Origin of the sequence: Enterococcus sp. ARL09-542, from assembly GCF_005234805.1 — a bacterium.
GTDB lineage: Bacteria > Bacillota > Bacilli > Lactobacillales > Enterococcaceae > Enterococcus_D > Enterococcus_D gallinarum.
Genome location: NZ_QPQX01000008.1, coordinates 57672 through 115342, shown reverse-complemented (window position 1 = coordinate 115342; position 57671 = coordinate 57672). Strand labels below are relative to the sequence as shown.

Genomic DNA, 57671 nt, shown 5'->3' with positions numbered 1-57671 from the left:
GAAGAAAAGCGACTAAGATCATCAATTTATTGGTTTGTTGGAAGATGCCCTTTATACTTGTCTTTTTCATGAATGACTCCTTAATAATTTCGGGGTGGAATCTGGTCAAAATCCATATCACTTGAAAAAACTGTCTCGTGGACATAGATTTCTTTTGGAACTGCACTTCTGCCCCGACTTAAATAACGGGAAATAGCATTTTTAACGAAGATACCAGCATCGGGATTACATTCAACAACGCAATTAACGATGCCGTTTTTCAAATTGTCGATCATTTCTTTTTGAGCATCAATCGTAACGATAACAATGTCTTTTCCAGGGACGATATCTGTTTGTTTCAAGGCTTCTAACGCGCCGATAGTCATTTCATCGTTATGACTGAATAAAACATCGATGTCGGCCATTTTTCCTTCTGCAATATATTGTTCAATCACTTCTTTGCCTTTTCTACGAATGAAGTCGCCATTCAAGGCATCAGTTACTTGAATAGTGACATTGTTTTTCGCATAATCTCGTTTGATGGTTTCTCGAAAGCCATCTGAACGTAGTTGCGTAGGGGATGTATCACTGAGTCCGGTCAACTCCAGCACGTTGATCGTTTCATTTTCATGATGCTTGAAATAATTGCTGACATAAAGGCCAGCTCGATTGCCTTCCGCTTTGAAACTAGGACCGATATGTGTCAAAAATAAGGAAGGATCTGCCAGATCCACATGACGATCAACGATAAAAACAGGGATACCTGCATTGGCCGCCTCTTCGAGTATTGGTTCCCAACCATCTTCTTGTAATGGAGTAAAGACGATTGCATCTACTTGGTAAACGATAAAACTGCGGATATCTTGGATCTGTCTTTCTTGATTCATATAGCCATTTCGATAAAGTACTTCATACCCTTCTTTCTCTAACTCTGTCCGAATCGATTCAGTATGACGTTTACGCCAACTGCTTTCTGTACCAGATTGCGAAAAGCCAATGACAATGCTCTCTTTAGCAGATTCATTGGTCCCCTCAGCTGGTCGTTGGCAGGCGCTAAGACTGGTCATAAGCAGGATCGAAAGGAAGATGTGTAACCTTTTTTTATCCATAATTTCACCCCCGACCTCTATTTTACCAAAAAAAGGTAAGCGCTTTTCTTAATTTCAAGATTCCGAAAAAAAACAAGGTAATCGAAAGAAAATCAAGGTTTGAATTCCAATGTCCCAAGAAATCAAAGAAACTACCAAAAATAGTTAATGTAAGCGATTGCTGTTTTTTCTATACTTAGCCTGTAAGTAAAAGTATGGAGGGATCAATAAATGAAAAGCACAATGAAAAAAATCGTAGGTATCGCTTCAACCGTTCTCTTGGGAGGGATGTTGGCAGCTTGCGGAAACGGCTCAGATAGTGGTGGAGCCAGCAGCGGGGACAAAGGGTTTGTGGGAATCGCTATGCCTACAAAATCAGCAGAACGTTGGATTGCCGATGGAAACAATATGGTAGATGAACTGGAAAAGTTAGGCTACAAAACAGACTTGCAATATGGCGAAGATAAGGTTGAGAATCAGGTCGCTCAAATTGAAAACATGATCACTAAAGGCGTCGATACATTAGTGATTGCTTCTATTGATGGTTCCGCGCTTACCGATGTTCTCGAAAAGGCTCATAACGAGGACATCAAAGTGATTGCTTATGATCGGTTATTGATGAATTCGGAGTACGTCGATTACTATGCAACCTTTGACAATTTCGGTGTGGGTGTTTTACAAGCTTCTTATATTGAAGACAAGCTAGGCCTGAAAGATGGAAAAGGACCCTTCAATATCGAATTGTTTGGTGGTTCACCGGATGATAACAATGCGTTGATCAATTACAATGGCGTGATGTCTGTTTTTCAACAGTATATTGATAGTGGTCAATTAGTGGTTCCTTCGGGTCAGACGAATTTCAACCAAATCGCAACACTGCGCTGGGATGGTTCTACTGCACAGGCACGGATGGACAACTTATTGAGTGCCAACTATACCGATAAAACATTAGATGCCGTTCTTTCTCCTTATGATCCAATCAGTTTAGGAATCATCTCATCCCTAAAAGGTGTGGGGTATGGTTCTTCTGAAAAACCATTACCTGTAATTACAGGACAAGATGCAACCATTGCTGGAGTTAAATCGATCATTGCTGGAGAACAAACGCAAACGATTTTCAAAGATACCCGAGTTCTAGCCAAAAACACGATCGAAATGATCGAAGCAATCGCCAATGGCGAAGAAGTCCCAGTCAATGATACCGAAACTTATGACAATGGGGTCAAAGTGGTACCGACCTATCTATCTAATCCAGTCTCTGTAGATAGCAGCAATTATAAAGAAGAGCTTGTGGACAGTGACTATTACACGGAAAAAGATCTGGGCTAGTTGTTGACAGTGGGGCTGTCAAAAGCGCAAAAAAGGTAAAAGAGCAGCTGAAGGGATAATGATCGGGGCAGATCAGCGGATACTCCAATGTTTTGCCCTGTTCTTTCTTGTTTGTCAAAGAGCCGTTCTTTTGAATGGATCATTTTATTTCTTCTGCAGAATCTCTGACTACATAAAAAGAAAAGGGTGAAAGGACATGGCAGATTATATTCTCGAAATGAAGAATATCGTCAAAGAATTTTCAGGCGTACGAGCATTAAGCAATGTAAATCTTTCGATCGAACGTGGTGAGATCCATGCGCTATGTGGTGAAAACGGCGCAGGAAAATCTACATTGATGAATGTGCTAAGCGGTTTGTATCCACATGGCACGTATGAAGGTGAAATATATTACGAAGGAGAGCTCTGTAAATTTAAAGATTTACGAGATAGCGAAGAAAAAGGGATCGTAATCATTCATCAAGAGCTGGCTTTAAGTCCTTATTTATCCATCAAAGAGAATATTTTTTTAGGAAATGAACAAGCCAAAAATGGCATCATCGATTGGAATATCACAGAAAAGAAGACCGATAATTTATTAAAAACAGTTGGCTTGCGTCTTGATCCTAATACATTGGTTTCACAAATCGGTGTAGGGCAGCAGCAGCTAGTAGAGATCGCCAAAGCATTTTCTAAATCAGTCCGATTATTGATTTTAGATGAACCAACAGCCGCTCTGAATGAAGAAGAAAGTGCCAATTTACTAGAATTGATCAAAGAATTTCGTAATCAAGGGATTACTTCCATCATTATTTCTCATAAGTTGAATGAAATAGTCAATGTCGCCGATCGCATCACGATTTTGCGCGATGGACAAACCATTGAAACGATGGCTGGCAATCAGATTTCTGAAGAGCGAATCATTCGCGGGATGGTTGGTCGTGACTTGACGAATCGCTATCCGGAACGGCATCCCCAGATTGGTGATCCTTTTTTTGAAGTGAAGAATTGGACCGTTCATCATCCTATCGATACAAATCGAATCGTGAACGAAGACCTCAATTTGATGATCCGCAAAGGAGAAATCATCGGCATTGCTGGGCTTATGGGCGCGGGACGAACAGAATTTGCGATGAGTGTCTTTGGGCATTCCTATGGCAGCAATATCACGGGCGAAGTCTATAAAGAAGGGCAACAAATCTCCGTAAAAGATGTTCCAGCTGCCGTTAGAAATGGGCTTGCGTATGTCTCAGAGGACCGTAAAGCATTAGGACTTAATCTATTGATGGACATTCGGGAGAACACAACGATTGCTAGTCTGAATAAAATCAGTCGCAACGGTGTTTTGGACAAAGAGAAAGAAGTAATTTTGGCAGAAGAATACCGCAAAAAAATGCGGACGAAAACCAATTCAATCTATCAAAATGTTGGCAGCCTTAGCGGCGGAAACCAGCAAAAAGTTGTTTTGGCTAAGTGGTTGATGACGGAACCGGATATTTTATTTTTAGATGAGCCAACACGAGGAATCGATGTTGGAGCAAAATATGAAATTTATACGATCATTGAAGAAATGGCATCTGCGGGTAAAGCAATCTGTATCATTTCCTCCGAGCTGCCGGAACTTTTGGGTATGTGTGACCGGATCTATACGATGAATGAAGGGCGTTTTACAGGAGAAGTATTGCGGCAAGATGCGGATCAAGAACTGCTGATGAACTTGATGACATTAGAAGAGAGTGGGGTTTAGGATGGAAACAACGAATAAATTAAAAAAAGTGCAAAAACATTCTATCAAAGACAAAGCGTTAGAGATTTTTAGCAAATACAGCATGATTATTATCCTGGTCGTCTTATTGATTGCCTTTCAAGCAATGACAGATGGTATTTTCTGGCGACCATTGAACATCACCAATCTTGTTTTGCAAAATAGTCATATATTGGTTTTAGCTGCGGGGATGTTACTAGTTGTCTTGTTAGGGCATGTCGATTTGTCTGTCGGATCTGTCATGGCGTTTGTTGGCGCAATCGCCGGCGTCTTGATGGTCAATAATGGCATGAGTCCCTGGGTGGCTGTGCCATTATGTGTACTGATTGGTGCGTTGATTGGCGCTTGGCAAGGTTTCTGGGTAGCTTATGTGGGGATTCCTGCTTTTATTGTTACGTTGTCTGGACTGTTGATGTTCCGTGGATTGACTCAAGTCGTTCTGGGAGGACAATCTTTAGCACCATTTCCTACCTCGTTTCAAAAAATTTCAACAGGCTATTTACCTGATATTGTCAGCGGCGATCATATTCATCTCCTTTCAATGATTATCGGTGTCGGTATCACGGCACTATTGATTTTTGGTCAATGGCGAACCCGGGAACGCCGCAAGAAAAATTTGTTTGAAGTAGAGTCCACCAGTACCTTTTTGTTCAAAGCTCTTTTCATCGGCGTCGTTTTCATTGGCGCAACTTATGTGTTCGCTTCTTATCAGGGTTACCCGATCATCTTGATTTTATTAGGAGTCATCGTCGCAGCATATGGATTCTTAACAAATAAAACAGTTGCCGGTCGTCAAATCTATGCAACTGGTGGAAATAGGAAAGCCGCTGAACTGTCAGGAATCAAAACGAAAAAAATCACTTTCTGGGTCTTTGTCAATATGGGCGCGATGGCGGCATTGGCAGGTTTGGTTTTGGCTGCCCGATTGAACGCTGCGACACCACAAGCAGGAACCTCTATGGAACTGGATGCCATGGCTGCCGTTTATTTTGGCGGTGCCTCAACTTCTGGCGGAATCGGAACGATCATGGGTGCGATCGTCGGCGGATTAGTGATGGGAGTACTGAATAATGGGATGTCGATTCTAGGTGTAGGGGTCGACTGGCAACAGGCAATCAAAGGATTGATCTTGCTGTTAGCAGTTGTCTTAGATATTTATAATAAGAAAAAGAAAATATCTTAGGAGGCTGTAAATATGGGGACAGAAGCACAAAAGACGATCTTATTGATCTGTACAGCAGGCATCACAACAGGTCTATTAGTGAAAAACATGCAGCGAGCAGCGGATGAACAAGGAATAACTGTCCATATTTATTCAGCACCAGCAATCATTGCTGAACAAATCATTCAAAATCAGACTGTTGATGCATTACTGATTGGACCACAATCGAAATATGAAATCAATCGCTTAAAAGATTTTTTGAACTATAAAGCAGTTCCGTATAAACTAATCACACCAGAAGATTACGAGCTTCTTGATGGTGAAGCGGTCTTAGCAGATAGTTTAACATTATTGCAGTTGAATTAGTTCTCGGCTATTCTGGTGTTGCAATCCTGAACGCAACCTGTGGAAAAAAACTATGTGAAACAAACTAAACTATGTAATTTAGAGTAGTGGCTTGTCAATTCATTTGGCATCTACTACTCTATTTGCTGTAAAGACCAAAAACAAAACAACTGCGGTTAGTGAGCCATCGCCAGTAAGAACACTTATCTGAATGGGTTCCAGTTTGCTGACAATCAGTTGGAGAAAGGGGAAGTGCGATGAAAGTTGAAGAATTGACGGCGATCCGTCCGAGTTACCGTCAACTACTATGGCAAGCACGGGAATTTTATGGCTTTATTCATTTTGGCTTGAATACCATGACGAATCGGGAATGGGGAAATGGGAGAGAATCCTTAGCACTATTTGACCCGCAAGCAGTGGACTGTAAAGAGTGGGTCACGCTTTGCAAATGCAGTGGGATGAAAGGGATGATCTTAACCTGTAAGCACCATGATGGCTTCTGTTTATGGCCCAGCAACTATTCGCAGCAGACAGTCGCTTATACACCTTGGAAAAATGGCAAAGGAGATTTAGTCAAAGAATTGTCGGAGGCTTGTCAAGAAGCAGGGATGGCGTTTGGCATCTATCTTTCTCCGTGGGATCAGCACGCCGCAAGCTACGGCACCGGACAGGCCTATAACGAGGTGTATGTGGGTCAATTGACAGAATTATTGACGCAGTATGGTGAAATAGCAGAAGTGTGGCTTGATGGAGCCAATGGAGAAGGACCTAACGGAAAGCGGCAGTTTTATGACTGGCAAAGATATTATCAACAGATTCGGCAATTACAGCCGGATGCTGTGATTGCCGTTTGCGGTCCAGATGTTCGCTGGATCGGAAATGAAGCCGGGCACACAAGGCAGAATGAGTGGAGTGTCGTTCCCCGTGAGCTATTGGATGCCGAAAAGACGGCCGAAAAATCACAACAAACAGACACAGCAGAATTCCGGACGACAATCTCAAGTATGGCAGAAGATTTAGGTAGCCGATCTGTATTGAGAAACTACGATTCCAACAGAGATTTAGTCTGGTATCCCGCAGAGGTCAATCTATCAATCAGACCCGGCTGGTTTTATCATCCGGAAGAGGATACAGCAGTGAAAAGTGCCGAAACATTATTTTCTTTGTATCGGAAAGCGGTAGGAGGAAACGCGGTATTTTTATTAAATGTTCCGCCAATGCCCAATGGGGCGATCCACCCGAAAGATCAGCAGTCACTGATGCAATTAGGGCAATATCTACGGCCATTACAAACGGATCAGCCGTTGTACCAAGGACAGATCACAGCTTCTTCCCAAAAATCACCCTGGGATCAAGAAAGCCTGCAGAAGGTTACCTCATCAAAGAAGACGTATTGGCAACCTGCGGATAACGATCATGAGCCGTGGGTAACAGTGACTTTTGCACAACCAACACAAATCAATACAGTGATTTTACAAGAAGAAATCCGCGAGAGTCAGAGAATTGAAAAAGCAGTACTTTATTATGAAAAAGATGGCAAGGATTGCTTTTTAGCAGAATGCGGAACTGTCGGGTATAAGAAAATCATTGATGTCGACCCAGTTACTACTAAAAGAATCAAAGTTGTTTTCTTGGCATATCGTCAATACCCAACGATCAAAAAATTTTATGTACGCTTTCTTGAGAAGAGAGCTTCAAAGTAGTCCCTTCACCTAAAGAGAATCCACCCAAAAACAGACAGCCGCAGGGCTGTCTGTTTTCAGGGGATACAAATAAGGAATAAAAGTGGATATTAGTTAATTGCAACTGTCTAGGGGGCAAACCAAGGACAGTGCAAGAAAACTACAAATTAAGGTAACGTGATCACATTCTCAGATGTCTTATCAAAGAAGTGGGCTTTGTTGATGTTGAAAGCAAGATCAATCACTTCACCTGGACGATGGAAGTCACGAGCATCTACTTTAGAGATAAACTCAGTGGAACCAATCTTTGTATAAAGCATTGTTTCAGCACCAAGCAGTTCAGAAACGACTACTTCTGCACGGACAGTTGCTTCTGGTGAAGCTTCCAATGCGATTTGTTCGCTGTGGATATCTTCTGGACGGATACCAAAGACTAATTCCTTGCCTTCGTACCCTTTTTCGATAAGGACTTTGTTTTTGCCTTCAGGAATACGTAAGTTTAATCCATGGCCGTCTGAGATCATGCCGTTTTTCAAAGTAACTGTAAAGAAGTTCATAGCAGGTGAACCGATAAAGCCGGCAACAAACATATTTTTAGGTGAGTTGTACACTTCTTTCGGTGAACCGATTTGTTGAATAAATCCGTCTTTCATAATAACGATTCGGTCTGCCATTGTCATCGCTTCTGTTTGGTCATGGGTTACATAAATCGTAGTTGTTTCAAGACGTTGATGCAGTTTCGCAATCTCCGCACGCATTGCTACCCGCAATTTCGCATCTAAGTTTGACAAAGGTTCATCCATCAAGAAGACTTTGGCATCACGTACGATGGCACGACCCAAAGCTACCCGTTGACGTTGTCCACCAGATAGTGCGGCTGGTTTACGGTCTAGATATTCTGTCAATCCTAAGATCTCGGCAGCATTTTCTACCCGTTTTTTGATTTCTTCTTTATCGTATTTACGTAATTTCAATCCGAAAGCCATGTTGTTGAAAACTGTCATATGTGGATACAACGCATAGTTCTGGAATACCATGGCAATATCACGATCTTTTGGTGCGACATCGTTCATTACTTTGCCGCCGATGGATAATTCTCCTTCAGAAATATCTTCTAATCCAGCGATCATCCGCAGCGTTGTTGACTTTCCGCAACCGGAAGGTCCAACAAAAACAATAAACTCGCGATCAGAAATATCTAAATTAAAATCTGTTACAGAATAATTATCATTGTTGTCGTATTTTTTATGCACGTGTTTCAGAGCCATTTCTACCATTAGGATTACCTCTTTCCATTTAGTTTACACCTGTATCATAAATGAAAACGCTTTGATTCAGCAACGAAAATATGCACAAGAAAAAAAACGTTTTCTTGTGCAAGTTGTTCAATCGGCTGGATGAGCGAAATTTTTGATAAGAAAATAGCACAGCAGCAGATCATCCATTTCTTTTAAGTTCAGATTAGTCATACTTTGGAATTTATCGATCTTATAAAGTAGTGTATTGCGATGCATGAAGAGTGACTTGGCTGTAGAACTGGCATTTCCTTGATTTTTCCACAGCGACTCGATCAAATGGATAAGATCGCTTTCCTGAAACCAATCCTGATAAAGTGTTCGAAATAATAGTTGATAGTCGGAACCGGCAGTGCTTAGCAAATGGATTAGAGATGTAGCCAGATCCAAACTTTTTAAATTGGTTTGTCGAGTCAATTGTTGAAAAAGAGTCATTTCTTCAGTCAGCAGAAGTGTGAAATCATGGCTCGAATGGTGAAACGGCCCTACAAATAAATGCGAGTAGCAGTCAAAATCCATATCTAAAGCAACAAATAAACCATCCAGTTCATCTAAGCGCAAGTTCTCACCAACCCGCTGTTCAACAATCAACGCACTGTCTTCGGTAACAAAAAAGAGGTCGACGACATGGGGGAGCATTTGCTGGATCTCTTGCAGCCACTCAGTCTGCAATAAATCGATCCCACTCGTAAATTTCACTTGCAACAAACGATAATCACCGGTCTCATTTATCGGCTGATGTTCAAATAAAATCGGGTACCATGGTCGAAAACGGTTGTCGATTACCGGAAACAGTGCACCGCTGCCTAATTGCAGCATGATTCTTTCTTTTGCCGATAGATCGGCAGTAGGCAGCCAGATGAATTTCTGACCAAATGGAATCGATTCGATTCCTGGATCTGTTGATTTTGCTGGATGCAAAGCAGCGTTTGGGTAATTTTCTTTAATATCTTTAAAAGAGAAAATAGGAAGAACCTCCTTTGCTGTCGTTGTCATTTATTGTATAGCAATTCATCTTTTCTGAACAGTTGCAATTGATCGAATCGTGCATTTAGCAGAGGCTGCCACTGACTATTATATTTCTGCTTCAGGTAAAAAATTGATTTTTACAAAATTACATTGACAAGAAAGCGCATTCTAAATATACTATATGTACGGACAACTTTCGAAAGATGGGATTAATATGACAACGAAGTACGAACAACTTGCGAATGAATTACGGGAAAACATCCGTTTAGGAACCTATAAAGAAGGAATGACGATTCCTTCGGAGGCTGTATTACAAGAAGAATATCATTTGAGCCGACATACCGTGCGACAAGCGATTGCTTTGCTAGTAAACGAAGGCTATTTACGTAAGGAAAGAGGATCTGGTACGTACGTTTCAAAACCTGAGAATCTTCCGCAACGCAGCCATAAAACGATTGGCATCATCATGACGTATCTGTCGGATTATATCTTCCCTTCAATTATGCGCGGAGTCGAGCAGACATTGCGGGAACAAGGCTATTCTTTGCTGTTGGGATCAACAAATAATGACCATGAACAAGAACGAGCTTGCCTTCAACAAATGATGGACCAAGGAGTAGATGGCTTAATCGTTGAACCGACGAAGAGCAGTCAATACAATCCCAATTTGGCCTACTACATGGCATTGAAAGAAGCAGGGATTCCGCTAGTGATGATCAATGCCTACTATGAAGAACTGGATCTGCCTCATATTTGTGTCAATGACACTCGTTCAGGCTATCTAGCCACGAATTATTTATTGGAACAGCAGCATCAACACTTGATGCTGATCACTAAAATTGATGATTTACAAGGGAAATATCGGATGAAAGGTTTTGTCAAAGCTTTGGAACAAGCAAAGAAAACATTTGCTGCTGAAGATGTCGTGACTTATACCACAGAAACCAAAGAGGCTGTCATTGCACAAGCGATTGACCGGTTGAACCAATCGAATGAGATCACTGGAATCGTCTGTTATAACGATGAAATTGCACATGGGTTGATCCAGCAATTAGAAGCCAATGGAAAGCGTGTACCAGAAGATTATTCAATTGTAGGAAATGATGATTCACCTTTAAGTACATTGACTTCACCAGGAATAACCACACTGGCTCACCCAAAGGAAGAGATGGGGATTTTAGCGGCACAATGGGTCACCTCAGGAACTACGTTGGAAGAAACGTTTTATTATGAGCCAGAATTGATTGTTCGCGGCTCCGTCATGAGCCATTCGTGATTTCATGTATATCAAAATTCAAAAGGAGAGAAGAGAAATGGAGCAGCAAATAAGTGAAGCGATTCAAGAAGGGCGCACGGCACTTGGAATCGAGTTAGGATCCACAAGAATTAAAGCTGTCTTGATCGATGAGCAATTTCAAACCATCGCAACCGGTAGTTATGAGTGGGAGAATCAGTTATTAGATGGTGTCTGGACCTATTCTTTGGCATCTGTCTGGCAAGGAATCCAAGAAAGCTATCAAGCATTAGCAGCTTCTGTTCAATCCCGATACGGGGAACCTTTGACGAGAATTGGTTCAATTGGTTTTTCCGCTATGATGCATGGGTATCTCGCTTTTGATGAGAATGATCAGTTATTGGTGCCTTTCCGCACTTGGCGCAATGCCAGCACAGAAGCAGCCGAAAAGGCTCTAACTGAATTGTTCCAATACAATATTCCGCAACGCTGGAGTATCGCTCATCTGTACCAAGCCATTTTGAATCAAGAAGCGCATATACCGGAAGTCAACTTTTTGACGACATTAGCGGGCTATGTTCATTGGCAGCTGACAGGTGAAAAAGTAATCGGTATTGGGGATGCCTCGGGAATGTTCCCAATCGACAGCCTACAAAAAGACTATGATCGACAGATGATGGCCCAGTTTGATGATCTGATCCTTCCAGAAAATTTACCTTGGCAGTTAGCAGATATTTTGCCCAAAGTCTTAGTGGCTGGTGAAGCAGCAGGCACTTTGTCGGCAGCAGGTGCTTTGCGGTTAGATCCAACAGGAACATTGTTGCCGGGTATTCCATTCTGTCCACCCGAAGGAGATGCGGGAACCGGAATGGTTGCGACGAATAGTGTTGCGCAAAGGAGTGGGAATGTCTCTGCCGGAACATCAGCTTTTGCTATGATCGTTCTTGAAAGCGGTCTCTCTAAAGTCTATCCAGAAATTGATCTGGTAACAACGCCAGCAGGAGATTTAGTTGGCATGGTTCATACGAATAATTGTACTTCGGAGATCAATGCATGGGTCAAAGTTTTTCGGGAATTTGTAGAAGCAGCAGGGGTCGAAATGAGCACAGAAGCTCTGTTTACGACATTGTTCAACCAAGCACTGAAAGGAGATCCTGACTGTGGTGGGTTGTTGTCTTATGGGTATTACTCAGGAGAGAATATTACAAAAATAGCAGCTGGTAGACCATTGTTTGTTCGCTCCCCAGAAAGCCGCTTTACTTTAGCAAACTTTATGCGGCTCCATTTGTTTAGTGCGTTTGGTGCGATGAAGATCGGGATGGATATCCTAACTAAAGAACAAGTCAAGATCGACCGAATCGTAGGACACGGAGGGATTTTCAAGACTCCGACTGTTGCGCAGCGGGTGTTGGCTGCTGCGATGGAAGCACCAGTGACGGTGATGGAAACAGCAGGAGAAGGTGGTGCTTGGGGCATCGCTTTACTGGCAGCATTTATGAAAAAAAAATCGGTAGAAGAAACACTTACAGTCTTTTTATCCAGAGTTTTCCAAGGAAAAGAAGGGACAACTTTAGCGCCATTACCTGAGGATATAGTTGGTTTTACTGAGTTTGTTAAGCGCTACCAACACGGTCTGCCGATCGAGCAAGCAGCGATCGATGGATTGATTTAAACAAAAATAGAGGTGAGTCATTTGTTAGAACAATTGAAAGAAGCCGTCTTCCAAGCCAATTTAGCTCTGCCAAAACAGGGCTTGATCAAATACACTTGGGGCAATGTGTCTGCCGTTGACCGCAGCCAGCAGCTATTTGTGATCAAACCTAGTGGGGTTGATTATGAAACGATGCAAGCTAGTGATATGGTGGTCTGCGATTTTGAGGGGAACGTTGTTGAAGGAAAGATGAATCCTTCTTCTGATACCCCTACTCACGCTGTATTGTATCGAGCGTTTCCAGAAATTGGCGGCATCGTCCATACCCACTCCACTTGGGCAACAAGTTGGGCACAGGCAGGAGTTGATTTGCCGGCAATGGGCACGACCCACGCTGACACCTTTTATGGCAGTGTCCCTTGTGCGCGCTTTTTGACACAGGAAGAAATTGACCGTGGTTATGAAGCAGAGACTGGAAACGTGATTGTTGAAACTTTCCAGGAACGCGGTATCCAACCTTTAGAGATTCCCGGCGTCTTGCTGCAGGGACATGGTCCATTCACTTGGGGCAAAGATGCTCAAAGTGCAGTCATGAACGCAGTCGTTTTAGAAGAAGTAGCAAAGATGAACGTTGTGACGCGTCAGATCAATAGTTATGCACCGGAACTGCCGCAGCGCATCCTTGACAAGCATTATCTACGAAAACATGGCAAAGATGCCTACTATGGGCAAAATTAATCAAGAAGGAGCAGACAATATGTTAGCAATCAGTAAAAAAGAATTTTGGTTCGTTGTAGGATCTCAGCACTTATATGGGGAAGAAGCCTTGCAAGAAGTCCGCGATCATACAGCTGAAATGGTCAAACGCTTGAATGACAGTGGAAATCTGCCTTATCCAGTCGTTTTACAAGAATTGGCAGTCACTGCGGACACGATTACAAAGATCATGAAGGAAGTCAATTATCGGGATGAAGTAGCTGGTGTCATTACTTGGATGCATACCTTCTCACCAGCAAAAATGTGGATCCGGGGAACGAAACTGCTGCAAAAACCATTGCTTCATTTGGCGACTCAATACAATGAACGCATTCCTTGGGAGACCATCGATATGGACTTTATGAATTTGAATCAGGCAGCCCATGGGGATCGCGAATATGGTTTTATCAATGCGCGTTTGCAGAAACAAAACAAAATCGTTGTCGGTTATTGGAAAAAAGAGACGGTCCAAAAAGAAATCGCAGCTTGGATGGATGTGGCGGTTGCTTACAATGAAAGTTTTGCTATCAAAGTCGCTCGTTTCGGCGACAACATGCGCAATGTTGGGGTAACAGAAGGGGACAAAGTCGAAGCACAAATCCAATTTGGTTGGACCGTGGATTACTTTGGCATTGGTGATCTTGTTCAAGTAATCGATGCTGTGACCGATGAAGAGATCAATGACTTGTTTGAAGAATACCATAATTTGTATGAGTTTGATCAGGGAGATTATGAAGCCGCAATCTGGGAAGCACATGTGAAAGTACAGGTCAAACAAGAAATCGGCATCCGCCGTTTCTTAGAAGCAGGAGGCTATAGTGCGTTTACGACCAACTTTGAAGATCTTTATGGCATGCAACAGCTACCAGGATTAGCTGTACAGCGACTCATGGCGGAAGGATACGGATTTGCTGGTGAAGGTGACTGGAAAACAGCAGCCATCGATCGTCTTATGAAGATCATGGCACATAATAAAGCAACCGGTTTTATGGAAGACTATACCTATGAGTTGACCGAAGGCAAAGAAGCCATCTTGCAGTCGCATATGATGGAAGTGGATCCAGTATTGGCTGTCAATAAACCAAAAATCGTCGTTTCGCCGCTATCAATGGGGGATCGAGAAGACCCAGCACGATTAGTCTTTGACGGACAAGGTGGCGCAGGAGTAGTTGTATCTATGGCCGACTTTGGCACTCACTATAAATTATTGATCAATGAAGTCGATGCTTTTGAGCCAACAGAAGCCGCACCTAAATTGCCGGTGGCTCGCGTGATGTGGACGCCTCGTCCCGACTTTCATCAAGGAGTCAAACAATGGATCGAAACGGGAGGCGGACATCATACGGTTGTTTCATTAGCGTTGACGTCAGATCAAATCGAGACGTGGGCAAAACTCGTTGGTTTGGACTATGTGACGATCAAGTAGCTATTAAAAAAGTAGACAAGACAACAGAAAAGAGCCAACACTGACAAGACCAAACCCTCTCATACTGAAACATGTTGGGAGGAACTCTGGTCTTGTTTTTTCTTGTGCTGAAGCAGACAAATCATAAGAGAGATGCAAGGTGTACAATCAGCAAAATTGACTTTTAAAATCGAGACGCATAGACTTTTAATTAAGAGAAAGCAAGGAGGAGTAGTATGGAGACAACATTTGATACCCAAGAGTATTTTGACAAAATGAATGCTTGGTGGCGGGCAGCCAACTATCTTTCTGTCGGACAAATCTATTTGAAAGACAATCCACTGTTACGGCGGCCCATTGAAGAAAAAGATCTGAAAGTCAATCCGATTGGTCACTGGGGCACCATTGCTGGTCAGAATTTTATCTACACCCACTTGAATCGTGTCATCAATAAATATGATTTGAATATGTTCTACATTGAAGGACCTGGTCATGGAGGTCAGGTGATGGTTTCGAATGCCTATCTGGATGGAAGTTATACGGAAATCTATCCAGAAGTAACCCAAGATGAGGCCGGGATGCAGCATCTTTTCAAAATTTTTTCCTTCCCAGGAGGAATTGCTTCCCATGCGGCACCAGAAACACCAGGATCGATCCATGAAGGGGGCGAACTAGGTTATTCCATCGCGCATGGAACAGGAGCTGTCCTTGATAATCCTGATGTGATCGCTGCTGTTGTGGTTGGAGATGGCGAAGCTGAAACCGGTCCGTTAGCGGGCAGCTGGTTTTCTAATACATTTATCAATCCGGTAAATGATGGGGCTGTTCTGCCGATCTTACATCTGAACGGTGCTAAAATCTCTAATCCAACGATTCTGGCTCGCAAATCGGATGAAGACCTAACCAAGTATTTTGAAGGAATGGGTTGGACACCTTATTTTGTTGAGGGAGATGATCCTGCTACTGTTCATCCGCAAATGGCGAGAGCATTGGACCGCGCCGTTGAGCAGATCAAAGCGATTCAAACCAAAGCTCGTCAAGGAAAAGCTGATGAAGCAGTCATGCCCCACTGGCCTGTTCTGATCGTGCGCACACCTAAAGGATGGACAGGACCAAAAATTTGGGAGGGAGAGCCGATTGAAGGCGGTTTTCGCGCCCACCAAGTACCTATCCCAGTCAATGCGCATCAGATGGAGCACGTGGATGCACTAATCGATTGGCTGAAATCGTATAAGCCAGAAGAACTCTTTGATGAATCTGGCCGCATCAAGGCTGAGATTCAAGAACTCGCGCCGAAAGGACAGCAACGGATGGCAATGAATCCCATCACTAACGGGGGAATCGATCCTCAACCGTTGAAAATCACCGATTGGCGACAGCATGCGATCGATATTGGTGTTCCTGGCTCAACCACTGCTCAAGACATGATGGAGTTCGGAAAGTTTGCTCGGGATTTGATTGTTGAAAACCCGACTAATTTTAGAATCTTTGGTCCGGATGAAGCCAAATCCAATCGTTTGAACCATGTTTTTGAAGTGACAAATCGCCAATGGTTAGAACCAAAACAGCCAAACTATGATGAATGGCTAAGTGCTACCGGACGGGTGATTGATTCCCAATTATCGGAGCATCAAGCAGAAGGCTTCCTAGAAGGCTACGTCTTAACTGGGCGTCATGGCTTTTTTGCTAGCTATGAATCTTTCTTGCGAGTGGTTGATTCCATGATCACTCAGCACTTTAAGTGGACGCGTAAATCGAAAGAATTGCCTTGGCGCCATGCCTATCCGTCATTGAATTTGATTGCTTCCTCAACCGTATTCCAGCAAGACCATAATGGGTATACCCATCAAGACCCAGGGATCATGACACATATCGCTGAGAAAAAAGCGGAATTCGTACGGGTCTATCTACCAGCAGATGCCAATAGCTTGATGGCTGTAATGGCAGAAACATTCCAAACTGAAGAACAGATCAATCTGATTGTTTCTTCGAAACATCCTCGGCCGCAGTTTTATACGGCAGAAGAAGCGGAGATATTGGTAAAAGACGGCTTAAAGATCATTGATTGGGCTTCAACAGACCAAGGAGAACCTGATTTGGTGATCGCTGCAGCAGGGACAGAGCCAAATTTAGAAGCTCTCGCTGCTGTAAGCCTGCTGAATGAGGCGTTTCCAGAGTTGAAAATCCGCTTTATCAATGTTGTTGATTTATTGAAACTACGTCATCCGGATGTCGATCCTCGTGGATTGACAGATGAAGAATTTGAGGCTTACTTTACTAAGGACAAGCCAATCATTTTTGCTTTCCATGGCTATGAAGGACTGATTCGGGACATTTTCTTCGGCCGCAAGAATCAGCGTCTGCATATTCATGGCTATCGTGAAAATGGCGATATCACCACACCATTTGACATGCGGATCTTATCTGAACTTGATCGCTTCCATTTAGCGAAAGACGGCGCTGAGTGGGTCTATGGCGAACAAGCTGCCGACTTTGCGCAACGAATGACAGAGACGGTTGCCTATCACCATGACTTTATCCGTGAGAATGGCTATGACATTGCTGAAGTCCAAGATTGGCAATGGAAACCATTGAAATAGAAGACGAATCAAACAAAAAACTGTCCAGCAACGATCAAGAGATCTGTTGTTGGACAGTTTTTTTTAAACAGAAGTCAAAATGCGATAAATTCCAATGAAGAAAGCTTTGATGCCTCGAAAGAAGCGGTTCTTATCGGTCAATTCATGATAGACTTCGGCGATCGTGCGACGGGTCAATAAATAGAAGAGAAATCCAATCAAAAATGTGAAAAGGAAAAAGAAAAACAACAGTCGCATAAATCATCACCTAAATTCTTACTCATTATTTCTTTATCTTAACAAAAAAAGCAAGGATAGGCGAAGCGATTTGATTTGGAACTGTAGATAAGGTTGGAGTAAAAAGCAAATCAACTATTTCACTGTCTGGAGAAATAGTTGATTAAGAGAAAGCTGCGATGAATAGTAATATATTCAGAGAATGTAAAATAATCTATCTGTCTCAAAAACCTTCGTTTTTGGGACAACACGAAAATAGACATCCGAAAACTTCGAATGTCTTACAAAACTTGAATTATAGATTTTTGTCGAAAAAATGTCTAAATGAGAAACTATTATCTAAAAAACGAAGATTTTTGGCACTAGAAGAAGGTACATGCATATAGAAAGCCTCAGAAAATCCATTTGTCGAAGTTGAGGGTTGGGAACAACTTTTTAAAGAAAATTCTTTAGATCGAACCTTATTGAAAGCTTGAAAGCGAATCAGCAGGTAAAGCGCATGGTTTGATTAACAAAACACCTTTAGCACAGAGACAATACAAAACATGTAGGTAATAACATCCATTGATGATAATCGGAATATGGATACTAAAGAGAAAGACTAAAAGAGAAAGGATGACTTGGTATGGGAAAGTGTAGCAGGATACTATTGTTGGGAGGCTTGTTGTTAAATCAAGCGCCATGGACAATGGTTGTTAGCGCTGATTCAGTGACTGAAGATACTGTTTCTATACAGGATACAGTAGAGAGCACGATCGCTGTGGAACAAGAAGAAACTTTAATGTCTCGTGATAGTAAGGATGAACACATTCATTCAACGAAAGATAATGATGGAAGGAATACAGAGCCCAGTGAACTTAGTCAATCAGATAGTTCAGAACCTGTCGAACTGAACGAATCGACTTCTTCTTCAAGTGAGAATGAAGTTAGAAGTCAAAATGAAACAGATGCAATAGAGAATCAAACTACTGAAGATCCTACTGAAAATATGGCCTCGGGAACTTATGGTACTTCAGATTGGTATATCACTTATGACGGAGTTCTCCATATCGGATCTGGAACATTCCGATCTACTTCTGAGATTAACCCTTGGTCCCGGTATAGGGTTAAAAAAATTGTGTTCGAGGGGAATGTTATTGCTGGTGAGGATTCTTCTTATTTATTTGGTAACTCCGGCGGTACGTGGACTGACCTTACTGAAATAGAAGGCTTGGACAAGCTGGATACTAGCCGAGTAACGAATATGTCTGGCATGTTTAATAATACTCGAGGGTTAACAAAGCTCGATGTATCCAACTTTGATACAAGTAACGTTACTAATATGTATGCGATGTTCAATGGACTGTTCGATTTGACTAGTTTGGACGTCTCCAATTTTGATACAAGAAATGTAACGAATATGTCTTTGATGTTCGCGAATGTGATTAATATCGATAAATTTGATTTAAGCAATTTTGATACGAGAAATGTTACGGACATGTCTTTGATGTTCGCAAACCTAAGAAGAAGTGATCTCGATACATTCAGTATGGATCTAAGCAATTTTGATACTAGCCAAGTAACGAATATGGATCGAATGTTTCAGGGCTTAAATAGAGTCTCTAGTCTGGATATATCAAGTTTCGATACCAGTAAGGTAACGAATATGTCTTCTATGTTTAGCGGTATGCAATCGTTGAAGATCATCAGATTAGGCCAGTCATTTTCATTTTATACAAATGCAATGTTGCCTAGTCCAATTTCATCAGAAATTTATACAGGAAAATGGGTCAATGTTGGAACAGGATCAATAGATTTCCCGAATGGGCTAAATATTTGGTCGGCTTCCGAGTTAATGGCAAACTACAATGGAGAAACTGACTCCGATACGTATGTTTGGCAGCCCAATTTAATAGATGCAGCTCCTGTAACAGTCAAGTATCAGAATTCTGAAGGCGAACAGCTGAGTGAACCAACGGTTTTAAGTGGAAAAGTCGGTATGGCTTATGAAAGCAATCCGAAAGAGATCACGGGCTGGAACGTGGTCAAAATACCAGATAATGCAGTCGGTGTATTTACTGAAGAAGCACAAGAAGTGGTCTATGTTTATGAGCGTTCAGATGCGGCACCAGTCACAGTCAGATATAAAGATACAGACGGCAATGAGTTAAGCGACCCAACGATTTTGAATGGCAAAGTCGGATTGCCATATGCCAGTGAAGCCAAAGAAATCCCAGGTTGGTATGTAGTAGAGACGCCAGCCAATGCCTCTGGAATTTTCAGAGAGGAAGCGCAGGAAGTGGTGTATATCTACGATCGCAGCGATGCGGCACCAGTCACAGTCATATATAAAGATACAGACGGTAATGATTTAAGCGACCCAACGATTCTTAGTGGGAAAGTCGGTTTTCCATATGCCAGTGAAGCCAAAGAGATTCCTGGTTGGTATGTAGTAGAGACGCCAGCCAATGCCTCTGGAATTTTCAGTGAAGAAGCGCAGGAAGTGGTCTACGTGTATGATCGCTCAGATGCGGCACCAGTTACGGTCCAATATGAAGATACAGACGGCAACGAATTAAGCGACCCAACGATTTTGAATGGCAAAGTCGGATTACCATATGCCAGTGAAGCCAAAGAAATCCCAGGCTGGTATGTAGTAGAGACACCAGATAATGCCTATGGAATTTTCAGTGAGGCAGCGCAAGAAGTGGTCTACGTGTATGATCGCTCAGATGCGGCTCCAGTGACTGTGAAATATCAAGATAGTGAAGGAAATCAATTAGCAGAGCCAACTGTCTTAAGTGGAAAAGTCGGGTTACCATATGCCAGTGAAGCCAAAGAGATTCCTGGTTGGTATGTAGTAGAGACGCCAGATAATGCCTCTGGAATTTTCAGTGAAGCAGCGCAGGAAGTGGTCTAGGTATACGATCGCAGTGATGCGGCACCAGTGACTGTGAAATACCAAGATAGTGAAGGAAATCAATTAGCAGAGCCAACTGTCTTAAGTGGAAAAGTCGGGTTACCATATGCCAGTGAAGCCAAAGAGATTCCTGGTTGGTATGTAGTAGAGACGCCAGATAATGCTTCTGGAATTTTCAGTGAAGAAGCGCAGGAAGTGGTGTATGTATACGAACGCAGTGATGCGGCACCAGTGACTGTGAAATATCAAGATAGTGAAGGAAATCAATTAGCAGAGCCAACTGTCTTAAGTGGAAAAGTCGGGTTACCATATGCCAGTGAAGCCAAAGAGATCCCAGGCTGGTATGTAGTAGAGATACCAGATAATGCTTCTGGAATTTTCAGTGAAGAAGCGCAGGAAGTGGTGTATGTATACGAACGCAGTGATGCGGCACCAGTGACTGTGAAATACCAAGATAGTGAAGGAAATCAATTAGCAGAGCCAACTGTCTTAAGTGGAAAAGTCGGGTTACCATATGCCAGTGAAGCCAAAGAGATCCCAGGCTGGTATGTAGTAGAGATACCAGATAATGCTTCTGGAATTTTCAGCGAGGAAGCGCAGGAAGTGGTGTATGTCTATAGTGTTCTTCATAAAAATAATGAAAAAGAGAATGATTCTAGAGGGACTTTGCCAGCTACGGGAGAAGAAACGTTGGGACAATCAATGTTGGTGATTTTAGGAACCCTACTAATTCTCTTATCGTATAGAATCAGTAAACGAAAAAAGAACCTATCAAATTAAGTGTATTATTTATAGTAAGAACATGAATAAAGTGTCTGGATATCATTTTTTCTGGACACTTTATTTTTTTAGTATATATTTATTTATAATCATGTTTTTTGAGATACAAATTGAGGAAATTATACTAAGAATCGATGAGAAAATCTTTCATTAAGTCAAAATATGAAAGCAAAAGGTAGTGATTAAATTTAAGAAGGAGTGAGGGTGCATGAGTTATAGTTGGATCTATTATGGACGAAAGGTGCGAAGAGTCGCTTTGTTTTCGATTAAGCTGATTGACTTTTTTCTACTGTATCTTGCTATTGGTAAACAAATTTATCTATCGTTTGGGCTGTTTATTCTGTTCACTTTGTGTTGGGCGGTCGGTTCAGGAGTGGCATTGATTAGAAGAAAAGTTAGACAAGATGATATTAAAGATAGACCAAAATCAGAAGCCTATCTTCATCCAAACCATGATCGTCGAGAAAATCTTATGTTATTCGCATGCATAGTACTATTAGTAGTCGAGCTATATATTGTCTCCTTGCCTGTTCCGTTATAGTCATGAAAAGACTGATTTTTTGCCCAATTTGCCCAATAGTTTTTAGTGGTTAGTTCTTTGTAACGTTCAAAAAAAGAATCGTATATAGTTTCTGGAGAACACAAATGAATAAAAAGGATCCTGTCTTTTTTATTTAAATATCCTTGTTTTATTTTAACTGTTGGTGTAAGTTTTTTTATGAGTATACAATGGCTATAATTTATTTGATTTAAATTGTGGTAAGCACATTGATTTTGAAGTGTCCCGTATTCGTAGCAGTTGAATGAAATACCATGTTAGTAGCGGTTTTTTCTTCAGCTGCTTACTATTTCAAGTACTATTATTTAGATATATTCATTACGTACATAAATTGAGAAGAGGTAAAAAAATGAAAAAGTGCATTGTAGTATGTGAAATAGTCAAACGTTAACACACCAAAAGGAGAAGAATATTATGACTACTTCATGAAATAAAATTTACCCAAGAACCAATGATACACAAACGATCTATCTAAAGAATGCCATCACTAACCCAAATATTAGCGTTGGAGAATACACGATTTATAATGATTTTGTAAATGATCCACGCGAGTTTGAAAGGAATAATGTGCTGTATCAATACCCAATCAATCATGACAAATTGATTATTGGCAAATTTTGTTCCATTGCTTGTGGATCAAAGTTTCTGTTTAATGCTGCAAACCACTCATTATCAAGCGTTCCAACGTATACATTTCCGCTATTTTTTGAAGAGTGGGGTCTTGATAAAGCCGATGTGGCTGCTGCATGGGACAATAAAGGCGATATTGTGATTGGCAATGATGTCTGGATCGGGTATGAGTCACTGATCCTGGCAGGCGTAACGATTGGAGACGGCGCCATTATAGGTACTAGAGCTGTAGTCACGAAAGATGTACCGCCATATACCATTGTAGGAGGCGTTCCTGCGAAACCAATCAGAAAAAGATTTAATGATGAAACGATTCAGTATTTACAAAAGGTCCGTTGGTGGGACTGGCCGGAAGAAAAAATAAAAGCGAACCTTGGGCATCTCATGTCTGGGTCCGTTAGTCAATTATCAAAGAAATGAGTAATAGAACTTTAACCAATGTATCTAGAGAATTTCTTACTGATGATACGAGGATACTCAGATAATTCGTTAATAAGTTATCCTAAAACTGTTTTATGAACATCAAAGTGTATTCATTAGCTTTGATGTTTTTTGTATAAAAGCCTAATTTTCAGTTCAAACAATAAAGTACCTAAGAAATAACAGCTTTCTGGACACTTCATTTTTGTTTTGTATTTGAATGTTTGCTAGTTTGACTGTATCATCTAGTCATTCAATTTTTCTTTAGTAAAAATCACTTTTATGTTAAAAAATGGCACTTGTATCATACAGTAATGTTCTAGATGAAAATCCTATAGAATATATCTTTTTTCATATTCAATCATTGAAAAGTTACTGATTAAGACACTGGATTGTAACGCAGCATTGAAGGAAGTTGATTATGCAGATCAATAGGAGGAGAAAGAGAAAGGACACTTATGAGACAAAATGAAATAGGCTGGCTATTTAAGTAGAAATTTAAATAATTATCAAAAAAATCAAAAACATTATGGATTAATGCACAATCAATGATATTAGAAGGTAGAAGAGGTATAATTTATTTAAAGTAAGAGGTTAAGAGGTGAGGGCATGTATAAGTTTCTTTTAACTAAATTAGATCAAGATGTCTATGAAGTATTTGCTTATTTTTTTGAAAATGCTGAGGAATATGAAAGTATAAGCGACTTGGCAAATAAATTAAGTGTTTCGAAAAGAAGAATTGTTTTAGTTATTGACCGTGCACTGGATTTGAGAGAACGGTATCCCTTTTATGATATCGAAATAATTGACGGAAGAACCATTTCACTTCGATTTGCCTCAAATTTTTTACTTTCTAAGTTATATTCTGTCATGTTAGAAGAAAGCATGCCTTTTCAAATATTGGACCGATTATTCAGAGAGAAATATTTATCCTTGGAGAATACAGCGCAACAGCATTTTGTGAGTAATCGCACGGTTCAAAGAAAACTCAAGGAGATCATGGATATCCTTGAAAATTATAATATTTCGTTGAATTTAAAGAGGAAGCCGTTATTTGTAGGAGAAGAATATCGTATTAGGCATTTTTTTCATATCATGTATTGGCAAATTTTGGATGGCTCAAATGTACGTTATTTTGGCCTGACTCAAAAAAGTATTACTGGTTTCAAAGAAAGACTCGCGATGTATCCAAGTTGTTACCGAGGAATCGATCAAGAAAAGTTTATCCAATTACTGGCTTTAAGTCTCTATCGTTTAAAGAGAGGATTTGCTTTGAAAGAAATTCCACCGGGAATGACAGAAACATGCCATCTCACTATTCCTTTTGAGCAATTCAAAAAGGAGCTTATAATGCCCCTCTTAAGAGATAATTATTTGTTAAATGAAACTTCAGAAAATGAGTATATCTTCTTGTATTATATGTTTTCAGTAATGACCACCTATTTACCTGATGAGATCCCTACAGAGTTGACGATGACAAATCATTTTTCAGAAGAGAGCTTACAAGCCGCTAAACTTTTTTCGGAAACAGCGAAACAAGCTTTTCTTGTTCCTGATAGTGCTACAACGTATCTTTTTGTCAATGCATTGAACATCCATTCAACCTCTCTCATGTTTGCTTCTAAAAATAAGATTGATGCTTTTGGAAAAACAACAACAGACAAAGATTATCGAAGAGTATTCCCTAAACTATTTCCACTGGTTCAAGAGATGTACCAATCGTTATCAGAACAATCATCGATTTTTAGTACGCTGTATGTCTCAAATAACCGCCTGCTTTTTCAGTACAGTATGCTTCTTTCGATTGTAGCTAGAATTGATCGGTCAACTGTGCGGGTTTTTCATGAATCAAAATTTGGAAAAATTCAGGAAATTAGGCAAAAAGAGCGATTAAAACGATGGTTTGGATATACTCTTTCTTTTGTATCAGAAAAGCCGGATTTTGTCGTGATGGATTATCCTGTCGATCGTCAATACTTTATTAATCAAAATCGCGAAGTACGTTTCTTTAAATGGAATAGTTTCCCCACCGGAGATCGCTGGCTTGAATTAGTCGAGGCGATCGAAAAGTTCCAAAATGAGTCTATTAATGAGTCTATTCAAGAAACAGGGACAAATACCTCACTATAGAATCATTACAGATAACGTTAGATATCCGTATCTGCTAGTGACGATCTTTTTCGAATTGGCAGTATCAACAGCTAAGGTGTGAACTTGACTAAATCAAATGTTCAAGATCAACAAGCGAATACTTAGCAGACCCAAAACACGTGGCTGCAAGTATGACTGCTTATCCATTTTTATGACTGCAATATAAGTGACAGTGAAAACAACTCTAAACGATATTTTTGATGCAATGCTGCGCAAGTGGGCAAGTCCTTTTATCGTTGAGACAGTTGATTTGCTCAAACGCTTGTATTGCGGTTTTTTTGTCTTTTCTCTAAGTGAATGATTAGGAATAAAAAGAGATCTTCCATGTTCAAAATCTTTTCGCATAATCCGTTGAAATACTGATATGAATGTGATTATTTTCTTTTTTGTCATAATTTCCAAAGGATTTTAATTATTTTTTTTAAACAGGACGAATCTTGTCTTTTTTAGAGCAGATGTTGTCGTGTTCGCTACTCAGAGCCATGTGATAATACATACTTAAGGAATGAGGACAACAGGAGTATTAAAATATGTCTGAAGTAGTTGTCAGTTGACAGCTTTTTTGCATTGGATAGAACGAGACTGTGTTCATTCACTTAGATAGAAAGAAGGAAAAATAATGAGAAGATCGAAGAAGCAAGAAATCGTATCACGTATTCTTGTCAGTTCCTCTGTATTTATATTAGGCAGCCCGATTTTTACACAAGCACTTTTTAGTATTCCTGCATCAGCTGCATCAATTAGCACTACAGCAGCAGAAGAAACAACGAATAGTTCAGCAGCAGAAGAAACAATGCTTACTGCGGGGGAGTTGTTGCCTGAACAGCAAGAAGTAGAAAAAGTAGTCGAGGAAACTGTAGGAACAGAGTCAGAAGCAATAGAATCTGAAGAGCAAGCGACAGCAGAAGAATTTGCAGCAACTAAAACGGAATCTGAAGAAGATGCAGAGAAAAATAGTTCAGAAGCGTCGACAGACAGTACAGCAGCAACTGAAGAAAAGAAGGCTGCTCTTGCAGACAATATCCTTTGGAGTGGAATGTGGGGGACTGCTCCAGCAACCCTTGATATTGAGGGAGTTCTAACTGTAGGAGAAGGCACGCTTACTACAACGGTAGATCAAGTGATTCCAATAGCAGAAGTTTCATCAAACATGACTATTAGAAAAGTAGTTCTCACTGCCCCTGTTGTTCTTCCAGCAGATGTTCCTGGACTATTTGAAAGCACTGGCCATTATGGAAAAGTGCCTTCAGAGTTGGATGAAATCGTGAATCTACATTTGCTTGATACAAGTCAAGCCACAACAATGAACAGCATGTTTTATGGCTTTAGAGGGACTAGTTTAGATTTATCAAATTTTGATAGTACCAATGTAATCAAAGCCTTAGGGGCTGGAATGAATCAATTTCTAGCAAATGCACGATATCTAAAAGAAATACGACTAGGGGAAAAATTCAGCTTTGTCGGCTGGAACAATTGGCCAGGTAATGAGTACCCAGTTAATTTGACAAATCCAAGTGGAATGATTGGATTTAGTTCAAGCTATTATACCGGTTATTGGCAAAATGTTGGATCAGGTACGATAGACGCTCCTTATGGTGATCAGGTATTCCTGTCTAAGGAACTGGTATTGAATTATGATGGAGCGACTATGGCTGATACCTATGTATGGCAGCCAAGGTATATTGAAGGGGCACCAATCACAGTGAATTATATCGATGAAGAGGGGAAAGAATTACTTCCTCCAAGTATAATGACTGGTGGCAATATAGGCGATTCATATACGATTACTCCGAAAGATATCCCTGGATATATCTTGAAAGAAGTGCAAGGTGATGAGACAGGAATCGTTAGCAAAAATCCCCAAACAGTCACGTATGTTTACAGCCCTAAAATAGAAACGAGAGAGGAAAGTAAAATAATCGCACGGATAATCCATTATTTGTATGAAGACGGATCAGAAGCCGCGCCGGATCATGTGGATACAATAGAATTTATACGAACAGTCACCATTAATGAAGCAACCGGTGAAACCTCCTATGGTGATTGGGAAGCCAAAGACAATGACACCACTTTTGATGCGGTGGTCAGTCCAGAAATAGCCAACTACACGCCAGATAAAAAAGGTGTGGCAGAAATGGTTGACTTGACAGCAGAATCGAAAGACAGCGAAGTAACGGTTACTTACAAGGCAAACATGGTGGAATCAACCGAGACCAAAGAAGTGCAACAAACGATCCATTATCTGTATGAAGACGGTACAGAAGCCGCCCCAGACAAGGTGGATACAGTCACTTTCACCCGAACAGTCACCACCAATGAAGCCACAGAGGAAACAACGTATGGTGAGTGGCAAGCCAAAGACGATGACACAACCTTTGATGCGGTGACTAGTCCAGAAATTGAGCACTACACTGCAGATAAGCCAACTGTTGAAGAAGTCACTGGTTTAACGCCAGAGTCAAAAGACAGCGAAGTAGGCCAAGATGAGCAAATAAAGATCAATCGCTGTCTAGATATGCCAGTTTTTAAATACATTCGGCATAGTTATTTTTCAAAAAAATATATTTGTTCATCAGATGAAGCGACAATCGTCACCTATTTTATCTGCTTATTTTTAATTACAGTTGGTGGGATCCCCTATGAGGAAATTCGACTAGGATTATATACTAGCAAAAATCCCGTCTTTGAGATAACCGATGAAATAATGGCCGCGATCCAGTCGATTTATAAACTAAAGTCAAATTCAACCATTAAATCCAGTGTCTTTTCTCTCATCGCCCAAGTTTATTATTTTCATGGGGTCAATTATTCGATCGATAAAGTCACTTTGAATTATTACCATAACTTGTTTAACAATTCGTTTAGAAATCAGTTTGTCTTAGACATAATAGAAAATATTATTGAACCGACTAAATTGTTCAACCACACGAAATTAAAGTATTTGAAAAAAAGATTAGTGTTCTTAATTTACATGCTGTCTCCTAAAGAGGAGTATCAAGTGAGAATAGCGGTCTTAAATATGGGCTCTAATATTTTGGCAGATGCCTCTATTTACTTATTAGAAAATGAGTTGAAAGGGAAACAAGACGTTGTTCTCCTACCCTATACAAGTGATGAACCGTTTGATTTATTGATCTCTAATGCCTACCTTCCCGCATTAGGGAACAATTACAGTCAGTTCTATCAAGTAACGGCAATCGGCGCAGATTTAGAGATAAAGAAAATTTTTACTATTATCGATCAAATAGCCTATTCCAAGTATCGTTCTTTTGTTATTAAGTAATAGTTACTGTAGAAGACGTAGGATGGATGCAGCGAATGCGAGAACTAAAGAAAGGCTTAGAGTAACGGTGATTGTAAAGTGTCGCGCTCTATAACTAATTTAATAGCAGAATATTTTGTTAACATAGAGTAAGAAGAATTTTTTAATCTGATGAAATTTTATTAGTTAGTAGGAAGTCAATAACCCTCAAACGTTCTTTGTCATTAGTAGTATGACAAAGAACATTTTACTAGGTTCAGTTCTTTTTCTAACAAGTTCAAGGAGGGACTCATAAAGACAAGCGAATAAAGGGATCGTTTTGTTTTTTGAGGGGTAAAGCATCTAAGTGAATCAGCTCGTCAAAAGAGTCTAGAAAATCAGGACTAGTTGAATGAGTAACTACGATAATTATCTTATCATTGAAAGAGTTGATCAAATCTTTGATAATCAGCTCATTTCCACTATCAAGCCCAGAAGTCGGTTCATCCAATAGAATGATATCGGAATTTTTAAAGACAGCGCGAGCGATTTCGATTCTCCTTAATTCCCCTCCTGAAAGAAAATTTATCCATTTGTTTTCTTGGTCTTCTAATAATTTCTCGTAGTTAAAGCGATTGGCCAAGCCACTCTTATTTAATGCATCAACAACTCTTTCAAGTTCAAAATCATTAAAAACAGAGAGATTAGAAGCAATACTGGTCTGAAAAATAGCGGTCTTTTGTTGGACAAGTGAGACTTTTTGATACAAGGAATCTCTAGAAATTTGATTCATCTCTTGTTCATTGATAAATAGTTGACGGTCACCGACAGAATAAATGCCTGCTAAAATATTCAATAGCGTGGATTTACCGCTGCCACTCGCACCTGTAATTGCATACTTTTTCCCTCTTTCAAATTGATAGCTTAATTCATTGATTAATGTACGGGTACCATAACTATAGCTTAAGTTAGCAATCGACAAAGTTGTGATGGGACTTTCAAGAATGATTGATCGAGTCATTTCATCATCATCTGTACTATCGATAAAAGATATAAGATCATCAGCGACTTTCTTACTGGATAAAATATCGGTAATCGAGGTGCTGAAATATTCCAATGGACCGGCAATCTTACTCATTAAGGTAGTCATAGCAATGAGGTTAGGAAGGGTTATTATTTTTGCTGCAACAAAAAAACCACCAATAATCCACGTTCCAGAGTAGGCAAGGTCGCCAAGACCAAAAGAAATCGCGTAGGTAAGTCCTTGTAACGATTCAAAATGAATATTTTGCTTTTTCAGTCGCTCGCTACTTTCAGAAAAACGTGTAGCATATTTCGGGAATCCTCTGCCTACTCTTAGTGTCAGATAGCCAGAAAGAAGTTGTTCAAATAAACTGAGTGTATGATCTTGTGCCTCGACCGCCGCTTTACGACGAGTTCCAAGAATTTTTTTGGCAAAATAAGGAGCTAACAAGGGGCTAAAGGCTAGCAATAGCATGACAATTGAAAAGGAAGCACTAAGTCTTAAAGAGAAAAGAAGTGAAAAAATAAAGGTAAAGATGCTTAAAACCAATCCAAATCCAGGTTTCAAAAATTCTTGCTCAATAACTTTTATTTCATTGGCTAGCTTTGAAAGGTAATAATTTTTTTCGCTTTTTAAAAACTTTTCTGGATCCATTCGGACTATCTTTTGCGAGAGGCCGACTCTCAGCTGATCCGTTATTGAGTGGACCAAGATAGATTTACTGCGTCTGGGGACAAAGTCGCTCATGGTGTTTAATAAGATATAAAAGAAGGCGAATAAGCCAACAACCATAAGCTTTTGTATATTTCCTGACATAGCAACTTCTGTGATAAGGCTATAAACAAGTGCAACGCCAACCTGAATAAGCGCAGCGATTGCGCAAATAATCACATGCGTAACAAGCAGTTTTTTATTTTTTAGTACTATCTTTTTCATTTTCTCCCTCCTTAAGTAAACTATAACATAGTGATTTGATACATATATAGTGCAAAAAGATACTATTTTTTTGATTGTGGAGCATCATGGTAGGCTTACCATACAATCAAAGAAGAGTTATGGAAAAAATTTAGGATTGGTGTTAAACCTTCAGTTGCTATACTAGATTTAAGTGCAGTAACATCTGTTATAGGGGGGGAGCATCAGAAATAGAACAACATAATCGTACGTCATTACTTGATATTGAAGAAATGCATACAATATAGTTCGAAAAACAATAAATGTAATTTTTTGAAAGTGTTACGTTTGGATTAAAAGCAGATAGAACGATAACTAACGAATAAAGAAAAAGCTATCTAGTTTTATGCTCTTCATTCTCCCCGTTATGAATATTGATAAGATATCAAATAATCAGTGTTCTTATTAGTAGAGACCTATCTAGGCGCTTAGATCAATTATTACTTGCTTTATTTTAGATAGGACGAAAGATAAATAATACATAACGACACCTCTTCTCATATTCATAAGTATGAGAGGGGTGTCGTTATTGTTACAAGCAGAAAAACTGTTCAAATTCCGCCTAAATTTAGGGCGTTCAGAATTGTTTTTCTGATAACTGTAGTATTTCCGGAAACCATATCTTTAAAAGAAACAGCAATGCCTTGTTTTTTTATTTCTTCGCTTAGATAGTTTGAATCCATATCATTAAAAACAAGTAAATCTGCAGCAGGAATATCATTACTTGAAATATCATAACTAATAAATTGAGTCTCAATTTCTGCTGGTAAGAGTGTCTTGATTTTTTCTTGAAATGATTTTGCTTGTCTAAGATTCATTGTTGTGCTGTAACCGAATGGTGCCATACCCCGAACATTGATAGAAAAAATCCAACAGATTTTTTTCATTGCTAAAACTCCTTTTTAAAAAGTGTATCATCTAATAAAGGGTAACTCAATAAATTTTCAAATTCATCCTTTTATTTTTAGATTTGACGAGAGAGTCTTCCTTGGGTGTCTGATACAAACTCATTAATTTATAATAAAATTAGAAATGAGATAGTTGAATAATAGATATACTTGATAAATTTTTCTAAATGAAACTACTTTGGTGGACTTTATACATCTTCTTACAGTTCAAAGTTTTATAGTTAATGTTTACTTTGATTAAAACAGATTATAATATGATTAGAATAAGACGTCTTAGAACAGAGATCACAGGGAGTTTCTTTCTATCCTCTTTTTAGCTAAAGTGTTAAAAAATAGTTTCAATAGAACGTGTTCAAAAAAGCTAAATCTTGAAAGCAGATTTATGAGTGATAAATAAATCTTTGGATATATTTCTTTTGTAATCGTTTACACTCGAGGGCGTTAGGGGTATATTTTAGATGTTGATATGACGTCATAACGACTTGCTAATTCATTATAGAAAGGGGATTTATCATGAAAAATGAAAGGTTAGCCCAGCAGATTCTAGAGTATCTAGGCGGAACAGAAAATATTGAGTCAATTACTCACTGTGCAACAAGATTACGCCCAAGTCTGAAGAAACGTGAGTTAGTTCAAAGTGAAAAAATAGAATTATTGGATGGTGTGACAGGAGTAGTCAATAAAGATTCCGGGTATCAAATAATTATTGGAACGAATGTAGGGGAAGTTTATGAAGACTTCTTAAAAGTATTGAATAGAGAAAATAATGAGACGACCAATGAAAAAAATTCTAAAGTCCAGACAAAAAAGAGCTTAATAAATGAGTTTGTTCAACTCGTAGTGAGTATTTTCTCGCCTTTATTACCTTTATTAGCCGGATCGGGTCTTCTTCGAGGATTTACAATTCTTGCAAATGAGGTCGGAATTTTATCTACGGATAGCTCGACAAATTTGATGTTGACACTTGCTGCAACATCTGTCTTCTACTTCTTACCGTTACTAGTTTCGGTAACTGCAGCAAACCGATTTAAAACGAGTCCTTATATTGCCATTGCAGTCGCTGGTGCATTGATTATGCCAGACTTTATTAATTTGATCCAAGGGGACGGGGGCAATACGATTTCTTTCTTTGGTTTACCAGTTCCAGTCTTTAACTACACTTCGCAGATTCTGCCCGCAATTTTTACAACATGGGTACAATCGAAAATGGAACATTTCATGAAAAAAACAATTCCGAATAGTTTGCATATGATTTTGATACCAACCGTTCTTTTGTTTGTGTTAGTGCCTGTAACTGCCAGTATTTTTGGTCCCTTAGGTAACTATATTAGTATTGGTATTGCTGGATTTGTAAATTATTTAGCAAGAATCAATCAGATTATTACAGGGGCAATTACAGGTGGCATTTGGAATATTTTGATCATGTTTGGTGTTCATTGGGCACCAAATACCATGGTTATTATTCCGGAAATCGCTAGCACAGGTCACTCACCATTCATTGCGTATGGCGCAACTGCAAACTTTGGGATGGCAGGAGCAGCATTTGCAGTTTTCTTACGATCAAAAAATACCAAATTAAGGAACTTTTCTTTGACTGCAATTACTTCTGTCTTTTTGTCTGGAATTGTAGAGCCTGCTATTTACGGTCTAGGAGTAAAATTTAAAACACCGTTGATTGCTGGCTGTCTTGGTGCTGCAATGGGTGGAGCTTTTATGGGTGCATTTAATGTTATTGGTAACGCCTTTGTATTTGGAGGATTAACCACCATTCCAGCTTTTGCGGGTCCTACACTTTGGGCGTACATTGTGGGTTTGGTGATTGCATTTTTTGGTGGAATGATCCTAACAATCATTTTAGGTATAAAAGACCCAGAAGCTGAAATGAAATAAAGAATAAGAGAATGGAGATAGTTTATATGAGTTTACAAATAAAAATTCAAGGTACATTGGGGGCAGCAGCTATTGCAGATGCTATGGGAGCTGCAACAGAAAATCTTACTTTTGATCAAATTAGAACAAAGTTCAATGGCAAAGTTTCTACCTTTTTAAAACCAGAGGAAGGTGCTTTTGCATTAGGGAATGAAGCTGGACAAGTCACAGATGATTTTTCGCAAATTTATACGTTGTGTCACAGTATTATAGAAAATAGAGGAGTAATTGATTCTGAAACAGTGAAGACAGCCATCTTGAAATGGTCAGAAAATACATGGTACTTCGATCGATTTGCAGGTCCAACTACGCGAAGTGCGATTGCAATGTATAAAAATCCTGATCAAAAAATGGCGCCTTTACCGGGAGCTATGGCTGTAGACTATGCTTCAAAAGCTACGAACGGAGCTGCAATGAAAATCGCACCTGCAGGGATATTAAACCCAGGAGATATTGAAAAAGCTATTCAAGAAGCGTTGATTATAACGCAAGTAACTCATGATAATGCACTGGCTATTTCTGGAGCAGCTGCAGTTGCGGCAGCAGTGTCAGCCTCTTTGTGTGACCATGCAACTGTGGACCAATTAGTAGCAATAGGGATTTATGGCGCTTGTCGGGGAGAAGAATTAGGCAAAGTTTATTCCCGAGAAGTTGGCGGTCCCAGCGTTGTTGAACGCATGAAACTAGCGTATACTATAGTTAATGAATCTGGTACCCATGAAGAAAAACTACAGCGACTAGCTCAAATCATCGGTAGTGGGCTCCATATCTCAGAAGCAGTTCCGTGTGCGTTTGGAATTATCGCCCTAAACAAACAAGATCCTTTTAATGCGATCATAGATGCAGTGAATGTAGGATACGACACTGATACGATTGCGACAATTGTAGGATCCATGGTTGGGGCATTGATTGATCCAGATGATGAACGTTTTACGCCACTGTTTCGTGATGTTCAATCAGCGAATAGCTACGATTTAACTAGTTTGGCTGAATCTTTAGCAAATGTGGTGAATGAAAATGATAAGTCCAAAGGTAAAATATCTCTCGATTTATGAAGAGCTGAAAAAAGAAATCAATGAAGGAAAATATCCAGTTGGGCAACCTTTTTTGACTGAACCGGAACTTCAAGAAAAATACGGAGTAAGCCGTATTACAGTTCGTCATGCCTTGCAACTTTTAGTAGATGAAGGTTTTATCAAAAGAATTCATGGTGTAGGTACAATTGTACTCAGTACGAAAGAATTACTGCAATTACAAACCCTTCTAAGTTTTTCGGAAGAAAATAAACTGCAGTCCAATCATTCAGAGTTAATTTCTTTAAATACATCTTTGGAAGCAAATGAGGTGTTGTGTAGTAAGTTAGATTTGCCAAAAGGAGCGGAGGTCAGCAAACACGAACGCCTTCGCTACGTGGATGATCAATGTATTGGATTTCAACGAGTATATTGTCCATCATACATTGATCTAAAAGAAAAAGATCTTGCTGACAAACATGCATCACTTTATCAAATTATGCGTAGTCAAGGTTTTATAGTAACAACAGCACAAGAAACCATTGAGTCAGTTGTGTCTGATGAAGAACTCTCCAACTTATTAAAAATTGAAATGAATACACCACTTTTATATGTCGAGCGTCTGACTAAAGACCACAAAAATCGCTTAGTTGAATATGCTGAAATTTATTATCGTGGGGACCGCTATCGCTATCATGTTCAACTGAAAGTACCATAGAGGGAATACAAAGTTGTACTGATCATTACGAAGTCTAAAATGCATTTAGGGCGGATAGAATGTTTCTATTCGTCTCTTATTTTGTGAAAATGAATTTTCCGATCAACAAACTGAAAAAAAGTATTTGACTTTTTTTCAGTTTGCGTATAAAGTAATAAACAACTTAATGAAACAGACATCGAAAAGAAGAGTAGCAAGGTTTCTTCGTTTTAAGAGAGTCTCTGGCTGGTGAGAAGAGACAACAAGGACTTGTGAACCACATCTTGGAGTCGTTTTTCTGAATCGAGTAGGAAAGACCGGGAGTGCCCGTTATAGCAGCAGTCATTGTTTGATGACTTTCTGAGATCAGTTGCTGTGAAGCACTGATAAACAAAGGTGGAACCGCGTTGATAACGTCCTTTAGCTGTAATGGCTAAAGGACTTTTTTTATTTAATGGCGGTATCAGCAAATCCATCAACTGACTGCATGAGGTTTTTTCTGTGAAGGAAAAACAAATTGAGGTGGAACCACGTATTAAACGTCCTCTGGCATTAGGCCGGAGGGCGTTTTTTGTTGGGCGCCTTTCATTTTAATGATTTTAATCAAGTGGAAACACGGCAAGATGGTGCTTGGTGATTGTAAATCAAGCAAGCAGTCATTGCCGCAAAATCAAGGAGGCAAAAAGAAATGATCGATTATTTAGTAAGTGTGATGCCGCAACTGCTTTCTGGGGCAGGGATCACAATCAAATTGTTTGGATTAACGTTAATAGGATCGATTCCATTAGGGATCATCTTGGCTTTTATTCTTGCTAGTCGACTACGGATCTTGAAAGCAATCGTGCAAGTGTATGTCTGGCTGATGCGAGGAACGCCTTTACTGTTACAACTGATCTTTGTGTTTTATGGTCTGCCGATCCTGAACATTGTCTTTGATCGGTTTGAAGCAGCACTGATTGCCTTTATTATCAATTATGCCGCTTATTATGCCGAGATTTTTCGGGGAGGGATCCAATCAATCCCTGCAGGGCAATACGAAGCAGCAAAAGTTCTGCGCCTAGCACCTTTACAGACGATTCGCAAGATTATCATTCCGCAAGTAGTCAAGATCACGCTTCCTTCAGTAGGGAACGAAGTGATCAATTTAGTAAAAGATACTTCGCTTGTCTATATTTTAGGTTTGTCAGATGTTATGCGTATCGGTAAAATCGCAATGGAACGAGACAGCACGTTGGTACCATTACTGGGCGTTGCGCTGATTTACTTAATGATGACTGGTATTTTTACACTGATTTTGAAACAGTTAGAAACAAAACTCGATTATTACCGTTAGGAGGCGTAGGAACATGTTAGAACTGAGACAAGTATCAAAAGCATTTGGCGACAAGCAGGTTATCGATCGCTTAGACCTGACAATTGAAGAAGGCAGCATCCTAGCGGTAGTCGGACCTTCTGGCGGTGGAAAAACAACCCTGCTGCGTACCCTGGCTGGATTGGAGACCATCGATTCAGGAACTTTTTTACTAGATGGACAACCTTTTGATCCCACGGATACGAAAAAACAAGAACAAGTAGTCGGTGTCGTTTTTCAAGACTTTCAGCTATTTCCGCATTTGTCGGTATTCGATAACATCACACTGGCACCAAAAATGGTATTGAAACATGACAAAGCTAGCTATACCGAAAAAGCTGTTGCTTTGGCTAAACAGTTGGGATTATCTGAACTTTTAACGCAATATCCTTACCAACTTTCAGGAGGGCAACGCCAACGGGTAGCGATTGCGCGGGCGATGGCGATGGATCCGAAAGTATTGGCGTATGATGAACCTACGAGTGCATTAGATCCAGGTCTGCGCCAGCAAGTCGAAAAACTGATCTTAGATTTGAAAAAAGAGGGCGTTACTCAGATCGTGGTTACCCATGATTTGGTTTTTGCAAAAAATATTGCCGATCAATTATTAGAAGTTGAAGGGAACTAAGGAGGAAGAAAAATGAAAAAAATTGGATTAACGTTGTTAGCCGGAGCCAGCTTATTACTTTTTGCTGCATGTGGCAACAGTAGCGAGAAAGCAGAAAGTGCTGCAGACAAAGAGGAAGTCATCGTTGGGTTGGACGATACCTTTGTACCGATGGGCTTTCAAGATGACCAAGGGGACATCGTTGGTTTCGATGTTGACCTAGCAAAAGCCGTTTTTGATTTAACAGGAACCAAAGTCAAATTCCAAGCAATCGACTGGTCGATGAAAGAAACAGAATTAGATAATGGTACAATCGATATGATTTGGAATGGCTACACAAAAACAGAAGCCCGGGAAAAGAAAGTATTATTCAGCGATACTTATATGGAAAACAAGCAGGTTCTAGTAACTGCCAAAGACAGCAACATCACTTCATTTGATGCAATGAAAGACAAAGTTCTAGGGGCACAAGAAGGATCCTCTGGCTATGATACCTTCAACAATCAACCAGAAGTATTGAAAGACATTGTCGCCGATAATGAAGCAACTTTATATGCTAGTTTCAACGAAGCGTTTATCGATTTGGAAAATGGTCGGATCGATGGTCTTTTGATCGATCGGGTCTACGCGGAGTACTATTTGACTCAGACGAAAAAAGCGGACGATTACAATGTTATTGAAAGTCCCTTCAAAGCCGAAAATTTTGCAGTAGGAGTACGAAAAGACGATCAAGCATTGGCGGATAAAATCAATGAGGGATTAAAGAAACTGCAAGAAAATGGCACATTTGCTGAGATTTCCGAAAAATGGTTTGGAGAAGATGTTTCTCCTGAATAAATGAAAAACGATTGACGGCGACATAAGCCACAACAAAAACGATCACAGTAGCTACCTGGCATGAAGCGATTGATGAACAGGTGCAAGGTAGCTTAACTGTAGTCTTACTAAAGAGATTTTTAAGAAGCATTTCTTGTCTTTTCTCCTTTAGATCGTCTTTGTTTGATGGATTTATGGAGCGGTCTTTTTTTCATTAGTGGGATCTTTTATTTCTAGTAGTAAACTTTCTGACAGGAAAACTTTTGTTCGCCTTCTTTTTTCGTTATAATAGGTAGAGACGAAAAGAGGGATAAGAATGGCGCAAAAAAAACGCGCGAAGAAACGCAAAACAAAAAAACAACAAAAACAACAAGAGAAACTGATTCTAGTCGGCATCGGCTTGCTTTTCATCTTGTTTTCGATCTTTGGTTTTTTCCACTTAGGCTTTTTAGGAACGCTGATCGCTAACGGCTTTCGTATCATTGGAGGCAATACGTATCAAGTGCTTTGTCTCGCATTGGCCGTTTACGGGGGATGGTTGGCAATCAAGACCACAGAAGCTCGTTTTACGAGTTTACGTCGAGTGGTTGGCTGTGTGCTGATCTATTTGGGGATCTTAGTGATCCTGCATGCGCATTTATTCAATAATGTCATGAATGAATCGCCGAATGTCTTGCAGACGACTTGGTCGACATTGCTGGATGATATTCGCCGCAGTCAAGTTTCACAAAATGTGGGAGGAGGCATGGTCGGCGCATTCTTCTATCGCGGAACCTATTTCCTTGTATCCCAGATCGGCAGTTACATTTTAGCTGTCTTGATGATCATGATCGGGGGCTTTTTGTTCAGTAAGATGAGCAGTCACGAGTTGTTGGAGCATCTGCAGCACGCTGGTGAAAAGGTTCAGCAATGGTTGGAAGGATCACCTGAAAAACAAGCAGCCCGCGAAGAACGAAAAGCGCAAAAAGCTGCTGAAAAAGCAGCGAAAAAAGAAGCAGAGCGTTCTGCTGTTTTGGCTGAGATCAAAGAAAAGAATCAAGTCCGTCCCTTCACGGAAGAAGAGCGAGCAGCCCAATCAGAACCAGATTTGTCGGAAATCGAACCAGAGCAGTTAAGTTTTGTGCCAATCGATCATTTTCAAGAATTGCCCAAAACACCGCCAGCTGCATCATCCTCTCCGGCTTCGGCACAGGAGAAAAAAGAAAGCGTTGAAGAAATGGAAGATGATGGCGAAGTATTGGAATTTGAAATTTCCGAAGAAGCAGAAAATCGCGACTATGAGTTGCCGTCCGCTGAATTGTTGGACTCGATCCCTGCAACCGATCAAAGCAGCGAGTACAAAAAAATCGAACAAAACATTGGTGTTTTAGAAAAGACTTTCCAAAGCTTTGGCGTCGATGCCAAGGTGGTAAAAGCTAGTTTAGGACCAGCAGTAACTAAATTTGAAGTACAGCCAGCAGTCGGAGTCAAAGTCAGCAAAATCGTTGGCTTAACAGATGACATCGCACTGGCACTAGCTGCTAAAGATGTACGGATGGAAGCACCGATTCCTGGGAAATCACTGATTGGGATCGAGGTGCCTAACAGTGCTGTCAGCATGGTTTCCTTCCGAGAGGTGATTGAAGCACAGCCGGATCATCCCGATAAGTTGTTAGAAGTCCCTTTGGGTAGAGATATTTCTGGCCGTGTCCAAACGGCCGATCTAACGAAAATGCCTCACTTACTGATTGCAGGATCTACTGGTAGTGGGAAATCCGTTGCAATCAACGGTATCATCACAAGTATTTTGATGCGGGCAAAACCCCACGAAGTCAAATTGATGATGATCGATCCGAAAATGGTTGAATTGAATGTCTATAATGGCATTCCTCATCTATTGACTCCGGTAGTGACGAACCCTCGGAAAGCAGCGCAAGCGTTGCAAAAAGTGGTTAAAGAGATGGAAGAACGGTATGAGAAGTTCGCTGCGACAGGAGTTAGAAATATCACAGGATACAATGAACTAGTGATCAATAAAAATTTAGAAGATGGTGAAAACCGACCAATCTTGCCATTCATCGTTGTCATTGTTGATGAATTGGCTGACTTGATGATGGTCGCAAGTAATGAAGTAGAAGATGCGATCATTCGTCTAGCTCAAATGGCGCGGGCTGCAGGGATCCATATGATCTTGGCGACACAACGTCCTAGTGTGGATGTCATCACAGGAATCATCAAAGCCAACGTACCTTCAAGAATGGCGTTCGCCGTTTCCAGCGGGGTCGATTCCCGGACAATCATTGACAGCAACGGCGCGGAAAAACTTCTTGGACGAGGCGATATGTTGTACTTGCCTATGGGTGAGAATAAACCAATCCGGGTGCAAGGAGCCTTTATCTCAGACCACGAAGTAGAACGGGTCGTGTCGTTTGTTACCGAGCAGCAGGGAGCGAATTACGAAGAGAAAATGATGGTTACCGAAGAAGATACGGCAAGTACCAGCAGTGGTCAACCACAGGATGAACTATTTGATGATGCCAAAGCATTGGTGATCGAAATGCAGACGGCAAGTGTCTCTTTATTACAACGCCGCTTTCGGATTGGCTACAATCGGGCAGCCCGTCTTGTTGACGAATTGGAAGACCAAGGGGTCGTAGGTCCTTCAGAAGGCAGTAAGCCTCGGAAGGTGCTGATCGAAGCAGCAGCCGAAGAAGTGCCGGGTTTTGATGAGTAACGTGCAAGTCCTCTTTTTGAGAGAGAATCAATGACTGGAAAGGCGAGGAAAGAAATGAAGCGTAAACATATTTTATATCGTGATGTGGCAGATAAAATCAAAGAAGACATCATGTCCGGACACTATCCTGTTGGTTCTTTTCTACCGACAGAAACCGAATTAGAAGCAGCCTTCAATGTGAGTAAAATCACGGTACGCAAAGCAATCGAGCTATTAGCAGCAGATGAATATGTCGAAAAGCGCAGTGGACGCGGGACCACGGTTTTAAGTAATCGACCTTATAACAAGTTGTCTAAAGGGACAACTTTCAGCCAGTTATTAGAAAAAACCGGCAAAGAATATACCAAGAAAAATCTTGATTTTAACCTAGTCGAGCTCGCAGAAGATCATCCAGCTTCTGCTTTGATGGGCAGAGAAGTCATGCGTTTGCGGCGCATGTACTATTTTGACCATCAACCATTTATTTATTATGAATATCATTTGCCCAAATTGTTAAAAGGCCTTGCCATGGAAGAATTGGAAGAAAAATCACTGTACCGTATTTTAGATGAACATCGGATGGTGATCGATACCTTTGAAGATTCATTTGCAGGACTGACGTTGAATGAGGAACAACAAAAATTTCTGATCACACCAGAGATTTCCGCTTTAAAGCGCGTCCGTCGCTCTTATGATCTGCATGGAGAAGTGGTAGAATATACAGAGGGCATCTATAATACAGCATTGCATCCTTATGTGATCGAGTTTGAAGCCTAATCTCTTGATTAGGCTTTTTTTACAAGAAACAGCGAACATAGGATCATAAATGTTAGAAGGAGTGAGTGTTATGAAAACCATCGCCTTTATCGGGGCCGGAAATATGGCAAAAGCAATTATCAAAGGATTGATCCAATCGGAACTATATCAACCAAAGGAAATTTTAGTCTACAATCATCGGTATGAACCGACACTTAAACAGTTGGAACAAGATTTAGGGATCACCCCTACATTAGAACTTTCTGAAGCCGCAGCTGCTTCCATTTTGATTTTAGCTGTCAAACCGTTTGTGTTTCCTAAATTATTGGAGGATCTAAAAGCGCAATTAAATGAACAACAGTTAGTTGTATCGATCGCAGCAGGCGTTACGATTGCGCAGATGGAAGAAGTTTTGGGTCAGCGCAAGATCGTTCGAGTGATGCCGAATACTCCGGCACTAGTCGGAGAAGGGATGACGTCTATCAGTAACAATCCGCATGTGACCGTAGAGGAAGTTGCAGAAATCCAAAAATTATTTGAAAGCATGGGAAAAGCAGCTCAAGTGCCTGAATCCATGATCGATGCTGTGATTGGGGTCAGCGGTTCTTCCCCAGCATATACCTATCTGTTCATTGAAGCATTGGCCGATGGCGCAGTCGCCGAAGGAATGACCCGCCAAATGGCCTATGAATTTGCTGCTCAGGCAGTTTTAGGCGCTGCGAAGATGGTGCTGGAGACCAAAGAACATCCTGGTGTATTAAAAGACAATGTCAGTTCTCCTGGTGGTACGACCATTCAAGCCGTAAAAACACTGGAAGAAAATGGCTTTCGTGCTGTGGTGATGAAGGCTGTTCATGCAGCTGCCGAAAAGAATCGTCAAATGTCTTGATTAAAATACTTATATTGAAACTGCTTGAGTATGAAGGAGAGAAGGAGTAAAGAGTCTATGAAAGAATTATTGATTTTTGATTTGGACGGATTGCTGCTAGATACGGAAAGAGTCTATCATGAAGGCTGGTTGGCACTTTTTGAAAAGTACCATCTACCGATCACATCAGCAGATATCGTTGCTTGGCGTGGGCAAAGTTGGCAACAGACAGCAACCTTACTAGCGAAAAAAGTTGGTGGTCTTCAACGTGTGGAGGAACTTCGGCAAGAACGAGAAGGGTACATTGAAGACCAATTGCTCAATGGAAACTTGCAGCCAAAACCATTTGCTCGTGAGACATTGGCTCTGGCACGAGAAAAAGGGTTAAAGACAGCATTAGCCACTTCTTCGATGGCTTTTCGAGGTGAAAAACTACTGGATCATTTTGAATTGCAGAATGCATTTGATTTCAAGACATTTGGTGACGATGTCCCAGCACACAAACCAGATCCGGCTCCCTATTTGCTGACATTGAAAAAAGCAGCACGAACCTCTGAATCAGCTTTAGTTATGGAAGACTCATTGCCAGGAGCTACCGCGGCAACTCGGGCAGGAATTCAAGTGGTGTTGATACCGGATCAAAGTTTCACTCACCATTTTTCAGCTGATGAAAAAGCAGGTTTGAACCTTTATGCCGAAACGACTTCTCTTGAGTACGTTTATCAACTATTGGCCACTGAGCAGTTGACAAACTAGAACAGGCACCATTGATCGTATCAAGGGAAACGGTCAATGGTGCTTTTTTTATGATTGCTTTTAGCAAACAAATTGTTCGTCTGCCAAAAGCAGTCGTGTTAAAGTTAAAGAAAAGATTAACAATAAGGGAAATTACGCGAAAAGTAAAGGGGTTTCATTTTGACAAATGGTACTTTTTGTCAAAAGGCTGATATCAAGGGAATCATTCCCATTGGCGGCGTACAAAAAACGTGGTAAATTATCCTTCGACGAAGAAAAGTGGGGGAAAGAAAATGAACAAAATCAAAAACGTGTTTTATTTATACAAATTAGACTGGAAACGAATTTTTAGTAATCCGATTTCCGCTTTTTTGATCATTGCTTTGATGATTTTGCCCTCGCTTTATGCGTGGTTCAATATCAAAGCATTATGGGATCCATATGGAAACACTAGTGAACTGCCCATTGCGGTTTACAGCGCGGATAAAGGCGCAGAATTCCAAGGGAAAGAGCTATCGATTGGGAATGAAGTGATCGACTCTTTACATGAAAATAAACAGTTAGGTTGGCATTTTCTAGATTCTAAAAAAGAATTAGTGGAAGGGGTCAAATCAGGTAAATATTACGCGGGAATTTACTTGCCTGCTGATTTTTCAAAAGATCTGGTCAGTTTTACCAGCGGTACGATCGTTAAACCGAAAATTGAATACTACAGTAACCAAAAAATCAATGCTATCGCACCTAAGATTACTGACAAGGGAGCAAGCAGTCTCCAAGAACAGATCTCAAAGAACTTTATTGAAACTGCTAGTTCTACATTAGTCAAAGTGTTCAACGAAATCGGGTATGATATTGATTCAAATCTAGTTAGTATCAATAAAGTCAAAAATATGATTTTAGAGACCGATGGCAATCTTGACACCATTGATAGTTACACGAAGCAAATTGTTGATTTGCATGACAAGTTCCCGGAAATCAAAGACAAAATCGCCAAAGCCGAAGAATTTACGGATTATATTCCTCAGGTCGATGAAATGGGGGATAAACTGATCGCATTGAATGACAAGCTGCCAGAATTAAAAAAACAAGCTAGTGTCATTCTGACATTGCAGAAAAAGATCCCTGAGATCCAAAATGCCGGCAAGCAATTAAAAATGATCGATGATGATTTTGATTCTATTGCTAGTACAATGACAGATGGTATTGATACAGCTAAACAAGGACTGCAAATCATTGATCAAGTACAAACCGCATTGCCAGAAATCCAACAATTAGGGGACCAAGCAACAGACTTTGCCTCAGCGACGAAAGAAGGTGCCCAACAGTTACAAGATGCGCTACCAAGTATTTCTAATAGTGTTCAAGTAACGATTGATTCCATCAGTCAAGTCGCTACCACGACAGTTAGCTTAACGAATACAATCAAACAAGCAATTGCTGACAATCAATTGACCGACCAAGAACGGGAAAACATCCAAAAGGTCATCAGTGATTTCCAACAAAATATTCAACGGCAACAAGCAGCGCTGGATGGCTTGATTACTTTCTTAACGAATCTTCAAAACTCAGGCAACACATCCGATTTATCAGGGATCATTAATCAATTGACGAATGCAAAAAGTCTCTTGGGGGATCTTTCTTCGCGGCTAGATCATTTAAGCGAATTGGTCAAAAATGGGAATACAGAGGCTATTACCGACTATTTAACTGAAGTCAACACTGCTGCACAAAATGTTACGGATCTTTTAAAAGGCATTAATGTGACGAATATTACCGATACCATCGACAATGTTTTGTCTAAATTGATCACCACCATCACCACAGCTCAAGATGTATTGAAAAAAGCGCAAGCCATTGACTTCAAGTCTTTATTGGCATCAACCAAAAATGTGGTCAGCAATGCTATCAGTATCTTAGAAAAGTATCAAAAAGAATTACCTGCTATTAAGCAAGAGTTGCATGATGCCAATACGATGCTCAATGGTCACATGGATGAGATCGTCGCAGCCATCAACAAAGGGGCCGATCTTTACAACAATGAACTGCCAATCGTTGAAGATAAGTTAGGGATTGCGGCTGGTTTCTTACAAAATGACTGGCCAACCATCAAAGCTGAAATCACTTCGACCATGAACATGGTTGATGAGAAACTGCCAGATGTAGAAAAAGCATTGAATGCGGCAGTTGATTTGATCAATAATGATTGGCCAAATATCAAAACAGGCATTCATAAGGCAGCCAATGCGATTCGCAAAGGTGAAAGTGAAGTTGATCTAGGCGAGATCATCAAGTTGTTGAAGCTTGATGCAACTAAAGAAGCGGATTTCTTCAAACAACCAGTTGAATTGCAAACAAATGACATCTATCCGATTGCCAACAATGGTTCTGCCAGCACTCCATTCTATACAGCGTTGTGTTTATGGGTCGGGGCGTTATTGTTGTCAAGTGTGGCTACAACAGAGTATCATTTAGAGAAGAAAGATAAAGAACGCTTTACGCAACGAGAAACATTCGTTGCTCGAATGCTGACTTTCCTAACTATGGCCATTGCGCAAAGCTTGATCGTTACACTAGGAAATATGTTCTTATTAGGAGTAGATGTTCATAATCCGGTATACAGCGTCTTGTTCGCATTACTCGTTGGACTAGCATTTATGATGATCGTCTACGTCTTAGCCGGACTGTTTGGCAATGTCGGGAAAGGGATCGCGATCATTATCCTTGTTCTATCGATTTCTGGTGGGGGCGGAAATTATCCGATCCAAGTCTCTGGTAAATTTTTCCAATTTATTAATCCGCTGTTACCATTCACCCATGCAGTCAATCTGTTAAGGGAATCAGCCGGCGGGATCTATTGGCCAAACGCCATTCCTCAGTTGATTATTTTGTCACTGTTGTTTATTGTATTTGGCATCATAGGAACATGGGCTTATCCTTATCTAACAGATGTAACTAAGAAACTAAATAATGTCTCGAAAAAGAGTCATTTTTTCCATTAAAAAATCAAGAGCAGATAGGGCACGATGTTCTATCTGCTTTTCTTGAATTTTCTTGCGAATTCTGATAAAAAGAAGAGGGAGTTTGTTCAAATTTTTCATGCCATTTTCATTGACTTTTGTCGGTTTCAGGAGTAGCATACAGTCTTGTTAATTCAGTAATTATCAAAGAAATTTTGTATGTGCAATTATGATCTTTTTCATGAAAAAAGGAGTGTAAGAAAGTGGAATATTTGAAACGTTTGTTGGTCGGACGTCCATTGAAATCCGCGGAGAATGATGAACAAAAATTGACAAGGAAAGCCGCGTTGGCTTTGTTATCTTCGGATGCATTGTCATCGATTGCTTATGGGACCGAACAAATCGTTGTTGTCTTAGTTGCTTTGTCAGCTGCTGCTATCTGGTATTCACTACCGATCGCCGCATTCGTTATTATCTTGTTGATTTCATTGACCTTATCCTATCGTCAAATCATTCATGCGTACCCTCATGGTGGTGGGGCGTATGTCGTTAGTAGTGAGAATTTGGGCAAGAATGCAGGTTTGATTGCTGGCGGCTCTTTATTGATCGACTACATGCTGACTGTTGCCGTTTCGGTATCGGCTGGGGCAGAAGCGATTACTTCTGCCGTACCCGCTCTATATGGGCATCAGGTGGGTATCTCGATCACTATTGTTTTACTGATCATGATGATGAACTTACGGGGGCTACGAGAATCTGCGAGTTTCTTGATGGTTCCTGTATACACCTTTATCGCTGTGATCACGATCTTGATTCTTGTAGGATTATTTAATATTATCACTGGGGTACAGCCATTAAATGCCACAGCCTTACCAGGTGCTGTTGTGCCAGGGGTTTCTGTCGCATTGATCTTACGCGCTTTTTCTTCTGGTTCTTCTTCATTGACAGGGGTAGAAGCAATCAGTAATGCCGTGCCGTTTTTCAAAAAGCCGCGAGCAAAAAATGCAGCTGCAACATTGACGATCATGGCTGCGATCCTAGGTTTCTTCTTTGTGGGGATTACATTCATCAACTATTGGTATGGAATCGTTCCAGAAGCAGAAGTAACGGTCCTTTCGCAAATCGGAGCTGCGATCTTCGGTCACGGATTCATGTATTACGTTCTGCAGTTCGCAACGGCTTTGATTTTAGCAGTTGCAGCGAATACTGGATTCTCCGCATTCCCAGTGTTAGCCTATAACTTAGCGAAAGATAAGTATATGCCTCATATGTATCAAGATCGGGGAGACCGCTTGGGTTATTCTAATGGGATCATTACGCTGGCAGCAGGTTCGATCGTTCTATTGTTCATTTTCCAAGGATCGACGGAACGGTTGATTCCACTTTATTCGATTGGCGTGTTCATTCCCTTTGCGCTCTCACAAACAGGAATGGTAGTTCGATGGAAGAAAGCTGGTAAAGGATGGTTCTTGAAATCATTGGCCAACATCGTCGGAGCGTTGATTTCTTTTGCGATCATTGCGATCTTGTTTGTTTTTCGTCTAGGTGACATCTGGCCATTCTTTATCATCATGCCAATCCTACTGTTTGTCTTTTATAAGATCCATGATCATTATAAGAAAGTCGCTGAGCAGCTACGTTTGGAAAAAGAAGTGGCACTCCACAAATATGATGGCAATACCGTTATTGTATTAGTAGGAAATGTGACCCGTGTAAATATCGGGGCTTTGAATTATGCACAATCCATCGGAGATTATGTAGTTGCAATGCACGTATCTTTAGATGAAGATGTCAAGAAGGAAAAAGAAATCGAACAAGAGTTCAAACAAAATTTCCCGGATGTCCGTTTTTCTGTAGTGCATTCTTCTTATCGTTCAATTGAAAATCCAATCATTCGTTATGTAGATCTAGTCAGCAAAAACGCAACGAAACACAATTATACGACGACAGTTATCATTCCACAGTTCGTGCCACGTCGTCGCTGGCAAAATATTTTACACAACCAAACAAGTCTGCGTCTAAGATTCCGTTTATCATGGCGTGAAAACATTGTCGTAGGAACTTACAGTTATCATTTGAAGAAATAGATTAAGTTTTATAATCAAAAAAGACTATCTAACTCTAATATCGAGCGAGATGGTCTTTTTTGTCTTATTTTCAGCGAAGGAATCTTTTACCGCACATCAAAAATGATGAGAGAGTGTGCCTGTGATTCCTAAAAACGTTTAGCTGTAAAACATTTTGATTTTGATGTCTTGATCGTAATTTCCAAACCCTTTGCCAAACAATGTACAACCGCCCATATTTTCAGCCTCTTCTTTTACCTCGACTCTTAAATGCCAAGTATCTTCATAAGCAGGAATATCCTTGATCGTGACGTCTGATAAAGGTTCTCCTTCCATATAAGTCCCATGATCCATGATTCGAATCGTCTTCAATAATCCATATTGATTTAAGTTATCAGGATACCAATCTGGCGTATACTTGCCGCGAATATCGGCGAAGTCACCGGGACTTGTCCAAGTTCCAAGCTCGATGCCATTTAAGCTAAAGGTAATGTCAGACGGCCAATTATTATTAGAAAAAGGGAATTCAGAAGAAATCTCCATGGAAATCTCCATCATCTCTAGTTTCTCATCTAGAGAAAGAAAATTAGGTGACTGGTACTCAACAAACCCTTTCGTAAACCAGAGGATGCGAGCATCCATTCGATTGGGGTCCATAAAAAATTTAGGTTCATCTACTGGACCGATAAAACCAGCAAGCGTGGCTAATCCACAAGTGGGTTCAACCGAATAATTTGTATAATGACCAATTGGAATTGACGTTTCTCTCGTATCGAATGCATTAAAGATTTTTTCTGGAAAATTGATATCGATATGATCGACTCTCAGACTAGATATCTTTCGCTGACCGACACGTTCTGTCTTGATAATTTTTGCTTCTTCTAGTTTTTTGATATGCATCGTGACGATAGCACTGCTTAATCCTAATTCTTGTGCGATTTCTTTCACATTCATTTTGTTTCTTGCAAGTAGTTGAATGATTTTGATCCGTACATTACTAGCTAACGCCTCATAGACGGGCAATGCTTCTTGATTGATTTCTAATTGCATCATTTCACCCCCATTATAGTTATAAATGATTTACTTGAATGTTAACATATTTGTTAATTTGTGTAAATAGGATTATTTATAGTAGTTTTTATTAATATAAATATTAATTAATAGGTATATTATTTAGTTTTATTTAATTAAAATATTGTTGACAGCGATTACAAATAAAGTTATTATTTAGTTGTAAATTGAAAGTGTTTGCAAACGCTGCTTTTATCATTTGTTTTAAATGAATTATTTTAAATGAGGAGGAAGAACAGTAAAAACAGTTTGTAGCAAAATCACATAGGTATTATTTCCTCAAAAATCTTTGTAGAAAGTGACACTTATCATACTTATCTATAGAGGAAGTTTTTGACGCACTTCATAAATCGATTACAAATAATTTAGAGGTTAAATCTGAAAGGATGAAAAAAATGAAAATCAAAAAGTTGCTTTTTTCTGGCGCATTATTGGGTTTGAGCGGTTTGATCTTAGGAGCATGTGGAAATAGTGGTGGTAATGCGAACAATGACAACGGAAAAAAGGAAATCACTTTTATGTTCCGTGGCGGTGAAGATGAAAAGAAAGCCTATGAAACAGCTATTAAACAATTTGAAGAAGCAAATGACGTAAGCGTTAAAATAATTGCAACAGATGCCGATCAGTATGCTACAAAACTGCAAGCCGCAATTTCAGGTGGTAATATGCCTGATGTTTTTTATGTAGAACAAGGGAATTTAATGGCTTATGTAGATAACGGTGTTTTACTTGATATAACCGATCAAATCGAAAATTCCGACTTTGATTTGTCAAATATTTGGGAATATGGAGTGAATAGTTACCGCTACGATGGTGAGAAGGTAGGTGAAGGTGCACTTTACGGACTACCTAAAGATGTCGGTCCATTTGCTTTGGGATACAACAAGGATATGTTCAAAGAGGCTGGAATTGACTTACCCGACACAGACACTCCGTATACATGGGATGATTTTGTCAATGTTTCGAAACAGCTGACAAAAGATAAAGATGGCGATGGAAAAATGGATCAATGGGCAACTGGCTTTAATGTCAATTGGAGTCTTCAAGCATTTGTATGGAGCAATGGTGGAGATTGGATCAATGAAGACAAAGATACAGTGACTGTGGATCCACCAGAATTTGCGGAAGCATTACAATGGTTTGCCGACTTACAAAACGTTCATGAACTAACACCGTCGATCTCTGATGCACAAACCTTGGATACGTATCAACGCTGGATGAATGGCGAAATTGCATTCTTCCCTGTCGGTCCATGGGATATGAGCACCTATGCAGGATTAGATTTCGAATATGATTTGATCCCATGGCCAGCGGGATCAACTGGTAAATCAGCAACATACGTCGGTTCTTTGGGGATTGGTGTAGCGAGTAAGACAGATTATCCAGATGAAGCAGTGAAGCTTGTAGAATACTTAAGTGCTTCAGAAGATGGTCAACAACAATTGGTGGATGCACAGATTCAAATTCCTAACTTGATCGATATGGCAGAAGAATGGGCATCAGATACCGAAAGTGTCCCTACAAATAAGCAAGAATTCTTGGATATTGTTCAAGACTATGGTCGAGCTATGCCAGCAGCAACTACTTATAATGCTGAGTGGTACGATGAGTTTTTCATCAATATTCAACCGGTACTAGATGGCGACCAAACTGCTGCAGATTACGTGAAAGAAGTACAACCGAAGATGCAAGCTAAATTGGATGCCGCACTTCAGCAACAAGAAACGGCAAAATAAGTCACCAGGGCTATGACAGATGTCAAAAGACAGAGAGGTCGAGTACTTGTCAGTTTAAGACACCTCTGTTATAGCCCTAAATATTAGTTGAGAAGGGGCTTTTCGATGGAACAAGTTGAAATAAAGAAAAGAAAATCAAACAAAAGTAGTTTATATGCTAAAGAACATCGGGTTGCTTTTTTATTTGTCCTACTTCCTGTCATTGGGTTTATCTTATTTTCGCTTATTCCGTTAGTTTATTCAGCTTATGCCGCATTTACTGACTGGAATGGGTTGGGACAAATGAACTTTGTTGGATTAGAAAATTTCCGGAAACTATTTAATGACGAATATTTTTATAAAACGATGTACAATACTGTATTTTTGATGTTAGGAATTCCGATTGGCTTGATTCTTTCTTTCATGTTAGCATCTGCATTAAGTCGAGGTATCAAAGGAACGACCATCTTCCGAACAATTTATTATATTCCAGTTATTTCTTCTCTGGCCGCAATTTCTATTTTATGGCAATGGGCTTATAACGGGGATTTTGGATTGGTCAATCAAGTGTTAGCTATTTTTGGGATAAGCGGTCCTAATTGGTTACAAAATCCCTCTACTGTTAAGCCAGCTATCATTATCATGTCTGTTTGGAAAGGATTAGGCTATTCTATGCTTCTGTATTTAGCAGCAATCCAAAGTGTTCCTAAGACATTTTATGAAGCGGCTGAGTTAGATGGTGCTTCATCGTTTCAAAAGTTCCGAAATATTACTTGGCCCATGGTTCGACCTGTTACTTTCTTTTTGGTAGTAACAAATATCATTGGTGGATCTCAAATTTTTACAGAAATCAATATCATGACACCTACAGGTGGACCACAATATAGTAGTGCCACTGTAGTCTGGTATATCTGGCAAAAAGCCTTCAAAAATTGGCAGATGGGCTATGCCAGCAGTATGGCACTGATTTTAGCTATATTAGTATTTGGCATTACAGCATTTCAATTTTATATGAATAATCGTTCAAGCTACAAGTTGGACTAGGAGGAGAAATGATGAAAAAAATTAAACTAAGTAATATGCTCATCGTTTTGATTTTATCCCTTGGAGCTATCATCATGGTGGGACCACTTTTGTGGATGATCTCTACGTCATTAAAAGATAAAGCTGGAGTTTTTCAGTTGCCTCCACAATGGATTCCAAATCCAGTTCGATTTGATGCCTACAAGCGCTTGTCTGAACTAGATACATTATTCTCAGGTATCAAAAACACGGTGATTGTTTCTCTTTCGGTCACCATCATTGGAACATTGACTTCCAGCCTTGCTGCCTTTTCATTTGCAAAATTACGTATGCCTTTCAAGGATGTTTTATTTTTACTTTTGTTAGCAGCGCTTATGATTCCATATCCAGCTGTCATGATTCCACAATTTATGATGTTTTCGAAAATTGGTTGGGTCGATACATTGTTGCCATTGATCATACCAGGCATGTTTGGGAATATTACCATGATCTTTTTCTTGAGGCAGTATCTTTCCAATATTCCTGATTCTATCGTGGAAGCAGCAAAAATCGATGGCGCAGGATACTTACAAACATTTTTTCAGTTAATCTTTCCGTTGATCCGTCCAGCAATTGCTGCACAATTCATTCTCTGGTTTATGGGAGCTTGGAATGACTATTTAGCGCCATTGATTTATCTAAATAGTCCAGAGAAACAGACGTTACAAGTAGTCATTGCTAATTTAAATGCAGCTTATGCGATTCAAACAGATTATCCATTAATCATGGCAGCTTCCGTTGTTTCATTGTTGCCAGTATTAGTCGTATTTATTATTTTCCAGAAGCAAATTATTGAATCCGTAGCGCTTTCTGGTATGAAAGGGTGAAAAAATGTTTATTAAGGCAATGCATTGGATCAATGTGGTCATCCTTTTTATTGAATTGAATATATTATGGCTCCTTGGCTTTATTGCCGGATTTTTCTTTGCTGGCTTAGTCCCAAGTACAAGAGCGGTACTTAAGCTTTTAAATAAGCAGGACCTGTTCACTGGTTATTACTCTTACAGTGAAATTTTTCAAAAATATTGGCAAGAATATATCCGCTCCATCAAAATTTTCCAATGGCGAGTGATTGTTTTTCCAATCCTTTTTTCACTTTTTTATGTTGAATTAGTATTCATTCAGCAAAGTAGTATCATGAGAGCTTATTTCCAATGGCCAATCTTGATCATGATGAGTTATCTCTTATTGGTTCTTTTGAATTTGATTTTAGCGACAGAGATGAGTGGAGACAGTTGGTTGAAAAAAATAGCTTTCTCGCTAGTAAGTCCAATAGTTTTGCCCGGTCGTTCACTAATGTGCGTAGTTATGATCCTCTCTTTTGCAGTTTTGAGCTTGGCTTATCACTGGTTCTTTTTTGTGGCTAGTCCATTGTTCTTTTATGTAGCTAGCAAATGTCTGATTTCAGGTTATCAAAAGAAAGGGTTGTTAAGATCTATATGAAAAGATTTTTCCTTGCTGGAGTGATGCTACTGCTTGCTGGTTGTCAGCTGAAAGGAGCGGAGCAAGTGATTGAAAGACCAGAATATGCAGATGTTAGTGTGCATGACCCATCGATCATTAGAGATAAAGACACATATTATATTATTGGTTCTCATATGCAATTCGCAAAATCAGATGATTTGATTCAATGGAAACAACTCTCAAATTCGGTAGCTGATAGTTCGCTTTTCAATAATATTCGTGAAGAACTTGCTGATGAGTTTGACTATGCTCAAACAGATACATTGTGGGCAAGTGACATTCAGCAATTTAAAAATGGTAAATATTACTTGTATTATTGCTTTTGTCAAGGCTCTTCCCCGCTTTCAGTTTTAGGCGTTGCTATATCTGATTCTATCGAAGGACCCTATCAAAAAGTAAAGTCATTTTTGTATTCAGGAACTTCACCTCAATTTGGGAAAGAATACAATGCCGCAGTTCACCCCAATGTGATTGATCCTCACGTCTTTTATGACAATGAAGAGAAACTATGGATGGTTTACGGTTCTTATTCTGGCGGTATTTTCATTTTAGAGATGGATGATGAGACAGGGTTGCCTAAAGAACAAAATACTTATGGAAAACACCTTTTGGGAGGAAATCATAGCCGCATTGAGGCACCCTATATTCAATATAATTCTGAAACTGGCTATTACTATCTTTTCACCTCTTTTGGTGGACTTGATGCAAATGGGGGCTACAACATTCGAGTTGCTCGTTCAAAGCAGCCAGATGGACCCTATGAAGATATTCAAGGAAATGCGATGAGTGAGGTGAAAGGAAAATATGGCACACAATTTGATGACACAAGCATTCAGAGTTTTGGAACCAAGCTCATCGGAAATTTTTTATATGAAGAAGATGACGGATTAACAAATGCCGGTTATATCTCACCTGGGCATAATTCATCCTACTATGATGAAAAAACAGGAGAATATTTTTTGATTTTTCATACGCGTTTTCCAAATAGTGGAGAAAATCATTCGGTAAGAGTACACCAAATGTATTTTACTGAAGATGGATGGCCTGTTGTCTCTCCTTTAAGGTACAGTAACGAAAAAATAGCTGATTACTCGGATGATCAAATTAGCGGAGAATACAGATTGATCCATTTTGATAAGTTGATTACTGATGATGCAAAAGCACCACTAAAAATCAATTTAAGTAAGGATAAAAAAGTTTCCGGGGCTGTTTCTGGATTATGGAAGTTAGCAGAGGATAATATTTCAAAGGATTCACTACTCATCCTTGACGATATTGAATACAAAGGGAAATTTATTTTTTCTTGGGATGAAAACCAAGGAAAACAAGTGATGACATTTACAGGAATTTCTGAAGAAGGTGTTCCGCTATTTATTGTAGAGAATGAGGGATAAGATATGCTGAAAAAAACAACGAATGATTTGATAAATCCAATTGTGTATGAACGAGCCGACCCTTGGGTCTACCATCATAGTGATGGGTATTATTATTTTACTGGTTCAGTACCAGGTTATCAATCGATTGAAATTAGGCGAGCAAAATCATTGAATGACTTAGAGAAAGCTGAAACAAAAAATGTTTGGCGGGCACATAAAGATGGTCCCATGAGCCAACTCATCTGGGCACCAGAAATTCATTTCATTCAGGGGAAATGGTATATCTACTTTGCTGCTAGTGATCATGGTACGATTCGCAATGAAGTCCATCACCATCGAATGTTTGTTATTGAAAATGAACATGATGATCCATTTGAAGGAAGCTGGACTGAAAAAGGGCAGATTAAGACCCAGTTTGAAAGTTTTAGTTTGGATGGCACGGTATTTTCGCATCGCGAAAGACTTTATTATGTTTGGGCACAACAAGATCCGCGAATCCCAGGGAACTCAAATCTTTATTTGTCAGAAATGAAAACACCTTGGACTCTAACTGGGAAACAGTTATTACTCTCTGTTCCAGAATTTGAATGGGAAAAGATTGGTTTTATGGTTAATGAAGGTCCAGCAGTGATTACTAGAAATGGGAAGATATTCATTACTTATTCAGGAAGTGCTACCGATGAAAACTATGCGATGGGTTTGCTTTGGGCAGATGAAGATAGTGATTTATTAAATGGTTTTTCTTGGCATAAAAAAGCAGAGCCTGTTTTCAAATCATCTGAGAAAAATAGTCAATATGGTCCTGGGCACAATTCTTTTACTACAGGCTTAGAGGGTGAAGATATTTTAGTCTATCATGCACGACCAGAAAAAAATCAGTCTGGAGATCCTTTGGCAAATCCTAATCGACATGCGATGGCACAGAGCTTCACTTGGGATAAAGATGGCTTTCCTATATTTGGAGAGCCAGTAGCGATAACAAAATCTGAAGAGATGGTGAGTTAGATGACAATCAAAATTCTAAATACAAAATCAGGAACAACGATCAGCAAATATATTTACGGACACTTTTCAGAACATCTCGGCCGTTGTATCTATGAAGGATTATACGTAGGAGAAGATTCTCCTATTCCAAACAAGAATGGGATGCGTACAGATGTTGTGGAAGCTTTGAAGAATATCAAGATTCCAGTTTTACGCTGGCCAGGTGGCTGTTTTGCCGATGAATACCATTGGAAAGACGGTATTGGACCAAAAGAAAATCGAAAAACGATCGTCAATACTCACTGGGGGGGTGTGACTGAAAATAATCATTTTGGGACACATGAATTCTTTGAATTGGTCAAACAACTGGAATGTGAAGCATATGTCAATGGAAATGTCGGCAGTGGGACAGTCCAAGAAATGTCTGAATGGGTCGAGTACATTACCATGAACGGAATTTCTCCAATGGCAGATTGGCGTCGAGAAAATGGTCATGAAGAAGCTTGGAGCATGAAATTTTTCGGTGTAGGAAATGAAAATTGGGGCTGCGGTGGAAATATGCGTCCAGAATATTATGCTGATCTTTATCGTCGGTATCAGACTTACGTTCGTCAATACGGTGATCAAAAAATATACAAAGTGGCTGGCGGAGCAAATGTTGATGACTACCACTGGACAAAAACGTTGATGAAGAATGCCCATTGGCTGATGGATGGATTGAGCTTACATTATTATGTCCATCCCCAAGGGTGGGAGAAAAAAGGTAGTGCGTTAGCATTCGATGAAGCAGAATGGATTATTACCTGTCAAAAAGCTGCGCATATGGATGAATTGATTACGCGTCACAGTGCGATCATGGATCAATATGATCCTGAAAAACGGGTGGGCATCATTGTTGATGAGTGGGGAACTTGGTTTTCTGCTGAACCCGGAACGAATCCAGGATTCTTATATCAGCAAAACACGATTCGTGATGCAATGGTAGCTGCTATCACCTTAAACATTTTTCATAAGCATGCAGAACGAGTGCACATGGCAAACATTGCCCAGACAGTGAATGTTTTGCAGGCAATGATTTTGACTGATGGCGAAAAGATGGTCAAAACACCAAGCTATCATGTATTTGATTTGTACAAAGTCCATCAAGATGCCGAACGCATCGAGAGTCATGGAGCAGCAAGTGAAACGATCACCTACACGGTCTCGAAACAAGCAGATACCCTCCACCTGTCGATCTGCAATTTCGCAGTATCTGGCTCGGAAGCAATTAGTTTTGACTTTGAAACTGCCATTCAAGGAATCAAAGAAGCTTGCTATATTGTGGGGGATAAAATGAATGCACACAATGATTTTGATCATCCGGAAGACGTAGTGATCCAATCATTTGAAGACTACACAACAAATAATAGCCAATTAACGATCAATATACCCGCTATGAGTGTATTGACAATATCTTTGGCGGTGTAATTCAATGACGTGTAAAGGTTGCGATGTCAAGGAAACAGCAGCAACGGTAGATGTAGAAGCGTTGATTGAAGAACAGCTAGCCATCGAGAACGACCTTGCTGCACTTGAAGTCGTTCAGTCCCGTATAAAAATTTGTGAAGCCTGCCCATTTCGGTCCAATCACACCTGTACTAAGTGTGGCTGCTTTTATAAATTTCGGGCAAACCTATCAAAAAAATACTGTCCTGCAGGAATGTGGGCACAAACAGGGCAGAGCATTCAATGACTGTCCTGTTTGTTACGCCATAAGCAGTTATAGAAACTCTAGCCTGGGGTAATCTTAGAGGTAGCAAAGATCAAGAGCAGATAGATTGTTTTTAATGAAAGTGGCGTAATAAGTAAGAAAGAACTAAATAAATATAGAAAAGAATCGATTCTGCTTTCGTTCACTGAAGTCAAACTAAAGTGAATCGATTACTGAGAGGAAGAATCTATGAACTGGAAAAATGGTGTTCATGATCCAACGATCATTGAACGAGACAGCGTTTATTACTTATTTTCAACAGATACGCAACAACCTAAAACGGCAGGAATACCGATCCGGACATCATTGGATCTCATACACTGGCAGTTTGAAAAGCAGGCCTTTCCTCAATTGCCACAATCTGCAAGAGAATGGAGTCAAGCAGAAGGGTTGTGGGCACCTGAAGTGATAGAGTACCAAGGGGAATATCGAATGTACTATTCCGCTTCTACATTTGGCAGTACCACTTCATTTATTGGTCTTGGAACAGCACCGCATCCTTTGGGACCTTGGGTAGATCAAGGAGAAGTTGTGAAAACGCATCGAGGCATCGCCGATCATAATGCCATTGACGCAAATCTTGCTCTAGATCGTATGGGACACCATTGGCTGATCTACGGATCATTTTTTGGCGGGATTTATATTGCACCTATAGATCAAAGCACTGGAAAGTTAGCTGAGAAGGGATACGGAAAAAAATAGCGCAACGACCTGCTTCTGTTGATACTGCGATTGAGGGTC

44 protein-coding genes, 1 pseudogene and 1 other annotated feature (2 of these 46 cut by a window edge) are annotated in these 57671 nt (G+C 40.0%); of the genes and pseudogenes, 37 read left to right on the top strand and 8 right to left on the bottom strand.

What is annotated here, in order from left to right; genetic code table 11:
• Positions 1-70 carry the 5' portion of a sensor histidine kinase gene (locus DVW06_RS10355; protein ID WP_137264618.1) on the bottom strand. The gene continues 1358 nt to the left of window position 1, outside the view, so only the first 70 of its 1428 coding nucleotides appear in the window; its start codon is at positions 68-70; the stop codon falls past the left edge of the window.
• A gap of 10 nt (positions 71-80) precedes the next feature.
• Positions 81-1046: an ABC transporter substrate-binding protein gene (locus tag DVW06_RS10350; protein ID WP_021150555.1), complete on the bottom strand. Its 966-nt coding sequence runs from the start codon at positions 1044-1046 to the stop codon at positions 81-83.
• 252 nt (positions 1047-1298) lie between these two features.
• Here DVW06_RS10350 and chvE point away from each other — a divergent pair, with 252 nt between their 5' ends.
• From chvE to DVW06_RS10325, 5 genes are all read left to right on the top strand, one after another.
• On the top strand, positions 1299-2396 hold the full coding sequence (chvE, locus tag DVW06_RS10345; protein WP_021150554.1) for a multiple monosaccharide ABC transporter substrate-binding protein: 1098 nt from the start codon (positions 1299-1301) through the stop codon (positions 2394-2396).
• Positions 2397-2592: 196 nt separating this feature from the next.
• On the top strand, positions 2593-4122 hold the full coding sequence (gene mmsA, locus DVW06_RS10340; RefSeq protein WP_003128175.1) for a multiple monosaccharide ABC transporter ATP-binding protein: 1530 nt from the start codon (positions 2593-2595) through the stop codon (positions 4120-4122).
• Position 4123: 1 nt separating this feature from the next.
• On the top strand, positions 4124-5323 hold the full coding sequence (mmsB, locus tag DVW06_RS10335) for a multiple monosaccharide ABC transporter permease (protein ID WP_081131024.1): 1200 nt from the start codon (positions 4124-4126) through the stop codon (positions 5321-5323).
• Between the two features lie 12 nt (positions 5324-5335).
• Positions 5336-5668 carry a PTS sugar transporter subunit IIB gene (locus DVW06_RS10330; protein WP_003128178.1) on the top strand — a complete coding sequence of 111 codons (333 nt, stop codon included), beginning with the start codon at positions 5336-5338 and terminating at the stop codon, positions 5666-5668.
• Positions 5669-5904: 236 nt separating this feature from the next.
• Positions 5905-7350: an alpha-L-fucosidase gene (locus tag DVW06_RS10325; protein ID WP_029486307.1), complete on the top strand. Its 1446-nt coding sequence runs from the start codon at positions 5905-5907 to the stop codon at positions 7348-7350.
• Positions 7351-7496: 146 nt separating this feature from the next.
• Here the strand turns inward: DVW06_RS10325 and DVW06_RS10320 are convergent, their stop codons facing one another.
• Positions 7497-8606 carry an ABC transporter ATP-binding protein gene (locus DVW06_RS10320; protein WP_003128181.1) on the bottom strand — a complete coding sequence of 370 codons (1110 nt, stop codon included), beginning with the start codon at positions 8604-8606 and terminating at the stop codon, positions 7497-7499.
• A 108-nt stretch (positions 8607-8714) separates the two neighbouring features.
• Positions 8715-9620 (bottom strand): helix-turn-helix domain-containing protein, encoded by a 906-nt coding sequence (locus tag DVW06_RS10315; protein ID WP_137264617.1) that lies wholly within the window; start codon positions 9618-9620, stop codon positions 8715-8717.
• 154 nt (positions 9621-9774) lie between these two features.
• On the opposite strand from DVW06_RS10315, the gene DVW06_RS10310 reads away from it, so the two are divergent.
• The 5 genes from DVW06_RS10310 (at position 9775) to DVW06_RS10290 (ending at position 17239) form a co-directional block, all read left to right on the top strand.
• On the top strand, positions 9775-10869 hold the full coding sequence (locus DVW06_RS10310; protein WP_003128184.1) for a GntR family transcriptional regulator: 1095 nt from the start codon (positions 9775-9777) through the stop codon (positions 10867-10869).
• A gap of 37 nt (positions 10870-10906) precedes the next feature.
• Positions 10907-12499 carry a xylulokinase gene (locus tag DVW06_RS10305; protein WP_041119874.1) on the top strand — a complete coding sequence of 531 codons (1593 nt, stop codon included), beginning with the start codon at positions 10907-10909 and terminating at the stop codon, positions 12497-12499.
• A 21-nt stretch (positions 12500-12520) separates the two neighbouring features.
• Entirely contained in the window at positions 12521-13216 is a 696-nt protein-coding gene (locus tag DVW06_RS10300) for an L-ribulose-5-phosphate 4-epimerase (protein WP_137264616.1), read from the top strand.
• A 19-nt stretch (positions 13217-13235) separates the two neighbouring features.
• Positions 13236-14660 (top strand): L-arabinose isomerase, encoded by a 1425-nt coding sequence (gene araA, locus DVW06_RS10295; protein WP_137264624.1) that lies wholly within the window; start codon positions 13236-13238, stop codon positions 14658-14660.
• Positions 14661-14875: 215 nt separating this feature from the next.
• Positions 14876-17239 carry a phosphoketolase family protein gene (locus DVW06_RS10290; RefSeq protein ID WP_029486312.1) on the top strand — a complete coding sequence of 788 codons (2364 nt, stop codon included), beginning with the start codon at positions 14876-14878 and terminating at the stop codon, positions 17237-17239.
• Between the two features lie 63 nt (positions 17240-17302).
• Here DVW06_RS10290 and DVW06_RS17210 read toward each other — a convergent pair whose 3' ends face one another.
• The gene (locus DVW06_RS17210) at positions 17303-17476 is read right to left on the bottom strand and encodes a hypothetical protein (RefSeq protein WP_005470142.1); all 174 of its coding nucleotides are present in this window, start codon (positions 17474-17476) and stop codon (positions 17303-17305) included.
• Positions 17477-18080: 604 nt separating this feature from the next.
• Here DVW06_RS17210 and DVW06_RS17515 point away from each other — a divergent pair.
• The 6 genes from DVW06_RS17515 to DVW06_RS10265 all read left to right on the top strand — a co-directional run bounded on the left by DVW06_RS17515 (position 18081) and on the right by DVW06_RS10265 (position 28177).
• Positions 18081-20354 (top strand): MucBP domain-containing protein, encoded by a 2274-nt coding sequence (locus DVW06_RS17515; RefSeq protein WP_238696178.1) that lies wholly within the window; start codon positions 18081-18083, stop codon positions 20352-20354.
• Positions 20355-20381: 27 nt separating this feature from the next.
• Entirely contained in the window at positions 20382-21134 is a 753-nt protein-coding gene (locus tag DVW06_RS17510) for a MucBP domain-containing protein (RefSeq protein WP_238696177.1), read from the top strand.
• Between the two features lie 994 nt (positions 21135-22128).
• The gene (locus DVW06_RS10275; RefSeq protein WP_117474721.1) at positions 22129-22743 is read left to right on the top strand and encodes a CatB-related O-acetyltransferase; all 615 of its coding nucleotides are present in this window, start codon (positions 22129-22131) and stop codon (positions 22741-22743) included.
• A gap of 609 nt (positions 22744-23352) precedes the next feature.
• Positions 23353-24873: a helix-turn-helix domain-containing protein gene (locus tag DVW06_RS10270; protein WP_029486314.1), complete on the top strand. Its 1521-nt coding sequence runs from the start codon at positions 23353-23355 to the stop codon at positions 24871-24873.
• A gap of 193 nt (positions 24874-25066) precedes the next feature.
• Complete coding sequence (locus tag DVW06_RS17680) at positions 25067-25195, top strand: hypothetical protein (protein ID WP_255200701.1); 129 nt, start codon at positions 25067-25069, stop codon at positions 25193-25195.
• A gap of 318 nt (positions 25196-25513) precedes the next feature.
• Positions 25514-28177, top strand: coding sequence for a mucin-binding protein (locus tag DVW06_RS10265; protein WP_231450746.1), 2664 nt, complete (start codon positions 25514-25516; stop codon positions 28175-28177).
• Positions 28178-28445: 268 nt separating this feature from the next.
• Here the strand turns inward: DVW06_RS10265 and DVW06_RS10260 are convergent, their stop codons facing one another.
• Both DVW06_RS10260 and DVW06_RS10255 read right to left on the bottom strand, forming a co-directional pair.
• On the bottom strand, positions 28446-30095 hold the full coding sequence (locus DVW06_RS10260) for an ATP-binding cassette domain-containing protein (protein WP_137264615.1): 1650 nt from the start codon (positions 30093-30095) through the stop codon (positions 28446-28448).
• 569 nt (positions 30096-30664) lie between these two features.
• The gene (locus DVW06_RS10255) at positions 30665-31000 is read right to left on the bottom strand and encodes a hypothetical protein (RefSeq protein WP_003128211.1); all 336 of its coding nucleotides are present in this window, start codon (positions 30998-31000) and stop codon (positions 30665-30667) included.
• 534 nt (positions 31001-31534) lie between these two features.
• Between DVW06_RS10255 and DVW06_RS10250 the strand changes: the two genes are divergently transcribed.
• From DVW06_RS10250 to DVW06_RS10190, 12 genes are all read left to right on the top strand, one after another.
• Positions 31535-32911 (top strand): PTS transporter subunit EIIC, encoded by a 1377-nt coding sequence (locus DVW06_RS10250; RefSeq protein ID WP_137264614.1) that lies wholly within the window; start codon positions 31535-31537, stop codon positions 32909-32911.
• A gap of 26 nt (positions 32912-32937) precedes the next feature.
• Positions 32938-34005, top strand: a complete 1068-nt coding sequence (locus tag DVW06_RS10245; RefSeq protein WP_029486318.1) for an ADP-ribosylglycohydrolase family protein — start codon at positions 32938-32940, stop codon at positions 34003-34005.
• A complete protein-coding gene (locus tag DVW06_RS10240; RefSeq protein WP_227760792.1) occupies positions 33962-34681 on the top strand; it encodes a GntR family transcriptional regulator in 720 nt (239 codons plus the stop codon). The genes DVW06_RS10245 and DVW06_RS10240 overlap by 44 nt, the downstream gene beginning before the upstream one ends.
• Positions 34682-34850: 169 nt before the next feature.
• Positions 34851-35084, top strand: a binding site (T-box leader).
• Between the two features lie 264 nt (positions 35085-35348).
• Positions 35349-35993 carry an amino acid ABC transporter permease gene (locus DVW06_RS10230; RefSeq protein ID WP_003128216.1) on the top strand — a complete coding sequence of 215 codons (645 nt, stop codon included), beginning with the start codon at positions 35349-35351 and terminating at the stop codon, positions 35991-35993.
• Positions 35994-36006: 13 nt separating this feature from the next.
• Positions 36007-36639, top strand: coding sequence for an amino acid ABC transporter ATP-binding protein (locus DVW06_RS10225; protein ID WP_003128217.1), 633 nt, complete (start codon positions 36007-36009; stop codon positions 36637-36639).
• Positions 36640-36651: 12 nt separating this feature from the next.
• The gene (locus DVW06_RS10220; protein ID WP_003128218.1) at positions 36652-37455 is read left to right on the top strand and encodes an amino acid ABC transporter substrate-binding protein; all 804 of its coding nucleotides are present in this window, start codon (positions 36652-36654) and stop codon (positions 37453-37455) included.
• A 295-nt stretch (positions 37456-37750) separates the two neighbouring features.
• Positions 37751-40147, top strand: coding sequence for a DNA translocase FtsK (locus DVW06_RS10215; RefSeq protein WP_003128219.1), 2397 nt, complete (start codon positions 37751-37753; stop codon positions 40145-40147).
• Between the two features lie 54 nt (positions 40148-40201).
• On the top strand, positions 40202-40903 hold the full coding sequence (locus DVW06_RS10210; RefSeq protein WP_003128220.1) for a GntR family transcriptional regulator: 702 nt from the start codon (positions 40202-40204) through the stop codon (positions 40901-40903).
• 70 nt (positions 40904-40973) lie between these two features.
• The gene (gene proC, locus DVW06_RS10205; protein WP_137264613.1) at positions 40974-41771 is read left to right on the top strand and encodes a pyrroline-5-carboxylate reductase; all 798 of its coding nucleotides are present in this window, start codon (positions 40974-40976) and stop codon (positions 41769-41771) included.
• A 57-nt stretch (positions 41772-41828) separates the two neighbouring features.
• Entirely contained in the window at positions 41829-42506 is a 678-nt protein-coding gene (locus DVW06_RS10200; protein WP_029486321.1) for an HAD family hydrolase, read from the top strand.
• A gap of 272 nt (positions 42507-42778) precedes the next feature.
• Positions 42779-45484 (top strand): YhgE/Pip domain-containing protein, encoded by a 2706-nt coding sequence (locus DVW06_RS10195; RefSeq protein ID WP_137264612.1) that lies wholly within the window; start codon positions 42779-42781, stop codon positions 45482-45484.
• Positions 45485-45705: 221 nt separating this feature from the next.
• A complete protein-coding gene (locus tag DVW06_RS10190) occupies positions 45706-47529 on the top strand; it encodes an APC family permease (RefSeq protein ID WP_003128226.1) in 1824 nt (607 codons plus the stop codon).
• Positions 47530-47667: 138 nt separating this feature from the next.
• On the opposite strand, the gene DVW06_RS10185 is transcribed toward DVW06_RS10190, so the two are convergent.
• On the bottom strand, positions 47668-48558 hold the full coding sequence (locus DVW06_RS10185) for an ArsR/SmtB family transcription factor (RefSeq protein ID WP_003128227.1): 891 nt from the start codon (positions 48556-48558) through the stop codon (positions 47668-47670).
• Positions 48559-48974: 416 nt separating this feature from the next.
• Between DVW06_RS10185 and DVW06_RS10180 the strand changes: the two genes are divergently transcribed.
• The 9 genes and pseudogenes from DVW06_RS10180 to DVW06_RS17770 form a co-directional block, all read left to right on the top strand.
• Entirely contained in the window at positions 48975-50315 is a 1341-nt protein-coding gene (locus tag DVW06_RS10180) for an ABC transporter substrate-binding protein (protein WP_174784175.1), read from the top strand.
• A gap of 105 nt (positions 50316-50420) precedes the next feature.
• Positions 50421-51338, top strand: a complete 918-nt coding sequence (locus tag DVW06_RS10175) for a carbohydrate ABC transporter permease (RefSeq protein WP_005470174.1) — start codon at positions 50421-50423, stop codon at positions 51336-51338.
• 11 nt (positions 51339-51349) lie between these two features.
• Positions 51350-52183: a carbohydrate ABC transporter permease gene (locus tag DVW06_RS10170; protein WP_005470175.1), complete on the top strand. Its 834-nt coding sequence runs from the start codon at positions 51350-51352 to the stop codon at positions 52181-52183.
• 4 nt (positions 52184-52187) lie between these two features.
• Complete coding sequence (locus tag DVW06_RS10165) at positions 52188-52799, top strand: hypothetical protein (protein WP_005470176.1); 612 nt, start codon at positions 52188-52190, stop codon at positions 52797-52799.
• Complete coding sequence (locus DVW06_RS10160) at positions 52796-54214, top strand: glycoside hydrolase family 43 protein (protein ID WP_005470177.1); 1419 nt, start codon at positions 52796-52798, stop codon at positions 54212-54214. Before DVW06_RS10165 ends, DVW06_RS10160 begins: the two co-directional genes overlap by 4 nt.
• 3 nt (positions 54215-54217) lie before the next feature.
• Entirely contained in the window at positions 54218-55201 is a 984-nt protein-coding gene (locus DVW06_RS10155) for a glycoside hydrolase family 43 protein (protein ID WP_005470178.1), read from the top strand.
• A complete protein-coding gene (locus DVW06_RS10150) occupies positions 55202-56647 on the top strand; it encodes an alpha-N-arabinofuranosidase (protein WP_137264610.1) in 1446 nt (481 codons plus the stop codon). It begins immediately after the preceding gene.
• A 4-nt stretch (positions 56648-56651) separates the two neighbouring features.
• On the top strand, positions 56652-56912 hold the full coding sequence (locus DVW06_RS10145) for a DUF6171 family protein (RefSeq protein ID WP_003128237.1): 261 nt from the start codon (positions 56652-56654) through the stop codon (positions 56910-56912).
• 207 nt (positions 56913-57119) lie between these two features.
• A pseudogene (locus DVW06_RS17770) lies at positions 57120-57671 on the top strand (arabinan endo-1,5-alpha-L-arabinosidase) (it continues 665 nt past the right edge of the window).

What these genes read in the sequence shown, in the direction of transcription:
- araA (WP_137264624.1), top strand. Translation starts at nt 13,236, where the DNA reads ATGTTAGCAATCAGTAAAAAAGAATTTTGGTTCGTTGTAGGATCTCAG.
- chvE (WP_021150554.1), top strand. Translation starts at nt 1,299, where the DNA reads ATGAAAAGCACAATGAAAAAAATCGTAGGTATCGCTTCAACCGTTCTC.
- DVW06_RS10220 (WP_003128218.1), top strand. Translation starts at nt 36,652, where the DNA reads ATGAAAAAAATTGGATTAACGTTGTTAGCCGGAGCCAGCTTATTACTT.
- DVW06_RS10260 (WP_137264615.1), bottom strand. Translation starts at nt 30,095, where the DNA reads ATGAAAAAGATAGTACTAAAAAATAAAAAACTGCTTGTTACGCATGTG.
- DVW06_RS10215 (WP_003128219.1), top strand. Translation starts at nt 37,751, where the DNA reads ATGGCGCAAAAAAAACGCGCGAAGAAACGCAAAACAAAAAAACAACAA.
- DVW06_RS10325 (WP_029486307.1), top strand. Translation starts at nt 5,905, where the DNA reads ATGAAAGTTGAAGAATTGACGGCGATCCGTCCGAGTTACCGTCAACTA.
- DVW06_RS10200 (WP_029486321.1), top strand. Translation starts at nt 41,829, where the DNA reads ATGAAAGAATTATTGATTTTTGATTTGGACGGATTGCTGCTAGATACG.
- DVW06_RS10330 (WP_003128178.1), top strand. Translation starts at nt 5,336, where the DNA reads ATGGGGACAGAAGCACAAAAGACGATCTTATTGATCTGTACAGCAGGC.
- proC (WP_137264613.1), top strand. Translation starts at nt 40,974, where the DNA reads ATGAAAACCATCGCCTTTATCGGGGCCGGAAATATGGCAAAAGCAATT.
- DVW06_RS10145 (WP_003128237.1), top strand. Translation starts at nt 56,652, where the DNA reads ATGACGTGTAAAGGTTGCGATGTCAAGGAAACAGCAGCAACGGTAGAT.
- DVW06_RS10305 (WP_041119874.1), top strand. Translation starts at nt 10,907, where the DNA reads ATGGAGCAGCAAATAAGTGAAGCGATTCAAGAAGGGCGCACGGCACTT.
- DVW06_RS10265 (WP_231450746.1), top strand. Translation starts at nt 25,514, where the DNA reads ATGAGAAGATCGAAGAAGCAAGAAATCGTATCACGTATTCTTGTCAGT.
- DVW06_RS17210 (WP_005470142.1), bottom strand. Translation starts at nt 17,476, where the DNA reads ATGCGACTGTTGTTTTTCTTTTTCCTTTTCACATTTTTGATTGGATTT.
- DVW06_RS10315 (WP_137264617.1), bottom strand. Translation starts at nt 9,620, where the DNA reads ATGACAACGACAGCAAAGGAGGTTCTTCCTATTTTCTCTTTTAAAGAT.
- DVW06_RS10350 (WP_021150555.1), bottom strand. Translation starts at nt 1,046, where the DNA reads ATGACCAGTCTTAGCGCCTGCCAACGACCAGCTGAGGGGACCAATGAA.
- mmsA (WP_003128175.1), top strand. Translation starts at nt 2,593, where the DNA reads ATGGCAGATTATATTCTCGAAATGAAGAATATCGTCAAAGAATTTTCA.
- DVW06_RS10160 (WP_005470177.1), top strand. Translation starts at nt 52,796, where the DNA reads ATGAAAAGATTTTTCCTTGCTGGAGTGATGCTACTGCTTGCTGGTTGT.
- DVW06_RS10150 (WP_137264610.1), top strand. Translation starts at nt 55,202, where the DNA reads ATGACAATCAAAATTCTAAATACAAAATCAGGAACAACGATCAGCAAA.
- DVW06_RS10255 (WP_003128211.1), bottom strand. Translation starts at nt 31,000, where the DNA reads ATGAAAAAAATCTGTTGGATTTTTTCTATCAATGTTCGGGGTATGGCA.
- DVW06_RS10195 (WP_137264612.1), top strand. Translation starts at nt 42,779, where the DNA reads ATGAACAAAATCAAAAACGTGTTTTATTTATACAAATTAGACTGGAAA.
- DVW06_RS10245 (WP_029486318.1), top strand. Translation starts at nt 32,938, where the DNA reads ATGAGTTTACAAATAAAAATTCAAGGTACATTGGGGGCAGCAGCTATT.
- DVW06_RS10310 (WP_003128184.1), top strand. Translation starts at nt 9,775, where the DNA reads ATGTACGGACAACTTTCGAAAGATGGGATTAATATGACAACGAAGTAC.
- DVW06_RS10270 (WP_029486314.1), top strand. Translation starts at nt 23,353, where the DNA reads ATGTATAAGTTTCTTTTAACTAAATTAGATCAAGATGTCTATGAAGTA.
- DVW06_RS10180 (WP_174784175.1), top strand. Translation starts at nt 48,975, where the DNA reads ATGAAAATCAAAAAGTTGCTTTTTTCTGGCGCATTATTGGGTTTGAGC.
- DVW06_RS10230 (WP_003128216.1), top strand. Translation starts at nt 35,349, where the DNA reads ATGATCGATTATTTAGTAAGTGTGATGCCGCAACTGCTTTCTGGGGCA.
- mmsB (WP_081131024.1), top strand. Translation starts at nt 4,124, where the DNA reads ATGGAAACAACGAATAAATTAAAAAAAGTGCAAAAACATTCTATCAAA.
- DVW06_RS10165 (WP_005470176.1), top strand. Translation starts at nt 52,188, where the DNA reads ATGTTTATTAAGGCAATGCATTGGATCAATGTGGTCATCCTTTTTATT.
- DVW06_RS10175 (WP_005470174.1), top strand. Translation starts at nt 50,421, where the DNA reads ATGGAACAAGTTGAAATAAAGAAAAGAAAATCAAACAAAAGTAGTTTA.
- DVW06_RS10155 (WP_005470178.1), top strand. Translation starts at nt 54,218, where the DNA reads ATGCTGAAAAAAACAACGAATGATTTGATAAATCCAATTGTGTATGAA.
- DVW06_RS10290 (WP_029486312.1), top strand. Translation starts at nt 14,876, where the DNA reads ATGGAGACAACATTTGATACCCAAGAGTATTTTGACAAAATGAATGCT.
- DVW06_RS10250 (WP_137264614.1), top strand. Translation starts at nt 31,535, where the DNA reads ATGAAAAATGAAAGGTTAGCCCAGCAGATTCTAGAGTATCTAGGCGGA.
- DVW06_RS10170 (WP_005470175.1), top strand. Translation starts at nt 51,350, where the DNA reads ATGAAAAAAATTAAACTAAGTAATATGCTCATCGTTTTGATTTTATCC.
- DVW06_RS10240 (WP_227760792.1), top strand. Translation starts at nt 33,962, where the DNA reads ATGAAAATGATAAGTCCAAAGGTAAAATATCTCTCGATTTATGAAGAG.
- DVW06_RS10185 (WP_003128227.1), bottom strand. Translation starts at nt 48,558, where the DNA reads ATGCAATTAGAAATCAATCAAGAAGCATTGCCCGTCTATGAGGCGTTA.
- DVW06_RS10320 (WP_003128181.1), bottom strand. Translation starts at nt 8,606, where the DNA reads ATGGTAGAAATGGCTCTGAAACACGTGCATAAAAAATACGACAACAAT.
- DVW06_RS17515 (WP_238696178.1), top strand. Translation starts at nt 18,081, where the DNA reads ATGGGAAAGTGTAGCAGGATACTATTGTTGGGAGGCTTGTTGTTAAAT.
- DVW06_RS10225 (WP_003128217.1), top strand. Translation starts at nt 36,007, where the DNA reads ATGTTAGAACTGAGACAAGTATCAAAAGCATTTGGCGACAAGCAGGTT.
- DVW06_RS10210 (WP_003128220.1), top strand. Translation starts at nt 40,202, where the DNA reads ATGAAGCGTAAACATATTTTATATCGTGATGTGGCAGATAAAATCAAA.